General features: G+C 64.1%; 56 protein-coding genes and 1 tRNA gene (2 of these 57 only partly in view). 20 read left to right on the top strand and 37 right to left on the bottom strand.

Annotated elements, in window-relative coordinates; genetic code table 11:
- Positions 1-519, top strand: the final stretch of a protein-coding gene (locus tag QYC26_RS15320; protein WP_317513086.1) for a mannose-1-phosphate guanylyltransferase/mannose-6-phosphate isomerase. The gene continues 915 nt to the left of window position 1, outside the view; the window shows 519 of its 1,434 coding nt (coding positions 916-1,434); the start codon falls outside the window, past its left edge; the stop codon is at positions 517-519.
- A gap of 22 nt (positions 520-541) precedes the next feature.
- Here QYC26_RS15320 and QYC26_RS15325 read toward each other — a convergent pair whose 3' ends face one another.
- The 9 genes from QYC26_RS15325 to hppD all read right to left on the bottom strand — a co-directional run bounded on the left by QYC26_RS15325 (position 542) and on the right by hppD (position 10,258).
- Positions 542-661, bottom strand: a complete 120-nt coding sequence (locus QYC26_RS15325; protein ID WP_317513087.1) for a DUF2474 domain-containing protein — start codon at positions 659-661, stop codon at positions 542-544.
- Entirely contained in the window at positions 658-1,653 is a 996-nt protein-coding gene (gene cydB / locus QYC26_RS15330; protein ID WP_317513088.1) for a cytochrome d ubiquinol oxidase subunit II, read from the bottom strand. Before cydB ends, QYC26_RS15325 begins: the two co-directional genes overlap by 4 nt.
- Before the next feature lie 13 nt (positions 1,654-1,666).
- Entirely contained in the window at positions 1,667-3,094 is a 1,428-nt protein-coding gene (locus QYC26_RS15335) for a cytochrome ubiquinol oxidase subunit I (protein WP_317513089.1), read from the bottom strand.
- A gap of 112 nt (positions 3,095-3,206) precedes the next feature.
- Entirely contained in the window at positions 3,207-3,956 is a 750-nt protein-coding gene (locus tag QYC26_RS15340; protein WP_317513090.1) for a 3'(2'),5'-bisphosphate nucleotidase CysQ, read from the bottom strand.
- Positions 3,950-4,693 (bottom strand): glucose 1-dehydrogenase, encoded by a 744-nt coding sequence (locus tag QYC26_RS15345; RefSeq protein WP_317513091.1) that lies wholly within the window; start codon positions 4,691-4,693, stop codon positions 3,950-3,952. The genes QYC26_RS15340 and QYC26_RS15345 overlap by 7 nt, the downstream gene beginning before the upstream one ends.
- Positions 4,694-4,744: 51 nt before the next feature.
- Positions 4,745-6,646: a sulfate adenylyltransferase subunit CysN gene (cysN, locus tag QYC26_RS15350; RefSeq protein ID WP_317513092.1), complete on the bottom strand. Its 1,902-nt coding sequence runs from the start codon at positions 6,644-6,646 to the stop codon at positions 4,745-4,747.
- A gap of 103 nt (positions 6,647-6,749) precedes the next feature.
- Entirely contained in the window at positions 6,750-7,652 is a 903-nt protein-coding gene (gene cysD, locus QYC26_RS15355; RefSeq protein ID WP_317513093.1) for a sulfate adenylyltransferase subunit CysD, read from the bottom strand.
- Positions 7,653-7,829: 177 nt separating this feature from the next.
- Positions 7,830-9,092, bottom strand: coding sequence for a homogentisate 1,2-dioxygenase (gene hmgA, locus QYC26_RS15360; protein ID WP_317515085.1), 1,263 nt, complete (start codon positions 9,090-9,092; stop codon positions 7,830-7,832).
- An 83-nt stretch (positions 9,093-9,175) separates the two neighbouring features.
- The gene (gene hppD / locus QYC26_RS15365) at positions 9,176-10,258 is read right to left on the bottom strand and encodes a 4-hydroxyphenylpyruvate dioxygenase (protein WP_317513094.1); all 1,083 of its coding nucleotides are present in this window, start codon (positions 10,256-10,258) and stop codon (positions 9,176-9,178) included.
- 88 nt (positions 10,259-10,346) lie between these two features.
- On the opposite strand from hppD, the gene QYC26_RS15370 reads away from it, so the two are divergent.
- Together QYC26_RS15370 and QYC26_RS15375 are read left to right on the top strand one after the other, a co-directional pair.
- Positions 10,347-10,799 (top strand): MarR family winged helix-turn-helix transcriptional regulator, encoded by a 453-nt coding sequence (locus QYC26_RS15370; protein WP_317513095.1) that lies wholly within the window; start codon positions 10,347-10,349, stop codon positions 10,797-10,799.
- 146 nt (positions 10,800-10,945) lie between these two features.
- Positions 10,946-11,680 (top strand): hypothetical protein, encoded by a 735-nt coding sequence (locus QYC26_RS15375; RefSeq protein WP_317513096.1) that lies wholly within the window; start codon positions 10,946-10,948, stop codon positions 11,678-11,680.
- 55 nt (positions 11,681-11,735) lie between these two features.
- Here QYC26_RS15375 and QYC26_RS15380 read toward each other — a convergent pair whose 3' ends face one another.
- From QYC26_RS15380 to QYC26_RS15390, 3 genes are all read right to left on the bottom strand, one after another.
- Positions 11,736-12,779, bottom strand: a complete 1,044-nt coding sequence (locus tag QYC26_RS15380) for a rod shape-determining protein (protein ID WP_317513097.1) — start codon at positions 12,777-12,779, stop codon at positions 11,736-11,738.
- A 104-nt stretch (positions 12,780-12,883) separates the two neighbouring features.
- Positions 12,884-14,632 (bottom strand): diguanylate cyclase, encoded by a 1,749-nt coding sequence (locus QYC26_RS15385; RefSeq protein ID WP_317513098.1) that lies wholly within the window; start codon positions 14,630-14,632, stop codon positions 12,884-12,886.
- A 136-nt stretch (positions 14,633-14,768) separates the two neighbouring features.
- Entirely contained in the window at positions 14,769-15,233 is a 465-nt protein-coding gene (locus QYC26_RS15390) for a hemerythrin domain-containing protein (protein WP_317513099.1), read from the bottom strand.
- A 136-nt stretch (positions 15,234-15,369) separates the two neighbouring features.
- Between QYC26_RS15390 and QYC26_RS15395 the strand changes: the two genes are divergently transcribed.
- A complete protein-coding gene (locus QYC26_RS15395) occupies positions 15,370-16,872 on the top strand; it encodes a phospholipase D-like domain-containing protein (protein WP_317513100.1) in 1,503 nt (500 codons plus the stop codon).
- A gap of 25 nt (positions 16,873-16,897) precedes the next feature.
- Here the strand turns inward: QYC26_RS15395 and QYC26_RS15400 are convergent.
- The 4 genes from QYC26_RS15400 to QYC26_RS15415 all read right to left on the bottom strand — a co-directional run bounded on the left by QYC26_RS15400 (position 16,898) and on the right by QYC26_RS15415 (position 20,509).
- Positions 16,898-16,973: transfer RNA gene (locus tag QYC26_RS15400), tRNA-Thr, on the bottom strand.
- 20 nt (positions 16,974-16,993) lie between these two features.
- Complete coding sequence (locus tag QYC26_RS15405; RefSeq protein WP_317513101.1) at positions 16,994-17,848, bottom strand: hypothetical protein; 855 nt, start codon at positions 17,846-17,848, stop codon at positions 16,994-16,996.
- Positions 17,845-19,188: a serine hydrolase gene (locus QYC26_RS15410; protein ID WP_317513102.1), complete on the bottom strand. Its 1,344-nt coding sequence runs from the start codon at positions 19,186-19,188 to the stop codon at positions 17,845-17,847. Before QYC26_RS15410 ends, QYC26_RS15405 begins: the two co-directional genes overlap by 4 nt.
- Before the next feature lie 7 nt (positions 19,189-19,195).
- Positions 19,196-20,509: a replication-associated recombination protein A gene (locus QYC26_RS15415; RefSeq protein WP_317513103.1), complete on the bottom strand. Its 1,314-nt coding sequence runs from the start codon at positions 20,507-20,509 to the stop codon at positions 19,196-19,198.
- Positions 20,510-20,670: 161 nt separating this feature from the next.
- On the opposite strand from QYC26_RS15415, the gene QYC26_RS15420 reads away from it, so the two are divergent.
- From QYC26_RS15420 to alr, 4 genes are read left to right on the top strand one after another with little or no spacing between them, the layout of a single operon-like run.
- A complete protein-coding gene (locus QYC26_RS15420; RefSeq protein WP_317513104.1) occupies positions 20,671-21,381 on the top strand; it encodes a TorF family putative porin in 711 nt (236 codons plus the stop codon).
- A 54-nt stretch (positions 21,382-21,435) separates the two neighbouring features.
- Positions 21,436-23,118 carry an MFS transporter gene (locus QYC26_RS15425; protein WP_317513105.1) on the top strand — a complete coding sequence of 561 codons (1,683 nt, stop codon included), beginning with the start codon at positions 21,436-21,438 and terminating at the stop codon, positions 23,116-23,118.
- A 27-nt stretch (positions 23,119-23,145) separates the two neighbouring features.
- Positions 23,146-23,517, top strand: a complete 372-nt coding sequence (locus QYC26_RS15430; protein WP_317513106.1) for a tRNA-binding protein — start codon at positions 23,146-23,148, stop codon at positions 23,515-23,517.
- A gap of 46 nt (positions 23,518-23,563) precedes the next feature.
- Positions 23,564-24,610, top strand: coding sequence for an alanine racemase (alr, locus tag QYC26_RS15435; RefSeq protein ID WP_317513107.1), 1,047 nt, complete (start codon positions 23,564-23,566; stop codon positions 24,608-24,610).
- A 79-nt stretch (positions 24,611-24,689) separates the two neighbouring features.
- Here alr and QYC26_RS15440 read toward each other — a convergent pair whose 3' ends face one another.
- Both QYC26_RS15440 and QYC26_RS15445 read right to left on the bottom strand, forming a co-directional pair.
- A complete protein-coding gene (locus tag QYC26_RS15440) occupies positions 24,690-25,862 on the bottom strand; it encodes an acetyl-CoA C-acetyltransferase (RefSeq protein ID WP_317513108.1) in 1,173 nt (390 codons plus the stop codon).
- Positions 25,863-25,904: 42 nt separating this feature from the next.
- Positions 25,905-26,966, bottom strand: a complete 1,062-nt coding sequence (locus QYC26_RS15445) for an alpha/beta fold hydrolase (protein WP_317515086.1) — start codon at positions 26,964-26,966, stop codon at positions 25,905-25,907.
- 25 nt (positions 26,967-26,991) lie between these two features.
- On the opposite strand from QYC26_RS15445, the gene phaR reads away from it, so the two are divergent.
- On the top strand, positions 26,992-27,561 hold the full coding sequence (phaR, locus tag QYC26_RS15450; protein WP_317513109.1) for a polyhydroxyalkanoate synthesis repressor PhaR: 570 nt from the start codon (positions 26,992-26,994) through the stop codon (positions 27,559-27,561).
- A 72-nt stretch (positions 27,562-27,633) separates the two neighbouring features.
- Here phaR and QYC26_RS15455 read toward each other — a convergent pair whose 3' ends face one another.
- The gene (locus QYC26_RS15455) at positions 27,634-28,464 is read right to left on the bottom strand and encodes a methyltransferase (RefSeq protein WP_317513110.1); all 831 of its coding nucleotides are present in this window, start codon (positions 28,462-28,464) and stop codon (positions 27,634-27,636) included.
- 82 nt (positions 28,465-28,546) lie between these two features.
- On the opposite strand from QYC26_RS15455, the gene QYC26_RS15460 reads away from it, so the two are divergent.
- Positions 28,547-28,708 (top strand): hypothetical protein, encoded by a 162-nt coding sequence (locus QYC26_RS15460; RefSeq protein WP_317513111.1) that lies wholly within the window; start codon positions 28,547-28,549, stop codon positions 28,706-28,708.
- A 50-nt stretch (positions 28,709-28,758) separates the two neighbouring features.
- Here QYC26_RS15460 and QYC26_RS15465 read toward each other — a convergent pair whose 3' ends face one another.
- Complete coding sequence (locus QYC26_RS15465) at positions 28,759-29,223, bottom strand: PaaI family thioesterase (RefSeq protein ID WP_317513112.1); 465 nt, start codon at positions 29,221-29,223, stop codon at positions 28,759-28,761.
- Positions 29,224-29,317: 94 nt separating this feature from the next.
- Complete coding sequence (locus tag QYC26_RS15470; RefSeq protein WP_317513113.1) at positions 29,318-30,847, bottom strand: CpaF family protein; 1,530 nt, start codon at positions 30,845-30,847, stop codon at positions 29,318-29,320.
- Positions 30,848-30,983: 136 nt separating this feature from the next.
- Here QYC26_RS15470 and QYC26_RS15475 point away from each other — a divergent pair, with 136 nt between their 5' ends.
- On the top strand, positions 30,984-31,268 hold the full coding sequence (locus QYC26_RS15475) for a DUF6265 family protein (protein ID WP_317513114.1): 285 nt from the start codon (positions 30,984-30,986) through the stop codon (positions 31,266-31,268).
- 222 nt (positions 31,269-31,490) lie between these two features.
- Here QYC26_RS15475 and QYC26_RS15480 read toward each other — a convergent pair whose 3' ends face one another.
- From QYC26_RS15480 to QYC26_RS15500, 5 genes are all read right to left on the bottom strand, one after another.
- On the bottom strand, positions 31,491-31,754 hold the full coding sequence (locus tag QYC26_RS15480; RefSeq protein WP_317513115.1) for an ATP synthase F1 subunit epsilon: 264 nt from the start codon (positions 31,752-31,754) through the stop codon (positions 31,491-31,493).
- 2 nt (positions 31,755-31,756) lie between these two features.
- Entirely contained in the window at positions 31,757-33,217 is a 1,461-nt protein-coding gene (gene atpD, locus QYC26_RS15485; protein ID WP_317513116.1) for a F0F1 ATP synthase subunit beta, read from the bottom strand.
- Between the two features lie 24 nt (positions 33,218-33,241).
- Positions 33,242-34,120: a F0F1 ATP synthase subunit gamma gene (locus tag QYC26_RS15490; RefSeq protein WP_317513117.1), complete on the bottom strand. Its 879-nt coding sequence runs from the start codon at positions 34,118-34,120 to the stop codon at positions 33,242-33,244.
- Between the two features lie 98 nt (positions 34,121-34,218).
- Positions 34,219-35,748: a F0F1 ATP synthase subunit alpha gene (gene atpA, locus QYC26_RS15495; RefSeq protein ID WP_317513118.1), complete on the bottom strand. Its 1,530-nt coding sequence runs from the start codon at positions 35,746-35,748 to the stop codon at positions 34,219-34,221.
- A gap of 2 nt (positions 35,749-35,750) precedes the next feature.
- Positions 35,751-36,305 carry a F0F1 ATP synthase subunit delta gene (locus QYC26_RS15500; protein ID WP_317513119.1) on the bottom strand — a complete coding sequence of 185 codons (555 nt, stop codon included), beginning with the start codon at positions 36,303-36,305 and terminating at the stop codon, positions 35,751-35,753.
- Positions 36,306-36,546: 241 nt separating this feature from the next.
- Between QYC26_RS15500 and ada the strand changes: the two genes are divergently transcribed.
- On the top strand, positions 36,547-37,623 hold the full coding sequence (gene ada / locus QYC26_RS15505) for a bifunctional DNA-binding transcriptional regulator/O6-methylguanine-DNA methyltransferase Ada (RefSeq protein WP_317513120.1): 1,077 nt from the start codon (positions 36,547-36,549) through the stop codon (positions 37,621-37,623).
- A gap of 5 nt (positions 37,624-37,628) precedes the next feature.
- On the opposite strand, the gene QYC26_RS15510 is transcribed toward ada, so the two are convergent.
- From QYC26_RS15510 to QYC26_RS15520, 3 genes are all read right to left on the bottom strand, one after another.
- On the bottom strand, positions 37,629-39,164 hold the full coding sequence (locus tag QYC26_RS15510; RefSeq protein WP_317513121.1) for a hypothetical protein: 1,536 nt from the start codon (positions 39,162-39,164) through the stop codon (positions 37,629-37,631).
- 145 nt (positions 39,165-39,309) lie between these two features.
- Positions 39,310-41,430, bottom strand: a complete 2,121-nt coding sequence (locus tag QYC26_RS15515; RefSeq protein WP_317513122.1) for a TonB-dependent receptor domain-containing protein — start codon at positions 41,428-41,430, stop codon at positions 39,310-39,312.
- Between the two features lie 150 nt (positions 41,431-41,580).
- A complete protein-coding gene (locus QYC26_RS15520; protein WP_317513123.1) occupies positions 41,581-43,749 on the bottom strand; it encodes a primosomal protein N' in 2,169 nt (722 codons plus the stop codon).
- Between the two features lie 74 nt (positions 43,750-43,823).
- On the opposite strand from QYC26_RS15520, the gene QYC26_RS15525 reads away from it, so the two are divergent.
- Positions 43,824-44,105: an HNH endonuclease gene (locus QYC26_RS15525; RefSeq protein WP_317513124.1), complete on the top strand. Its 282-nt coding sequence runs from the start codon at positions 43,824-43,826 to the stop codon at positions 44,103-44,105.
- 15 nt (positions 44,106-44,120) lie between these two features.
- Here the strand turns inward: QYC26_RS15525 and QYC26_RS15530 are convergent, their stop codons facing one another.
- Entirely contained in the window at positions 44,121-44,405 is a 285-nt protein-coding gene (locus QYC26_RS15530; protein WP_317513125.1) for a DUF2218 domain-containing protein, read from the bottom strand.
- A 112-nt stretch (positions 44,406-44,517) separates the two neighbouring features.
- On the opposite strand from QYC26_RS15530, the gene fsa reads away from it, so the two are divergent.
- Positions 44,518-45,171 carry a fructose-6-phosphate aldolase gene (fsa, locus tag QYC26_RS15535; RefSeq protein ID WP_317513126.1) on the top strand — a complete coding sequence of 218 codons (654 nt, stop codon included), beginning with the start codon at positions 44,518-44,520 and terminating at the stop codon, positions 45,169-45,171.
- 79 nt (positions 45,172-45,250) lie between these two features.
- The gene (locus QYC26_RS15540) at positions 45,251-46,138 is read left to right on the top strand and encodes a tyrosine recombinase XerC (RefSeq protein ID WP_317513127.1); all 888 of its coding nucleotides are present in this window, start codon (positions 45,251-45,253) and stop codon (positions 46,136-46,138) included.
- Between the two features lie 7 nt (positions 46,139-46,145).
- Here the strand turns inward: QYC26_RS15540 and QYC26_RS15545 are convergent, their stop codons facing one another.
- From QYC26_RS15545 to rsmI, 4 genes are read right to left on the bottom strand one after another with little or no spacing between them, the layout of a single operon-like run.
- The gene (locus QYC26_RS15545) at positions 46,146-46,745 is read right to left on the bottom strand and encodes a DedA family protein (RefSeq protein ID WP_317513128.1); all 600 of its coding nucleotides are present in this window, start codon (positions 46,743-46,745) and stop codon (positions 46,146-46,148) included.
- An 11-nt stretch (positions 46,746-46,756) separates the two neighbouring features.
- On the bottom strand, positions 46,757-47,704 hold the full coding sequence (gene gshB / locus QYC26_RS15550) for a glutathione synthase (RefSeq protein WP_317513129.1): 948 nt from the start codon (positions 47,702-47,704) through the stop codon (positions 46,757-46,759).
- Positions 47,705-47,755: 51 nt separating this feature from the next.
- Positions 47,756-48,106, bottom strand: coding sequence for a YraN family protein (locus tag QYC26_RS15555; protein ID WP_317513130.1), 351 nt, complete (start codon positions 48,104-48,106; stop codon positions 47,756-47,758).
- A complete protein-coding gene (rsmI, locus tag QYC26_RS15560; protein WP_317513131.1) occupies positions 48,103-48,957 on the bottom strand; it encodes a 16S rRNA (cytidine(1402)-2'-O)-methyltransferase in 855 nt (284 codons plus the stop codon). The genes QYC26_RS15555 and rsmI overlap by 4 nt, the downstream gene beginning before the upstream one ends.
- Here rsmI and QYC26_RS15565 point away from each other — a divergent pair.
- Positions 48,956-50,155: a penicillin-binding protein activator gene (locus QYC26_RS15565; RefSeq protein ID WP_317513132.1), complete on the top strand. Its 1,200-nt coding sequence runs from the start codon at positions 48,956-48,958 to the stop codon at positions 50,153-50,155. The genes rsmI and QYC26_RS15565 overlap by 2 nt on opposite strands.
- Before the next feature lie 21 nt (positions 50,156-50,176).
- Here the strand turns inward: QYC26_RS15565 and hemW are convergent, their stop codons facing one another.
- Genes hemW through rph form a run of 3 tightly spaced genes read right to left on the bottom strand, consistent with a single transcriptional unit; the run spans position 50,177 to position 52,718 of the window.
- Entirely contained in the window at positions 50,177-51,358 is a 1,182-nt protein-coding gene (gene hemW, locus QYC26_RS15570; RefSeq protein ID WP_317513133.1) for a radical SAM family heme chaperone HemW, read from the bottom strand.
- 8 nt (positions 51,359-51,366) lie between these two features.
- Complete coding sequence (gene rdgB, locus QYC26_RS15575; RefSeq protein WP_317513134.1) at positions 51,367-52,005, bottom strand: RdgB/HAM1 family non-canonical purine NTP pyrophosphatase; 639 nt, start codon at positions 52,003-52,005, stop codon at positions 51,367-51,369.
- Complete coding sequence (gene rph / locus QYC26_RS15580; RefSeq protein WP_317513135.1) at positions 52,002-52,718, bottom strand: ribonuclease PH; 717 nt, start codon at positions 52,716-52,718, stop codon at positions 52,002-52,004. Before rph ends, rdgB begins: the two co-directional genes overlap by 4 nt.
- A gap of 137 nt (positions 52,719-52,855) precedes the next feature.
- Between rph and QYC26_RS15585 the strand changes: the two genes are divergently transcribed.
- From QYC26_RS15585 to QYC26_RS15600, 4 genes are all read left to right on the top strand, one after another.
- Complete coding sequence (locus QYC26_RS15585) at positions 52,856-53,062, top strand: hypothetical protein (protein WP_317513136.1); 207 nt, start codon at positions 52,856-52,858, stop codon at positions 53,060-53,062.
- A 72-nt stretch (positions 53,063-53,134) separates the two neighbouring features.
- On the top strand, positions 53,135-54,178 hold the full coding sequence (hrcA, locus tag QYC26_RS15590) for a heat-inducible transcriptional repressor HrcA (RefSeq protein WP_317513137.1): 1,044 nt from the start codon (positions 53,135-53,137) through the stop codon (positions 54,176-54,178).
- Complete coding sequence (gene grpE, locus QYC26_RS15595) at positions 54,175-54,726, top strand: nucleotide exchange factor GrpE (protein ID WP_411197609.1); 552 nt, start codon at positions 54,175-54,177, stop codon at positions 54,724-54,726. The genes hrcA and grpE overlap by 4 nt, the downstream gene beginning before the upstream one ends.
- A gap of 204 nt (positions 54,727-54,930) precedes the next feature.
- Positions 54,931-55,859, top strand: the 5' portion of a protein-coding gene (locus tag QYC26_RS15600) for an FAD-binding protein (protein ID WP_317513139.1). It continues 784 nt past the right edge of the window; only the first 929 of its 1,713 coding nucleotides appear in the window; its start codon is at positions 54,931-54,933; the stop codon falls past the right edge of the window.

Here is a 55,859-nt window from a genome sequence, read left to right on the forward strand (position 1 = left end):
TTTCGCAATGAAAACGGCCCGACGATCGCGGCGATCGGGGTGAGCGATCTCGTCGTCGTCGCGATGCGCGACGCGATCCTCGTCATGCCGCGTGAACGCGCGCAGGACGTGCGGCTGATCGCCGAACTCTTCGATGCGTCGGGTGTCCGTCCGGACAGCCTTCACAATGTCGTCCACCGGCCCTGGGGCACCTATGAGACGACCGATCGGGGAAACCGTTTCCAGAACAAGCGGATCGTCGTGAAGCCGGGCGAGAAGCTCTCGCTCCAGATGCACCATCACCGGTCGGAACATTGGGTGGTGGTCAGCGGCACCGCGCGCGTGACGGTGGGGGATAAGGTCTTTCTGCTTCAGGAAAACCAGTCGACCTATGTGCCGGCGGGGACTGTCCACCGGCTCGAAAATCCGGGGCATATCCCGCTCCACCTCATCGAGGTGCAGTGCGGCGCCTATCTGGGCGAGGACGATATCGTCCGCCTCGAAGACAGCTATGGCCGCACCGACATGGCTGCTGAATAGCGCGGCCCAATAAGGCAGGCGCTCAGCCGTTCAGCCAGAACCGGATCAGCATGGCGACGATACCCAGCGCCGCCACGCTGCCGGCCCAGATGAGCAGCATCCAGCCAAGCCGCTGCCACAACGGGGCGGGGCTATCGCTCAATGATAGCCCTCATGGCCCACCTTGCCGCGAAACACCCAATAGGACCACGCGGTATAGGCTAGGATGATCGGTACCATCAGCCCTGCGCCGATCAGCATGAAGACCTGGCTCTTTTCGGGGGCCGCTGCCTCCCACACCGTCACCTGTCCCGGCACGACATAGGGATACATGCTGATCCCGAGGCCGACAAAGCAGAGCAGGAAGATAGCGAGCGTAATCAGGAACGGCGCGCGTTCCCATTTGCGGCGCAGCGCCAGCACGAACGCGCCCGACGCAATTGCGATCAGCAACGGCACCTGCGCCGATACCAGCACGAAGGGCATCTCGAACCAGCGATCCCAATAGGTCGCCTCCAGAAAGGGTGTGGCGAGGCTGACGCAGATGATCGCGAGCAGCGTGGCCGGGGCCAGCCGCAAGGCCAGCCGCCAGGCATGGGCCTGCACAGTGTCCTCGGTCTTCCAGATCAGCCAGGTCGCGCCCAGCAGCGCATAGCCGATGACGACGCTCACACCCGTCAGCAGGCTGAACGGCGTCAGCCAATCGAGCCAGGCGCCCGCATAGGCGCGGTCGATGACCGTGATGCCCTGCAACAGCGCGCCGAGCGTGATGCCTTGCGCCAGCGCTGCGGTGAACGACCCCGCGGTAAAGGCAAAGTCCCAAAAGGCGCGGTGGGCCGGATCGCGCCAGCGAAACTCGAACGCCACGCCGCGAAAGACCAGCGCGAGCAGCATCGCGATGATTGGCGGATAGAGCGCGGGCATGACGATCGCATAGGCGAGCGGGAAGGCGGCAAACAGCCCGCCGCCGCCGAGCACCAGCCAGGTCTCGTTGCCGTCCCATACCGGGGCGACCGAATTCATCGCGGTATCGCGCTCGCGCCCGACCGCGAAAAAGGGAAAGAGGATGCCGATGCCGAGGTCGAAACCGTCCATGACGACATAGGCGAACACGCCAAAGGCGATGATGAAGGCCCAGATGATGGTAAGGTCCATGATCGCGCGCTCCCTATTCCGCAGGCTTGAAGGCGGGGCTGTCGGCTTGATAGGGCCCCGGCGTGATCCCGGCGGTGCGCACCGGCCCGCGCTCGGTATCCTCGACGCCGGTTTCGCCACTATGCGGGGGCTTGTGCATCAGCTTCAGGATGTACCAGGTGCCGATCCCGAAGACCGAGAAATAGACGACGACAAAGGCGATGAGCGAGGCCGCCACCGCCGGCGCCGCGAGCGGAGAGGCGGATTCGGCCGTGCGCAGTAGACCGTAGACCGTATAGGGCTGCCGCCCCACCTCGGTCGTCACCCAGCCCGCGATCACGGCCACGAAGCCGCTCGGCGCCAGAACTAGCGCGAAACGGTGCAGCGGCCGCCAGTCATAAAGCGCGTGGCGGGCGCGGGCGACGAGGCTCCACAGCCCCAGCGCGAGCATCAGCGTGCCGATCCCCACCATGATCCTAAAGGCCCAGAAGACGATACCGACAGGCGGATGCTCTTCGGGCGGCACCGTGTCTAGGCCGGCCAGCGGCGCATTCGGATCGTGCTTCAGGATCAGCGAGGAAAGCTTGGGGATCTCGATCGCCGCATCGACGCGCTGTTCCTTCGAATTGGGGATGCCGAACAGGATCAGCGGCGCGCCATTGGGATGGCTCTGATAATGGCCCTCCATCGCCATCACCTTCACCGGCTGGTGTTCCAGCGTGTTCAGCCCGTGCATGTCGCCGACGAAGATCTGGACGGGGGCGACGAGCGCGGCCATCCACATCGCCATCGAGAACATCTTGCGCGCATGCGCGTTGGTGCGGTCCTTCAGCAGGTGCCACGCCCCCACGCCGCCGACGACGAGCGCCGTGGTCAGATAGGCCGCGATCACCGTGTGGACGAGGCGGTAGGGGAAACTCGGGTTGAAGATGATCGTCACCCAGCTGTCGCCGGGCAGGAACTGGCCGTTCGCGCCCATAACATGGCCCACCGGGGTCTGCATCCAGCTGTTCACCGAAAGGATCCAGAAGGCCGAGATGAAGGTGCCGATCGCCACCATCAGCGTGGCGGTGAAGTGCAGGCCCCTGCCGACCTTCTTCATGCCGAACAGCATCACACCCAGAAAACCGGCCTCGAGGAAGAAGGCGGTGAGCACCTCATAGGCCATGAGCGGCCCGATCACCGGGCCCGCCTTGTCGGAGAAGGCCGACCAGTTCGTACCGAACTGGTACGACATCACGATCCCCGAGACGACGCCCATCGCAAAGGCGATCGCGAAGATTTTCAGCCAATATTTGAACAGGTCGAGGTAAACCGCCTTTCCGGTCTTCAGCCACAACCCCTCGAGCACCGCGAGATAGCTCGCAAGCCCGATCGAAAAGGCGGGAAAGATGAAGTGGAAACTGACGGTGAAGGCGAACTGGATGCGTGCCAGCAACAGGGCGTCGGCAGTATCGAACATCAGGCCATCCCCTTGCAAAAAGGACGGTCTCCAACCGGGAGAGCGGAAGGCCATCGCCTTCGCCGACGTTTAATGCGCCTTTGCCCCCCAATTCTCAAGGGGTGGGAAATGCCTAAGCAGAGCGTCCAGGTGCAGTATTTGCAATCAGCTCAAGGATCTGCGCCGCGCGTTCACTGTGGCAGATGAGCAGATCGGGAAGATACGGGTCCGCGCAATTATAGACGAGCGGCGCGCCGTCGATGCGGCTGACATGGAGCCCGGCGGCAAGCGCGACGGCGGCGGGCGCGCAATTGTCCCATTCATATTGGCCGCCGGTATGAAGGTAGATGTCGGCCTCGCCGCGCACCACCGCCATCGCCTTGGCGCCCGCAGAGCCCATCGGCACCAGTTCTGCGCCCAGTGCTTCGGCCACCGCCATCGCTTCGGCTGCGGGGCGCGTACGGCTCACCAGCATGCGCGGCGGGTTTGCCTCCGGCGCCAGTGGGGGCGGGGTGTCGGACGAAAGCGTTATCCCCAGCCCGGGCAGCGCGACCGCGCCGACGGCGGGCTTGCCGTCGATTGCCAGCGCGATGTGCACCGCCCAGTCGGTGCGCTTCTCCGAATATTCGCGCGTGCCGTCGAGCGGATCGACCACCCAGACGCGCTGCACCTGGCAGCGCTCGGCATTGTCCTGTTCTTCTTCGGACAAAATCGCGTCGCCGGGGCGCTGGGCTTTCAGTGCCGCGATGATGAAGGCGTTGGCAAGGCTGTCGCCCGCCTTGCCCAGCGCCTTGTCCTCGAACAGCCCCGATTTCTGGAGGGTCAGCAGGATTTCTCCTGCCGCACCGGCGATCCGGATGGCCAGCGCGACGTCGGTCACCATATGGTGAAGCCGCCATCGACGGTGAGCGCCTGTCCGGTGATGAAGGATGCCTGATCCGAGCACAACCAGACGACGGTGTCGGCGATTTCGCGCGGCACGCCGAGACGGCCCATCGGGGTTAGCGTGCGCATCTGGTCCATATCCTGCCGGTTCTCGCTGGCGTCGGTGATCGCGGTGCCACCGATCCCGCCGGGGCAGACCGCGTTGACGCGGATGCCCTTGGCCGCGAAATCGAGCGCGACCGAGCGGGTAAGCCCGACCACGCCCGTCTTGGAGGCGCTATAGGCGGACAGACCGGGTCCGCTCACCACGCCCATGATCGACGCGGTGTTGACGATCGCTCCGCCGCCCTGGCGCAGCATCTGTTCGCATTCATGCTTCAGGCACAGCCAGACGCCCTTCAGGTTGACGCCGATCGTGCGATCCCAGCTTTCCTCGGACATCTCGGTAATCGGCGCACCGCGCGGCGCGATCCCCGCATTGTTGAACGCGCAGTCGAGGCTGCCGAAATGCGCGACGGTGGTGCGCACGATCGCGTCGACATCTTCGCCTTGGGACACATCGCCGGGAACGAAGATCGCTTCGCCACCTGCGGCAGTGATCGCATGGGCGGTTTCTTCACCCGCCGCACGCGCGATATCGGTCACCACCACGCGCATGCCGGCCTTCGCAAAGGCATGCGCGGTTGCCCTACCCAGGCCGGTGGCTGCGCCCGTTACCAAAGCGATCTTCGTCATTCGTTCTTGTCCTCTCCGTATCGGCACGGAATCGGTGCCCATACGGAGTGTTTAGCCAATTATCCGTTCGACAATAAGGTCTGCGGCCTGTTCGGGTGTAAGGTTAGTGGTGTCGATGCGGATTTCGGGGTTTTCGGGGGCTTCATAGGGGCTGTCGATGCCGGTGAAGTTCTTGAGTTCACCGGAACGTGCCTTTTTGTAGAGCCCCTTGACGTCGCGCGCCTCGGCCTCGGCGAGCGGGGTGTCGATATGGACCTCGATGAACTCGCCGGCTTCGATCATCTCGCGCACCAGGCGGCGCTCGGAGCGGAAGGGCGAGATGAACGCGCTGAGCACGATCAGCCCGGCATCGGCCATCAGCTTGGCGACCTCGCCGACGCGGCGGATATTTTCGACGCGGTCGGCATCGGTGAAGCCGAGATCCTTGTTGAGCCCGTGGCGGACATTGTCGCCGTCGAGCAGATAGCTGTGGCGGTTCATCCGGTGGAGCCGCTTCTGGACGAGGTTGGCGATCGTCGACTTGCCCGCGCCCGACAGCCCGGTGAACCACACCACTGCGGGCTTCTGGTTCTTCAGCTTGGCATGGTCTTCGCGCGTGATGTCGATCGCCTGCCAGTGGACATTGTCGGCGCGGCGCAGCGAGAAGTGGAGCATGCCCGCCGCCACGGTCGCGTTGGTGATCTTGTCGATCAGGATGAACCCGCCCAGATCGCGGTTCTGCGCATAGGGCGCAAAGACGACGGGCTTGTCGGTCGACAGATTGGCGATGCCGATCGCGTTGAGGTCGAGCGTCTTGGCGGCGAGATGCTCGAGCGTGTTGACGTTGACCTGATATTTGGGCGCCTGCACCTGCGCGGTCACCATCTGGGTGCCGAGCTTGAGCCAGTAGCCGCGCCCGGGCAGCATTTCCTCGTCCGACATCCAGACGATCGTCGCCTCGAACTGGTCGGCGCTCTGCGGCGGGTTGTCGGCGGTCGCGATCACGTCGCCGCGCGAGCAGTCGATCTCGTCGGCCAGCGTCACCGTCACCGACTGGCCGGCAACCGCCTCGTCGAGATCGCCGTCGAGCGTGACGATCCGCGCCACGGTCGAGGTCTTGCCCGAGGGAATGACGCGGATCTTGTCGCCCGGCTTGACGGTGCCGGTCGCGATCAGCCCCGAAAAGCCGCGAAAGTCGAGATTGGGGCGGTTCACCCACTGGACGGGGAGCGCAAAGGGCTGCTGCTGGTCGCGCGTCGCATCGACCTCGACCGTCTCGAGATGGCCCATCAGCGTCGGGCCCTGATACCAGGGGGTGTTGTCCGAGGGCGCGGTGATGTTGTCGCCCTTGAAGCCCGAGATCGGCATGGCGACGAAATCGGTGATCCCGATCTCGGTCGCGAACTCGCGGTAATCCTTGACGATCGCGTCGAACACCGCGGGGTCGTAATCGACCAGGTCCATCTTGTTGACCGCGAGCACGATGTTCCGGATGCCGATCAGATGCGCCAGATAGCTGTGGCGCTTGGTCTGGGTCAGCACGCCCTTGCGCGCGTCGATCAGGATCACCGCGAGGTCGGCGGTCGAGGCGCCGGTCACCATGTTGCGGGTATATTGTTCGTGGCCGGGGGTGTCGGCGACGATGAACTTGCGCTTCTCGGTCGCGAAGAAGCGGTAGGCGACGTCGATCGTGATGCCCTGTTCGCGTTCGGCGGCAAGGCCGTCGACGAGCAGCGCGAAGTCGATCTCCTGGCCCTGCGTGCCGACGCGCTTGCTGTCGGCCTCGAGGGCGGCCAGCTGATCCTCGAAGATCATCTTGCTGTCATAGAGCAGGCGGCCGATCAGCGTCGACTTGCCGTCGTCCACCGAGCCGCAGGTGATGAAGCGCAGCAGCGACTTGGTCTGGTGCTGGGCGAGATAGGCGTCGATATCCTCGGCGATGAGGGCGTCGGCCTGATAGCTTTTGTCGGTCATTGGAAACTCCTTGGTCCCGAATGGGTCGGGCGGCCGCCCCGGGGGCGGCGCAGAGACGAAAAAGAGCAAAAGGGCAGGGGTTTCGGCACGCGTCAGGCGTGGCTCAGAAATACCCCTCCTGCTTCTTCTTCTCCATGCTGGCGTCGCCGCCATCCTTGTCGATCACGCGGCCCTGGCGCTCCGAGGTCGTCGTCAGCAGCATCTCCTGGATCACCTCAGGCAGCGTCGCCGCGGTGCTTTCGACCGCGCCGGTCAGCGGGTAGCAGCCGAGCGTGCGGAAGCGGATCGAGCGCATCACCGGCTCTTCGCCGGGGTTGAGCGGGAAGCGTTCGTCATCGACCATCAGCAGCATGCCGTCGCGCTCGACGGTGGGGCGCGGTGCCGAGAAATAGAGCGGCACGATCGGGATGTTGTTGAGGTGGATATACTGCCAGATGTCGAGCTCGGTCCAGTTCGAGATCGGGAAGACGCGGATGCTTTCGCCCTTGGTCTTCTTGGCATTGTACAGCCGCCACAGCTCGGGGCGCTGGTTCTTGGGGTCCCAGCGGTGGTTGGCCGAACGGAACGAGAAGACGCGTTCCTTGGCGCGGCTCTTCTCCTCGTCGCGGCGCGCGCCGCCAAAGGCGACGTCGAAGCCATAATGGTCGAGCGCCTGCTTCAGCCCCTCGGTCTTCCACATATCGGTGTGGAGCGGGCCATGGTCGAACGGGTTGATCCCGCGCGCCAGCGCCTCGGGGTTCTGGTAGACGAGCAAGTCCATCCCGCTCTCCGCCGCCATCCGGTCGCGAAGCGCATACATGTCCTTGAATTTCCACGTCGTGTCGACGTGCAGCAGCGGAAAGGGCGGCGGCGACGGATAAAACGCCTTGCGCGCCAGATGCAGCATCACCGCCGAATCCTTGCCCACCGAATACAGCATCACCGGACGCTCGGCCTCCGCCACAACCTCCCGCATGATCTGGATGCTCTCCGCTTCCAGCCGCTCCAAATGGGTCAAGTTTTTCACAGTCACCTTCCGTCAGAAACGCATTCCGGCAGGGGCCATGCACGGCCGCTCCGGCTGCTGAGCAGATACTGCGCGGCAGGGGCGGAGTAGAAGCGAGGATATGTTGCAGCCGCGAAAGTCGGAGTTGCCGTGGCCGCCGCTTGGGAATAGCGGCCACGGCGCTCCACCCCCGGGGCGCTAGGGCAGGCGCGCTTTTGGAAAGCCTGCCCAACACTCATCATAATCCTGCTGCAGCGTTGCCGAAAGCATCGCCGCGCGCGTCGGCACTATCGGCAGGCAGGATTCGAACATGAAAGCCATGGTGTCATCGATTCGCGACGGTTTTAGTTCCATCGCCACCGCCGCATCATAGCTGGACCGATCGGGCCCATGCGCCGACATGCAATTGTGCAGCGAAGCGCCGCCCGGAACGAACCCGCCCGCCTTGGCGTCATAGGCGCCGTGCACCAGCCCCATGAACTCGCTCATCACGTTGCGGTGGAACCAGGGCGGGCGGAACGTGTCTTCCGCCACCATCCAGCGCGGTGGGAAGATCACGAAATCGCAATTGGCGGTGCCCGGTGTATCGCTGGGCGCGGTGAGCACAGTGAAGATCGACGGATCGGGGTGGTCGTAGCTCACCGTGTTGATCGTGTTGAACCGCGCCAGATCATATTTCACGGGCGCGAGATTGCCATGCCAGGCGACGACGTCGAGCGGCGAGTGACCCAGCCTGCTCGTCCAGAATTGGCCGCCATAAAGCTGGATCAGTTCGACCGGGGCATCGCTGCCCTCGAAGGCGGCGACAGGCGTCTGGAAGTCGCGGGGGTTGGCCAGACCGTTCGCGCCGATCGGCCCCAGATCGGGCAGGCGGAACGGATGGCCATGATTTTCGCAGATATAGCCGCGCGCTTCGCCCACCAATTCCACACGAAAGCGCATCCCGCGCGGGATGAGGCCGATCTCGCCGGGCCGCGCCGTCATCCGGCCCAGTTCAGTGATAAGGTTGAGCGCGCCTTGCTGCGGAACGATGAGCATCTCGCCGTCGGCGCTATAGAAGACGCGGGCACCCATGGGGGCATTGGCGGCGTAGAGCCAGATGCTGATCCCGCGCTGATCGAGCGGCGCGCCATTGCCCGCCCAGCGCACGAGCCCGTCGACAAAATCGGTGCCCGGCGCGGGGCGGGGAAGTGGATCCCAGCGCAGCCGGTTGGGGCTGGCGGGATGGTGGGGGGCGCCTGCCTCTGTGTCCCGCGCCATCAACTGATAGGGTGCGTGGCCCGCGCTCGGCCGCAGCCGGTACAGCCAGCTGCGGCGATTGTCGGCGCGCGGCGCGGTGAAGGCGGTTCCCGAAAGCTGCTCGGCATAGAGCCCGAAGGGCACATGCTGGGGCGAGTTCCGGCCGATCGGCAAGGCGCCGGGCACCGCCTCGGTCGCGAAATGATTGCCGAAGCCGGGCATATACCCGGCTTCGTCGGTCAGTCTCATGCCAGTCTCATGCCGCATGACGGGCATCCTCTCCTCTTGTTTTCGCTGGCGCGCCGCTACGCGTCCGATTTGGCGGGGACCACGCCGCGGCGGATCTGATCGAGCTCGATGCTTTCGAACAACGCCTTGAAATTGCCCTCGCCAAAGCCGTCATTACCCTTGCGCTGGATGATCTCGAAGAAGATCGGCCCGACCATGTTCTCGGTGAAGATCTGGAGCAGGATGCCGCCGCCGGTTTCGGGGGCGCCGTCGATCAGGATCCGGCGCTTGCGCATTTCCTCGATATTATGGCCATGTCCCGGCAGGCGTTTGTCGATCATGTCGAAATAGGTTTCGGGCGTATCCTGGAAGCGCACGCCATTGGCGCGCAACTTGTCGACCGTCGCGAAGATGTCGTCGGTCGACAGCGCCAGATGCTGGATGCCTTCGCCCTTATAATCCTTGATGAATTCCTCGATCTGCGAATGCTCGTCCTGGCTTTCATTGAGCGGGATACGGATCTTGTCGTCGGGCGCGGTCATCGCCTTGGAGAAGAGGCCGGTCGACTGGCCTTCGATGTCGAAATAGCGAATTTCGCGGAAATTGAAGATCCGCTCATAATAATCCGCCCAATAATCCATCCGCCCGCGCTTGAGATTATGGGTCAGATGGTCGAGCGTATGCAGGCCGACGCTGTTGTCGTTCGGCGTGGTCCCGGCAACCGGTTCGAAATCGATGTCGTAGATCGTCGCCGCGCCGCGCCGGTCGACCAGATAGAGATTGGCGCCGCCAATCCCCTCGATCGCAGGAATGTTGAGTTCGGCTGGGCCCACCTTGCCCTCAACCGGCGTTGCGCCGCGCTCGACCGCAAGCTGCAGCGCCTTGGCGGCGTCATGCACGCGGAACGCCATCGCATTGGCGGACGGCCCGTGCTGTTCGCGGAAATCCGCAACCTGCCCCTGCGGCTCCATGTTGAGGATGAAATTGATGTCGCCCTGCGCATAGCGGCGGACATTTTTCGAACGGTGCGTGCCGACATGGGTAAAGCCCAGCGCGGTGAACAGCCCGGCCAGCGCTTCGGGATCGGGGCTGGTGAATTCGACGAACTCGAACCCGTCGAGTCCGATGGGATTGTCATGCACGGTATCAGGGGCGCTCATTTGCCTCTCCGGAACGATAAAGTTGCAAATGTAACTACATGTTGAATTTCTCTTCTGTCAACGCACGAGAGCGGTAAAAGCGACGACCATGACCGACGATCGCGACCCAAGCCTGCTCCGGCTCGACCATTTTCTGCCCTACCGCCTCTCGGTGGCCTCGAACGCGGTGAGCGGGCGGATCGCGCGGACCTATCGCAAACGGCACAATCTGAAGGTCACCGAGTGGCGGCTGATCGCGATTCTTGCGGAAACGCCGCGGCTGACGCCACAGATGCTCACGCGCAAGACGCGGATGGACAAGATCAATGTCAGCCGCGCGGCCAAGGCGCTCATCGAACGCGGTCTCGTCAGTGCATCGCCCAATGGCGAGGATGGCCGCTCGCATTTCCTGTCGCTGACCGAGGCGGGGCGTGCGCTCTACGGCGCCGTCGCGCCCGAGGCGCTGGCGATGGAGCAGCTGTTGTTGTCCACCTTCACCGAGGAGGAACGCGCCCAGTTCGCGGCGTTGCTCCGCCGGATCGAGGCCGCAGCCGAAGACTGAAATTGGCGCGTCCGTTGATTTGACCCGCAATCGAGAATTTGTAGCCTGTTCTTGGCGGGGGACCATTTGGGTGTCCGCTACTGTTGAGGGAGTGGCCTGAAATCCCCTTTTTTCGGGCCTCAAGAACAGCATGGAGAATTCAGATAGTGTTGAAAACCAGTTTTGCCGCAATGCTTGTTGCGGGTGCCGTAGCCGTCGTTTCGCCCGTTGCGGCACAGGAAACGCCGGTCGAGGCGCCCGCCGCCCCGGCATCTGCCCTGACTGAGGCACAGGTCGTCGCATTCAACAAGGCGGTGGCGGATTTCACCGAAGGCCAGAAGCTGCAGCAGGCCGGAAACAACGCCGGTGCGGCCACGAAATATGATGCCGCGCTTCCCGCGATCCGCGACGCGGTCAAGGCTGAGCCGGCCAATATGAACTATGTGTCCTTCCTCGGAAACGCGCTCTATGCGCAGGCCGCGGCCAAGGCAGGCACCGGTGACGTCAACGCGCTTGTCGCACTGTTCACCGAGGCGGCGCCGTACTGGCGCAAGGTTGTCGATTCTAAGCCCGAAGATGCGGTGAGCCGCACCATCTATACCGGCATTCTGGTCCAGCTCGGCAACGCCGCGCTTTCGGCGCAGAACAAGGCGGGTGCCGATCCCTATTACCGGGAAGCGGTCGAATTCGCGCGCAAATCGGTCGCAGCTTCCGCGCAGGACGCGGTTGCCCGCAACCAGCTTCTCGGCGGCCTGATCGGCTTGTCGCAGACCTCGGAAGACGCGGCTGTGCGTACCGAAGCGGCGACGCTGTCCAAGATGATGCTGGCCGACGGTTCGGTCGATGCCGCCAACAAGCCCGCCGCGCAGGCGATGGCTGGCTCCGCCCCGGCCGCAGGCTGATTTTACCCGGCTGCCCGGGCGCTGGTCGCGCCGGGCAGCCGGACCTTGTTTAAAATCAGGTTTCCATCAGCACGCCGCGATATGCGGGATCTTCCAGCGCGCGTCCGGCGCCCAGCGCCACGCAATCGAGTGCATTGTCGGCAACCATCACGGGCAGTCCGGTCGCCTGGCGCAGCGCGGTATCCATGCCGTCGAGCAGCGCGCCACCACCAGTAAGCACGATACCCTGGTCGATGATGTCGGCGGCCAGTTCGGGCGGGGTTTGTTCAAGCGCCATGCGCACGGCGCCGATGATCTGGTTCACGCTTTCCGAAATTGCCTCGGCCACCTCGGCGCGGGTGATCTCGATCTCCTTGGGAACGCCGCCCACCAGATCGCGTCCGCGCACCTTGTGCGGTGTATCCTCACCGTGCGGAACGATCGCGCTGCCGACATCCTGCTTGATCCGTTCGGCGGTCGCCTCGCCGATCATCAGATTGTGCTTGCGACGAATGAACGAGGTGATGGCATCGTCCATCTTGTCGCCGCCGACGCGTACCGAATTGCTATAGGCCAGTCCGCGCAGCGACAGCACCGCCAGCTCGGTGGTGCCGCCGCCGATATCGACGACCATCGCGCCGATCGGCTCGGTCACCGGCAGCCCAGCGCCGATCGCGGCGGCCATCGGCTCTTCGATCAGCAGCACGCGCGATGCCCCCGCATTCGAGGCAGCATCGCGGATCGCGCGCCGTTCCACGCTCGTCGCGCCCGAGGGCACCGACATCACGATTTCGGGGCTGCGCGGCAGATAGCCGGATGGGCCGTGAACCTTGTCGATGAAATGCTTGATCATCTGTTCGGACACTTCGATGTCTGCGATCACGCCGTCGCGCAGCGGGCGGATGGCTTCGATATTGGCGGGGGTCTTGCCCAGCATCAGCTTGGCGTCGTTGCCCACCGCGCGCACCTTGCGCACGCCGTTGCGCGTTTCGATCGCAACCACCGAGGGTTCGTTTAGGACAATCCCCTTTCCACGCACATAGGCCACCGTGTTGGCGGTGCCGAGATCGATGGCAAGGTCATGCGCGCTGAATTTCAGGAAACGGGATAGAAGCTTCACAGGGCGGCTCTTCTCTTCTGCGAGTGCTTTGGGGCAGCCGCGATAATGTTACTGGTCCTGGCCGTTGGGCCGTGCGTCCGATTGCGGGAAGATTTGCAAGCCCGTCAATCCATCATTGCGCCAAAGCGCCGTATTTCTGCGTCGGCGGATGCCCCCGCCACGCGCTTTCGTTCTGCAACGACGACGCGGTTGCGCCCCGCATTCTTCGCCTCATAAAGCGCGCTGTCGGCGTTGCGAAACATCCCGGCAAAGCGCATGCCCCGGATATTCTCGGTGCAGCCGATGCTGGCGGTCACGCGCTCGCCGGCTGGCAGGGCGTCTGGAAGCGTGGTCCGCGATATCTGGTGGCGGACGGTTTCGGCGAATTTGGCGGCCTTGGCGCTGTCGGTGTCGGGAAGCGCCAGCACGAATTCCTCGCCGCCTAGCCGGCCGACCAGGCACCCATTGCGTTCCAGCGTGAGCAACTGTGCGCCGATCGCCTTCAACACCAGATCGCCTGCTTCATGACCAAACCGATCATTGACCGATTTGAAGTGATCGATGTCGATCACCAGCAAGGCGGTGGGGGTGCCCTTGAATTCGGCGTCACGGAGTTGGCGGTTGAACTGCTGAACAAAGCCCCGCCGATTGAGCAGCCCGGTTAGCGCGTCGCGGTGCGCCAGTTCGTTGAGCTCGGCCTGTGCCGCGCGTGCGGCGTCGCGTTCCTCGCGCAGGCCAAGCATCTGCCAGGTGAAGGCGAGGGAAAGAAGCCCGATCTGCACGGAAGAGGCGATCAGCACGATCAGCTGCGCTCCGCCACCAAAAATACCGTCGCCGACATCGACGATATTGATGAAGGCCAGGGCCGCCATCGGGATCGCCCAGGTCAGGGTGAATGCCCGGGCTTCGGCGTTACCGGCGCGCCAGGCAAAGGCGAGCGCCAGCGCCACCGCGCCGACGTCGGCAAGCGCCAGCAGGTCGATCACCACGGATATGGAGGCAAGCAGATCCGAGCGAACCAGCGTCGCGGGAATGGCGGCAAGCGCGATCGCCATGGCGAACCCGATTGTCGTTCGCCGCAGCCAGCGAGGCAGCGTGTCGTGCCCGAGCAGCGTCACCGCCGTCATCGTCGCAAAGGCTATCGCGAGCATCGAGAACAAGGTGCCCAGTTGGGCGGAAAGCGCCCCCGCGAGCGATGGAACGAGCGCCAACGCAAGTTGCGACCACAAGGCGCCCCAGATCAGCATCGCCATCGCCCAAGCGGCGTGCCACAGGATGAAGCCGCGCCGCACGGCATAGGCGAGGCAGAAATTATAGATCGCGCACAAAAGCAGCAGCACCATGCTGCCGCCGACGATCATCCCGGTCAACGATGCCTCGTTTCCAGCCACCTCGCTGGTCACCAGCCGGATGCGCAGGAAATCATGGGCGGCAAGCCCGGTAAAGCCCATCGCAATTCCGGTCAGCGGGGCATCGCCCTCAGGGGCCTCGAACCCGATGATCCCACCGATCCGCCAGCGCGCGCCGAAATCGCCGCTTTTGATATGCAGATAGCGTTCAGCACCATTGCCATAGGTGAAGCGGACATCGACCCGCTCGAAACGCGAATTGCGAAGCAACAGCTTCCAGCTTTGGGGTTGTGTACCTGTTCGCACATCGGCGCGCAGCCACAATGTGCCCTGATTATAAGCGCGCGGCTCGCCTGTGCACCGAAAGGCCGATTGCGGGGGGATCTGCGCCTGTTTTTTCTCGGATACCGCATGGCACAGGGGATCGTTCAGCTTCAGCGACAGGCCATCTGCCCTTGCCGGGCTGCTGAGGAAAAGCGCGCACAGCACCGCGACCAGTATCGCAGGCGCGATCCGGAGGTGCATGAAGCATGCGTGCAGGTTTTGGCGCTGTTGCATGTCCCCCCGGAATTTGCGGGGCAACTATGCGGCCAATATCCGCCGATGGGAAGCACGAATCGCCTCGTGATCGCGGTTAATGGTTTGCGTGCAAATTATTTGTTCAGGGCTCATTGGCTGCGCGGCGTAATTCGCGGGGTTTGCGGTCAATGAACCGCGCCGCCATACGCTGTTCTTCCTTTGCCTCGATCATATCTGCCGCTTTGGAGAAGACCTCTTCCTCCTCCTCTTCGATATGGTGCTCATAGCGCGATCGTAATGTGCCGAACGCCTCGTCCCATGCGTCCGAGCCAAAGTCCTGTTCGCTCAGTTCCACCAGACGGTCGTCGATCTCCTTGTGCTCGGCAACGGAATGTTGGGCTGCCTCGCGCAGATCGGGGTGCGCGAGCATCCGTGCATAGAGCGTCTCTTCCTCGGCGGCGGCATGCGCGGTTACCTCGATCCTGAATTCATCGAGCATGTCGCGGCGAAGATCCGGGGTATCGTGCATTTCCGCGATGCGTTTCAGCAATTGGCGGTGACGATCATGATCCTGTTTCAGCTTCGCATAGATATCCGTGCAAACCATCGGCATCTCCAACTGCTCGGGCCTTGAACAACGAAGACGCTTCCTATCGGTTCATTTTCGGGCCGCTCCTTTCGGGGAACCTTCCATCAGGATTTTGCTTTTAGCCTGAGCAGGATGCTGCACGGGCGGGGGATCGATGATGGATTTGGCCGATGGTCATGGGCGCGGAGGCGGCAATTTGTTCGAGCCGGGTCGAAATTGCTGGCGGATCGAGCGAGCTGAGCGCTTTGCGCTGATTGTCGATGCCGCCGCCTATTTTCAGGCGGCGCGTGCTGCGATGATCCGCGCGCGCAAGAGCATCCTGCTCGTCGGGTGGGATTTCAATCCCGAAATCACGCTTCCGCGCGGCGAAGACGGCGATGACGGACCGGAAAAATTGAGCGAGTTCATGATCTGGCTGGCGGATCGCACGCCGGGCCTCGAAATCCGGCTTCTCCGCTGGGATACGGGCGCGCTCAAGTCATTTCTCAAGCCGACCTTCCTGCGCACCGTCATCCGCTGGAAAGCGCATGAACGGATTGCGCTCAGGCTCGATGGCACGCATCCGCTCGGTAGTTCGCACCATCAGAAAATGATCGCGATCGACGACCGCCTCGCCTTTTGCGGCGGGATCGACATGACCGACGGGCGTTATGACGACCGCGACCATGCCGATGATGCCGAACTGCGCATTGGAACCGATGGCAAGCCTTATGGCCCCTGGCACGATGCCGCTTCGGTGTTTGACGGCGATGCCGCCGTCGCGATCGGCGATCTTGCCCGCCAGCGCTGGCTGGCCGCGCAGGATGAGGAATTGCCCCGTGTCACAGGCGGCGCCGATTGCTGGCCCGATGGGCTTGCACCGCTGCTCACCGATATTGATCTGTCGATCGCGCGCACCTTTCCGCAGATGGATGAACACGATGAAATCCACGAGATCGAGGCGCTCTATCTCGATCTGATCGCCAATGCCCGCGACTTTATCTATGCCGAAAGCCAGTATTTCGCGTCGCGCCGCGTTGCCCATGCCCTTGCGCAGCGCCTGGCAGAGGACAATCCGCCCGAAATCGTCATCATCAACCCCAAGGCGGCGGAGGGCTGGCTCGAACCGGTCGCCATGGATACCGCGCGTGCGCGGTTGGTGGAGGCGCTCCGACGGATCGACCGCAAGGGGCGCTTTCGCCTTTACCATCCGGTGACCGAGCGGGGGGAGGACATTTATGTCCATGCCAAGCTGTCGGTGATCGACGATCGCTATCTGCGTGTCGGGTCGTCCAACTTCAACAATCGCTCGCTCCGGTTCGACACCGAATGCGATGTTGCGCTTGATGGAACGGACGTGGCCGGACAATCGGGAGGAACCGTGCTCACCGATATCCGCCATGATCTGCTGGCCGAACATTTGGGGGTAACGCCTGAAAAGATCGCCGCGCACGAAAAGGCGCTCGGCTCGATGATCGCGGCGATCGAGGAGCTGCGCGGGCAGGGGCGCACGCTCATTCCCTATGAACTGCCCGAACTCAGCGAAACCGAGAAATGGCTTGCGGATAACGAGATACTCGACCCCGAAGGCCCCGATGCCATATTCGAACCGCTCAGCCAGCGCGGGTTGTTCCGCCACTGGCATTTCCCGCATTTCCGCCGCCGCAATATGGGCTGACGCTTCTAGGCTGATGTCCGGAAAATGGTGCCGGCTACAGGATTCGAACCCGTGGCCCCCTGATTACAAATCAGGTGCTCTACCAACTGAGCTAAGCCGGCACGTCGGATGTTCCCATGCGTCAAGCGACGCCAAAGGTCCAGCCCTCGCGGTGCGCAATTTCTGCCGTCATTTTCTCCGGCTCCCAAAACAGGGCGTTTTGCGCCTGCATCCGCAGCCAGGCTGCGGTCAGTATCGCGTCGGTGGCGTGGTCGTCATAGCGGGGCAGGGGGCGGTGCGGTGCGCTTCCCATGGCTACCAGCGCCGCGTCGAGCGCGTCGGCGGTTCGAATCTTGCTGCGGCCCTTGCGCAGTCCTGCGGCGCGGGCGGCGATTGCGGTGTAAATCTCGATCACCGTTGCACCGCTTTTGGGTAAGGGATCGAACGGCCAGATCGGCAGCGCCGCATGCAGCCTGTGGAGCGTGCGCATCCCGGCAAAGCTGGCCTTGGCCACCTGCGCGGCGCCGATCGCGTCATAGACGGTCGATGGCTTGCCGCCGCCGCCCGCATTATACTCTGCCTCGCAGCGGCGCAGGTGCATGAAGTCCGCCTTGTGCCCGTCCGCCGCACCGAAATAGAAATGTCGCCGGTGGCGCACCTCCAGAAGCGAGGCCGCGCCCAGATCCGCATCGTCGCATGCGTCCTCGACATAGGCCCAGAAATCGGATGCGTGGGTCGGCACATCCTCACCGGGCAGATAGCTGCCGCGTTCGATGCAGGGCGGCGCGAAGCTGAAATCGAAGCCGACGAGCAGCGGTTCGTGCGCGCGGGCCTCGATCCATTCGGCAATCGCCGTGCGCGACCATGTGCCTGTCGGGGGCTCGACGAGCACGGGCGCTGCGCTTCCCGCCTCGCACAGCGCGAGCGCGATCCCCTTGTGCCGGGCGCCTTTTGCACCCGACCAGTCGATCACCGCAAAACGCCGGAAATGGTTCACCGGATCGCGGCGAGGATCTTTGCGGTGAAGCCCGCGACGTCGAAGCGCGCACCGGTCGGGTCTTCGCCGCGTCGCACGATCACGATATTGCGGCTGGGCACGATCACCACATATTGCCCGCGATTGCCGAAGGCTGCGTAGCTATCCACCGGCACGCCTGCGGACCGGTTGAGCAGCCAGAAGCTCGCGCCATAGCCGAATTCGCCCTCGGGCTGCGGGCCGGACGGCGCGGTGACATAGTCGGTCCAGTTTTCGGGCAGCAGCCTTTCACCGTTCCACACGCCCTTGTTCAGATAGAGCATGCCCAGGCGCGCGAGATCGCGCGCGGTGGACCAGACCTGGCTGGAAAGGATGAAGTTGCCGCGCCAATCGGCTTCGGCCACGGTGTGGCGCATCCCCAGCTTGTCGAACAAGGCGGTGCGCGGAAAGGCCTGATACGCCTCTTCGCCCAGCGCCGCGCGCAGCGAGCGGACGGCCAGCAGCGTATCGTTATTGGCATAGCGGAAACGGCTGCCGGGCAGTGCCTCGATCGGCCAGCCGGTGGTTTCCTCGGTCACCGCCGTGCCACCGAAATAGAGCGCGTCGGTGCGGTTTCCTGCGGTCGCGCTGTGCAGCCCGCTTGCCATGCGCAGTAGATTGTCGAGCGTGATGGCGCTGCGCGGGTCGCGCGCTGTCGGCCCCCATTCGGGTATCGGCGCGGGGGCGGCCGTGGCGACCGCGCCCTGCTGTACCGCGATGCCCACCAGCGTGCCCGTCATGCTCTTGGCGACCGACCATGTCCGCTGCGCCACAAAGGGGCCGAAGCCTGCACGGTAGCGTTCTCCGATGATCTTGCCGTCCTGCACCACGACGACGCCGGTGGTGTTGCTGCCTGCGCCGAAGCTCTTGGCATCGAACGCGGTTGCGATCGTCGCGGCAAGCGGGGCGGCAATCTTCGTTCCAATGCCCTTGTCGCCCATCGGCCAGGGGCGCGGATCGGCGCTGGCGATGGGGGCGGGGGCCTGCCCGTCGCCACCTGTCGCGCCGATCGGCAGGATGGTGCAGCCGCGTGCCGTCTGCCATTCGGCGCGGCGTGCGGGAAGCGCGCTGTCGAACGCGACGCTCACGCGCCCATTCGCGCGGTCCACCACGGCGTCGAGGCTGGGCAACAGCGCATCATATTGCGGATAGGTGCCGCGCAGTTCGTCACCCGCCATCTGCTCGGGCGTGCGTCCGGCGTTGAAGATGCCGCTGCACAGCGTCAGCGCCTTGTATCCTGCGGCAATCGCGCGGTCATAGGGGGGCAATTCCTGCGCCTGCGCCGCTGCGGGGCTTGCCGCTGCCAACGCCAGAACGCTCAATCCAAGACTAACCCCGCCTTTGCGCACGCAATTCCTCCCAATAGGCAATTCGCTCGGCGATCCGTTTTTCGAAGCCCCGTTCCACCGGTGTGTAATAGGTCTGCGGCTGCATTTCCTCGGGCCAGTAATTGTCGCCCGAAAACCCCTGATCGGCGTCATGATCATAGGTGTAGCCCTTGCCGTAACCGACCTGCTTCATCAGCTTGGTGGGGGCGTTCAATATATTCTGCGGCGGCATCAGCGATCCGGTGTCGCGGGCCGATTTCCATGCCGCCTTCTGCGCTTTGTACGCCGCGTTCGATTTGGGCGCCGTCGCGCAGTAAAGGCAGGCCTGCACGATCGCCAGTTCGCCCTCGGGGCTGCCCAGAAAATCATAGGCATCCTTGGCGGCAAGGCACTGGATCAGCGCCTGCGGATCGGCAAGCCCGATATCTTCGGAGGCGAAGCGGACAAGGCGGCGCAGCACATAAAGCGGCTCCTCACCCGCCACCAGCATCCGCGCCATATAGTAAAGTGCGGCCTGCGGGTCCGATCCGCGCAGCGATTTGTGAAGCGCGGAAATGAGGTTGTAATGCCCCTCGCGGTCCTTGTCGTACACCGCAACGCGGCGGTGGAGCAGCGCAGACAGCCCCTGCGGATCGAGCGGTTCGTCGATCCGGATCGAAAACAGCGTCTCCGCCTGGTTCAAAAGAAAACGTCCATCGCCGTCGGCGCTGGCGATCAGCGCATCGCGCGCCGCTGGCTGCAGCGGTAGCGCGCGGTCCAACAGCGTTTCGCCACGCGCCAGCAGTGTGTCGAGCGCGGACGAATCCAGCCGATTGAGAATAAGCACCTGCGCGCGGCTGAGCAGTGCGGCGTTCAGCTCGAAGCTGGGGTTTTCGGTGGTGGCGCCCACCAGCGTCACTGTGCCGTCCTCGACATAGGGCAGGAAACCGTCCTGCTGCGCGCGGTTGAAACGGTGGATCTCGTCCACGAACAACAATGTCCGCTGCCCCATGTGGGCATGTTCGCGGGCCTCTGCAAAGGCTTTTTTCAGGTCGGCAACGCCCGAGAACACCGCCGAAATCGCGGCAAAGCGCAGGCCCACCGCATCGGCCAGCAGCCGCGCGATCGTCGTCTTGCCGGTGCCCGGCGGCCCCCAGAGGATGATCGAGGACAGCCGGCCCGCCGCCACCATCCGCCCGATCGCGCCTTCGGGGCCGGTCAGGTGATCCTGACCGACGACGTCGCTCAATTGTTCGGGGCGCAGCTTGTCGGCCAGCGGGGCATTTGCTGCGGACGGTGCCGGGTCGGTTTCGGGGGACGCGAAAAGATCTGCCATTGCGTCGCCTAGATAGGCCTTCGTGCGGCCTTGGCAAAGCATCGATCGGAAATCGGCCCATCGCCGTGCGACCACGCCGTGGCGGATGGTTGTACCCCGCGCGGTTTACTCAGCCCCGGCGCTCGGGCAGTTAGGCACGATCACTGAAGATGTTGGGGTGAATGCAGAAAATCAGCGCACTGGCCGCATGCGGCGCGATGCTTTGGGCGATGGGCGGCGTGGCGCAGGCTCAGGACATGGACCAGCCCGATTACGGTGTGTCCGATGTCGATGTCTCGGCCAATATCGGCGCGGTCAGCGATTATCGTTTTCGCGGCCTCAGCCAGTCCGATCGCGATCCTGCGGTGCAGGGCGGCGTCGATGTCGATTTCTCCTCCGGCTGGTATCTGGGCGGCTGGGCATCGAGCCTGTCCAATTTCGGCGGCGCCGATGCCGAGGTCGATCTTTACGGCGGCTATGCCGGGCAGGCGCGCGGCATGGACTATTCGGTCGGCGTGCAGAGCTATTTCTATCCGGGCGCCAACGGGCTGAACTTTGTCGAGGTGAACGGCACCCTTGCCAAGACGCTCGGCCCGGCTTCGGTCGAGCTCAAGCTCGCCTGGTCGCCGGACCGGTTCGACGGGCGCGACAATCTTTATGTTTCCACCCGCGCCGATATCGGCATTCCGGGCACGCCGCTCACCGGCCGGGCGCGCGTGGGGCGTGAAAACGGTGCGTTTGACGAGAAATGGGATTGGGAAGCCGGGCTCGTCTATTCGCGTGATTGGCTCAGCCTGTCAGCCTCCTATGTCGATACGAACTATAAGGGCGTGGACGAGGCCGGGAGCCTCGGCCGGGCCGGTTTCGTCGCCGGGGTCACCGCGCGCTTCTGATCATGGGGGCAGTTCGCCCTTGGCCTTGGCGGGTTTAACCGGCATCCAAGGGGCATGACTGCGGAAACCAGAGAGGAAAGCACCACCGCGCCAGGCAGCGCCTGGGCGCCGCTTTCCGTGCCCATTTTCCGTTCGGTCTGGATCGCGAGCCTTGCCTCCAATTTCGGCGGGCTGATCCAGTCGGTCGGCGCATCGTGGATGATGACGTCGATTGCCGGCTCGGCGGACATGGTTGCGCTGGTCCAGGCATCGGTGACGCTGCCGATCATGGTCTTCGCGCTCGCCGCCGGCGCGCTGGCCGACAATTATGATCGGCGCAAGGTCATGCTTGCGGCGCAGGGTTTCATGCTCCTCGTCTCGCTGGGGCTCGCCACGCTCGCGCTTCTGGGCTGGATCACGCCGTGGCTGCTCCTCTGCTTCACGTTTCTTATCGGCTGCGGCTCGGCGCTCAACAGCCCCGCATGGCAGGCCTCGGTGGGGGATATGGTGCCACGCAGCCATTTGCCCGGCGCCGTCGCGCTCAACAGCATGGGGTTCAACATCGCGCGCAGCCTCGGCCCCGCGATCGGCGGCGCGATCGTGGCGGCGGCCGGCGCGGCGGCGGCCTTTGCGGTCAACGCGGTTAGCTATCTCGGCCTCATCTTCGTGCTGCTGCGCTGGCAACCGCCCAAGGTCGAACGCCAGTTGCCGCGCGAAACGCTGGGCGTCGCGATGGCGGCGGGTATTCGCTATGCCGCGATGTCGCCCGATATCCGCGTGGTGCTACTGCGCAGCCTTGTCTTCGGGCTAGGCGCCAGCGCGGTGCCCGCGCTCATGCCGCTCATCGCCCGCGATCTGCTCGGTGGCGGCCCGCTGACCTATGGCCTGTTGCTCGGCGCCTTTGGCGTCGGCGCGGTGGGCGGCGCGCTGTGCCGCGAACAGATCCGCAACCGCCTTTCGAATGAAGGGATTGTCCGTTATTCGGCGCTTGGCTTCGCGCTCGCCGCGCTCGTTGCCGGGTGGAGCACATGGCTTCCGCTAACCATGGCGGTGCTGTTCATCGCGGGCATCGGCTGGGTGCTCGCGCTCTCCACCTTCAACGTCACCGTTCAGATGTCGACGCCGCGCTGGGTCGTCGCCCGGGCGCTGTCGCTCTACCAGATGTTCGCCTTTGGCGGCATGGCGGTCGGCGCATGGGTCTGGGGCGAAATCGCACACGGCACGGGCATCTGGACCGCGCTTGCCATCGCCGCCGCCGAAATGGCGCTGGGCAGCATGCTCGGCCTGCGCTTTGCGCTCGCTCAGCCCGAAAAGCTCGATCTCGATCCGCTCAACCGCTGGCGCGAACCGCGCGTCGATTTCGACATCCAACCGCGCAGCGGCCCCGTGGTCATCACCGTCGAATATCGCATCCGGCGCGAGGATGTGGTCGAGTTGCTGTGCGTCATGGCCGAACGCCGGCGCATCCGCCGGCGCGACGGTGCCCGGCACTGGACGCTCTCACGCGATCTCGCCGATGCCGAAATCTGGGCCGAACAGTTCAGCGTGCCGACCTGGCTCGATTATGTCCGCCACAATCAGCGGATAACCAAGGCGGACGCCGGTATTGGCGATCGCATCCGCGCGCTCCATCAGGGCCCCGAACCACCCCGTGTCCGTCGCATGATCGAACGCCAGACCGGCTCGCTCCCATCCGGCCGCCAGCCCGGCCCGCGCGAGATTGCCGAGCCGTTGACCGATCCCAATCGCTCTTCCTGATCAATTATCCTTACGGAAAACCATTTCATGCACATGAACCATGCCGAAGACGCGCCCGCCGCGCCCGAAATCAGCTTCGATCAGTTTCTCGCGGTCGACATCCGCATCGGTACGATCATCGCGGCCGATCCCTATCCCGAGGCGCGCAAGCCCTCGGTAAAGCTCGTTATCGATTTCGGCCCCGTCATCGGCACGAAGAAATCCTCGGCGCAGATCGTCGCCAATTATGCGCTCGAAACGCTCGTCGGGCGGCAGGTGGCGGCGGTCGTCAACTTCCCCCCGCGCCAGATCGGCAAGTTCATGTCCGAAGTGCTCACCCTCGGTTTTCCGGATGAACAGGGCGAGGTTGTTCTCGTCTCGCCGGAGCGCGCGGTGCCCAATGGCGGCCGACTTTTCTGAACCGCTCCGCTCGACGCATGGGGAGGCGGCCGGTAGGGAATGGCGCGTGAGCACCACCACCATCGAATCGCCTCTGCGCCTGCGTCTTGATCGCGGCGCGCTCGTTGACAATTGGAACTGGCTGGACCGCCAAAGCGGTGCGGCGGCGTGCGGTGCAGCGATCAAGGCCAATGCTTATGGGCTGGGCGCGATCCGGGTCATGCAGCATCTGGCACAGGCGGGGTGCCGCGATTTCTTCGTCGCCACCTGGGCAGAGGCGGTGGCGCTTGGCCCCTATGCCGATGGGCTTTCCATCTCGGTCCTCCACGGTGTCCGCCCGGTCGATATGCATCCCGCGCGCGCCGGTCGTGCGCGCCCCGTGCTCTGCACGCCCACCCAGGTCGGCTTGTGGAAACAATCGGGTGGCGGGGCCTGCGACGTCATGGTCGATACCGGCATGTGCCGTCTCGGCGTCGCGCCGGAGGATGTTGCCGCCGGGCTTCTCGACGGGTTGATCATCGAAAATCTCGTCAGCCATCTCGCCTGCGCGGATGAGGACGTGCCGATGAATGCCGAGCAGTTGGCCAGCTTCTCCGCGTTGCGCGGCCGCACCTCGGCACAGCGGATGAGCCTTGCGAACAGCGCGGGCATTTGCCTCGGCAGCGATTACGCCTTCGATCTCACCCGGCCGGGGCTTGCGCTCTACGGGGGGCTGCCGCGTCCCGAGGCCGCAGCCATCCGGCAGGTTGCGACGCCTGAAGCACAGATCCTCCAGCGCCGCCGCGTCCGTGCGGGCGATCGTATCGGCTATAACGCCACTGCCGTCGCCTCGGGCGACATGGAACTCGCCATCCTCAACATCGGCTATGCCGACGGCTATTTCCGGGGGTTCTCCGGCAAGGGCATGGCGCGCGCGGGGGGCAGGGCACTGCCCGTCATCGGCCGCGTCTCGATGGATCTGCTCATCGTCAGCGTCGATGCCGCGCCCGATCTGGCTGAGGGGGACTGGGTTTCGATCGACTATGATCTGCCCGCCGCCGCCGCGCTTTCGGGCATGTCGCAATATGAACTGCTCACCAGCCTCGGCCAGCGCATGGACCGCTACTGGGGCTGAGCGTTCTGCTCAGGACAGGCTGAAACGAAAAAGGCCCGCCGAAATGGCGGGCCTTTTCCTTGATGCTTATGGCTGGCGCTTAGCGCTCAAGGCACATCGCAATGCCCATGCCGCCGCCGATGCACAGCGTGGCGAGGCCCTTCTTCGCGTCGCGCTTCTGCATTTCATAGATGAGCGTGGTGAGCACGCGCGCACCCGATGCGCCGACGGGGTGGCCGATCGCGATCGCGCCGCCGTTGACGTTCAGCTTCTCGTCGTCAAAGCCCAGTTCACGGCCCACGCACAGCGCCTGTGCGGCAAAGGCTTCGTTCGCTTCAATGAGGTCGAGATCGGCGACCGTCCAGCCGGCCTTTTCCAGCGCAAGGCGCGTGGCCGGAACCGGGCCATAGCCCATGATCGACGGATCGACGCCGGCATGCGCCCAGCTTTTGATGCGGGCGAGCACGGGGGCACCGCGGCGCGCGGCTTCCTCGGCGGTCATCACGACGATCGCGGCTGCGCCGTCGTTGATGCCGCTGGCGTTGGCGGCGGTCACGCTGCCGTCCTTCTTGAACGCCGGACGCAGGCCCGAAATGCCGTCCACGGTCACGCCGTCGCGGATATATTCGTCATTCTCGACGATCGTGTCGCCCTTGCGGCCCTTGATGGTCACCGGAACGATCTCGTCCTTGAAGCGGCCCGATGCGCGGGCGGCTTCGGCGCGGTTCTGAGACCGCACGGCAAAGGCGTCCTGGTCTTCGCGGGTGATCTGGTATTGTTCGGCCAGGTTCTCGGCCGTCACGCCCATGTGATAATTGTTGAAGACGTCGGTCAGGCCGTCCTTGATCATCGTGTCGAACAGCTCGGTGCTGCCCATCTTCACGCCCGCGCGCAGGAACTGCGCGTGCGGGGCCATCGACATGTTTTCCTGGCCCCCGGCAACGACGATCTTCGAATCGCCATTCGCCACGGCCTGGGCCGCCAGCGCCACCGCGCGCAGGCCCGAACCGCAAAGCTGGTTCATGCCCCATGCGGGCACGGTGTTCGGAATGCCGGCGGCGATCGATGCCTGGCGGGCGGGGTTCTGGCCCTGGCCTGCGGTCAGGATCTGACCCATGATGACTTCGGACACTTCATCACCGGCAACGCCGGCCTGCGCCAGCGCCGCTTCGATCGCAATCCGGCCCAGTTCATGGGCGGGGGTGGAGGCGAATGCGCCGAGGAAACTGCCGACCGGGGTACGCTTGGCGGCTGTGATCACGATATCGGACATGGAAGGACTCCGCGAACATTTATATCTTGTGGGGGCCTAGTATCAGTTGTGCTGCAATCGCGAAAGCCAATCGACGAGCGGCTGCCACAGAGTGTCTTTTGCGCCACGCCCGACGACCATGCCGACATGCCCCGCCGCCGTCTCGATCCGTTCTTCAAGCTCGGTCGAGGTTGCGGCAGGCACGATCCTGTCGGTCAGCGACACGATGTCGAGTACCGGGCAGTTCAGGTCCTCTGGCACAATCTGCCTGCCGCCCACCGACCATGCCGCCTGGCCCGGCAGGTCGCGCTCGATGAAATCCTCGAACAATTGGCGGCCTGCGGCATAGGTCAGCGGGGCGCCGCCATTGGCCCAGTCCTCCAGCGCGACAAAGGCTTGCGCGGCCTCGCCATCGGGGGGCAGGCGCCCGAAATTCTCAAATTTGGAAATCGTCCGCTCGGGGTCCAGCCGCCAGAACGCGGTCTGCAGCACTTCCATCGGCAGCAGCCCCATGCGCTCGCATGTCGCCTGCGCACCGGCCCAGAGCGTCGCCATGCCCGCGCGGGTATCTTGTGGGAAACCATGAAAATTCCATGGGGTAGCAATCAGCGCGAGACCCTTCACCGGGGTCAGCGCGGCGGCTGCCAACGCCATCGTCCCGCCGAGGCAATAGCCGGCGAGAACGGGTGGTTCACCGAGCGCCTGGGTTAGTGGAATGAGATAGCGTTCGACATGCCCGCCCACGTCGAGATCGCGCTCCTCGGGCGTCGCTTCGCCCCAGTCGAGCAGCAGCGGGCGCATATTCTGCGTCGCCAGCCAGCGCAGCATCGAATTATTTTCCGCAAGGTCGAGGACGAAGGCGGGGTTGATCAGCGAGGGCACGAAGACGACCGGCGTGCCCGTTCCGCCATAATCGATCAGGCTCGCGCGTCCCACCCGCACGGCCTCAGGTAGCGGGGCGGGGCGCGGTATACGTTCGGCGGCCTGATAGGCTCTCAATCCCGCAAGCGCATCCTTGGTTCGTTTCGGATCTGTTGCAGTCTGGCAACGCAAGAGATCGAGAAACAACGGCAGGGGGCGGGGGCCGTGTTGCGACGCGGCATCAAATGGTGCAGTGTCGTACATATTTTCCAATGGGGCGCTCTCCACCATGAAGAAATCTTCGTCCAAGGGCGATATTGTCATCATCAAGAAATATGCTAACCGGCGGCTCTATAACACCGATACGTCGAGTTACATCACGCTGGATCACCTGGCGGCGATGACGCGTGAAGGCCGTGAGTTCAAGGTGGTCGACGCCAAGACGGATGAAGATATCACCCGTAACGTCCTCACCCAGATCATCATGGAAGAGGAATCACGCGGGCAGACGATGCTCCCCGTCAACTTCCTGCGCCAGCTTATCTCCATGTACGGGGATTCGATGCAGGCGGTTGTCCCCGGTTATCTCGAAGCCTCGATGGACAGCTTCCGCCGCAATCAGGAACAGTTCCGCACCGCGGTCGAGGGCGCTTTCGCGCATGGCCCGTTCGCTGAAATGGCCAAGCGCAACATGGCAATGTTCGAAGCGGCGGCCACGGCCTTCCAGCCGGGAGCCAAGCCCGCCGAGCCGCAGCCGCCGCAACCGGCCCCGGCTCCGGCCAAGAGCGATGGTGAGATCGACGCGCTGAAGGAACAGCTCGCCAAGCTTCAGGAACAGATCGAAAAACTCAGCAAATAAGCCGCGCTTTCCCGGCGCGCGCTTGATCGCGATCTGGCGGACAGGAGGGGCACTCCCGTCCGCCGATCAACCTCAGCCCTGCGGCTTCACGAATTTCAGCGTCATCCGGTCGCTTTCGCCGATCGTCTGATATTTCGCCCTGTCGGTATCACCCAGGCTCAGCGTCGGCGGCAGCGTCCAAACGCCCTTGGGCCAGTTCGCCGTGTCCTTGGGATTGGCGTTCACCTCGCTTTCGGCCGCCAATTTGAAGCCGGCGGCCTCGGCCAGTTTCACGACGGTCGATGTCTTCAGGTAACCGCTCGATTGCTCATCGGCTGCACTGCGGTCCTCGGGCAGGCGGTGGTCGACGACGCCCAGTACGCCGCCGGGCTTCAGCGCACGGTAAAAACGTGCAAAGGCCGCCTTGGCAGTATCTTCGCCCGCCATGATCAGATTGTGGGCGTTGCGAAAGGTCAGCACCACATCGGCGCTGTTCGGCGCCACGATATCGTCCGCCGCCTTGGGGTCGAATGTCGCTATCTCCACCTTGTCGAAACGCACCGGATCGCTGGCGATCAGCGTTTCGGTCGCCGTGCGATATTTGCCCGGCGGCTGGGCTGCGGCGATATAGCGGCCCTTGTCCTTCAACATCGGCGCCAGGATTTCGGTGTACCAGCCCGCGCTCGGCCAGATCTCGACCACCGTCTGGTTTGGCGTCACGCCGAAAAAGCTCAGCGTTTCGACCGGGTGACGATAGGTATCGCGTGCGCGGTTGGCGGGCTTACGCGCGGGGGAGGCCACGGCTTCGTGCAGCGCATGGGTCGCTGCATCCATGGTTTGATGATCTGCATGGGCGTGCTGGGCAAGCGCGCTGGTGCCGGTCATGGCAAAAAGCGCGGCAGAAATCGCAAGATACTGGCGCATTGAAAAATCTCTCCTATCTGAATGCGCGGATAGTGCAGATCAGAGAAAGGCGTTGCAAGTGCACCTATGGGGATTTGCGGGCATGTCCGCGACGATCGCGGTGGTCGCGACACTGGCGGACATGAAACGCCAGCGCCGCAGAAATCTCGACAAGGTCGGCTTCATGCCGTGGACGCTCATCACCGTCCTCTCGGTCATGGCGACGCTGTTTCTCACCGCCATCGCGCTCAAGCTGCATCAGTAAGCGCCTGATCGCGACGGGTGTCGGATAGGCTGGTGCCATCCGGGCAGGGGTCAATTGACCCCGGCGTTCTTCAGCTTGCGCAGAATGCCTTCGAACGAGGCGATCCGGCGACCTTCCTGTTCCATATGGCCCGAGATGAAGAACATGCGGCCGGTTTCGCCGACAATGCGCGTGATCGCGTCGATCGGAGCGTCGATCGAGGCCGCGCCGATGAAATTGACATTGGCGCTCACCGTCACGCCCGATCCCTTGGCAGCCGTCAGCTCAAGCGCGGCCGCCGAATGGAACAGCGCCTCGTCGACACAGCTCATCAGATAACCGCCATGCGCCAGCCCGCCGCGATTGGCATGCATTGGTTCGGGGGTGAAGCGCACACAGGCGCTGTCGGTGGACAGGCATTTGGTGCGGATCACGCCCAGCAGGTCGAGAAAGCGTCCATCGCCGTCCGGATGCCATTCACGCCAGTTTTCCGTAGCGTCGGCGGGCAGGGTCGGGCGGACGATATCTTCGATCATGACGGCTCCGGAAAGGAATGATACCCCTCCGGCCTAGGCTGTGCTGCACCTGCTCAATACCACCATGTGGTGATGTTGTGCAGTGCGGCGTACCTCAGAGGCAGGCTTCGAGGAATGCCTGATCAAAGCCGTATTGCTTCGCCTTTTCGAGCGTATAGGGACGCAGGCCCATCGCCCGATATTCGCCGATGATCTTGCCATCGGGCGTCTCGTCCAGATATTCGAACTTGAACAGCTCCTGCGTCACGATCACATCGCCCTCCATCCCGATCACCTCGGTGATGTTGGTGGTGCGGCGCGAACCGTCGCGCAGGCGCTTCACCTGGACGATCAGGTCGACCGAGTCCGCGATCTGGCGCGAAATCGCTTCCTTGGGCACCTTGATGTCAGACATCATGACCATGTTTTCCATACGCGCCAGCGCCTCGCGCGGGCTGTTGGAGTGGAGCGTACACATCGACCCGTCATGGCCCGTGTTCATCGCCGCCAGCATGTCGAAACATTCGGAGCCACGAATTTCGCCCAGGATGATGCGGTCCGGGCGCATACGCAGCGCGTTGATGACGAGATCGCGGATCGAGATCGCGCCCTGACCTTCAAGGTTGGCGGGGCGGGTTTCCAACGGCAGCCAGTGCGGTTGCTGCAACCTCAGTTCGGCGGCGTCCTCGATCGTCAGCACGCGCTCGCCCGGATCGATCATCTTCGACAACGCATTGAGCATCGTCGTCTTACCCGAGCCGGTGCCGCCCGAAATCACGATGTTGAAGCGGCTGGCGCCCGCGATCTTGAGCGCGGTCGACATCTTGTCCGACATCGATCCGCCGCGCGCCATCATGTCGAGCGTGATCGGCTTGTCGGAGAATTTACGGATCGAGATCGCGGTGCCACGCAAGCTGAGCGGGGGCACGATCACGTTGACGCGGCTGCCGTCCTTCAGACGGGCGTCCGCGAGCGGTGTGGTCTGGTCGACACGGCGGCCCACCGAGTTGCAGATGCGCTGCGCGATCTGCAGCAGGTGCGCCTCGTCGCGGAACTGGATCTGCGCCAGTTCCAGCTTGCCCTTGCGCTCGATATAGGTCTGCTCGGGGCCGTTCACCATGATATCCGAGATGTTCGGATCGGCGAGCAGTTCTTCGAGCGGGCCGAGGCCCAGAAGTTCGTCGACCAGCACCTTTTCCAGCGCGAACTGCTCGCGCCGGTTGAGCGTGAATTTCAGTTCGGCGAGCACTTCGCCGATGATCGGGCGGAATTCCTCTGCCAGTTCATCCTTGCTCAGCGTGGCAGCGGCTTCAGGGTCGACGCGTTCGAGCAGGCGCGGCAGCACCTGTTCCTTGATCTTGTGGACCGAGGCTTCGAACCCTTCGGGCTTGGCGTTCGTGGCATGTACCGCGTTCAGGCGCTCATCGAGCCGCGCCATCGCATCGCTATGCGCGGCGCTCGTCGAAATCGCGAGGTCCTCGGGCGGCAGTTCGGCGCTGTCGATTGGCGGGAATTGCGAACCGCCCATCGCTTCGCCATCGTTTTGCGCGGGGCGGAATCCTCCCTGCATCGGCCGTGCCACGCCAAAAGAAGGGCGCCCTGCCGCGCCGCCTGCCATACCACCGCGTTTTCCGAATGCGCTCATCGCTTCGCTGCCATCCTCTTGCCAGCCCCTGGTCGGGCCTCTTGTTGAAGGTGAATAATCTGGAAACTTTGACAATTGCCTAATGCGTGAAACGCGCGCACTCATTGGCAAAGCAGGACGCTGAGGGGAAGGGCCCATGGCATTGAAATATGGCCTGATCCTGTTTTCCACCCCTTTGCTGCTGGCGGCGGACGCGCCGGCTTTGCCCGATTGGCTCTCCGGATGCTGGGAAGCCCGATCGGATGATCGCTGGACGGAAGAGTGCTGGATGTCGCCGCGCGGCGGCATCATGCTGGGCGCAAGCCGTTCCGGCGTCGGCGATACGGCCGATCAGTGGGAAGCGATGCAGATCCATGTCGAGACGGATGCGGGTGCGGGCAACGCCCAACCATTGCCTTCTGGGCATCGCCGCGCGGGCTGAACCGTACGCGCTTTGCCCGAAGCGAGGGTGCAGGAACGGACATCACCTTCCGTAATGTCGACAATGATTACCCCCAGCGTATCCGCTACTGGCGCGAGGGCGATGTGCTCCATGCGGAGATTTCACTGGCCGATGGCAGCAAGCCGATGCGCTGGAAATATCACCGCAAATGAAAAGGGCGGCGCTTTCGCACCGCCCTTCGCAATTTGCTTGTCCGGCAGATCAGGCTGCTTCGGCCTTTTCGGCCAGAACGGTAAGGCCCTTTTCATTGACCTCCGCAAAGCCGCCTTCGATGCGGATCGTTTCGGGAGCGCCGTTCTCGGTCTTGTAGATCGAGAGGGCGCCGTCCTTGATCGTCGACATGAAGGGCGCGTGGCCCGCGAGCACGCCGAATTCACCTTCCGTGCCGGGGACGACCACCATGTGGACGTCCTCGGAGCGGATCAGCCTTTCGGGCGTGACCAGTTCAAAGTGCAGCGCGGCCATGATCAGGCTGCTTCCGCGGCCAGCTTCTGGGCCTTGGCAACGGCTTCTTCGATGCCGCCAACCATGTAGAACGCTGCTTCGGGCAGGTGGTCATATTCACCATCAACCACGGCCTTGAACGATTTGATCGTGTCTTCGATCTGCACGAACTTGCCCGAGATGCCGGTGAAGACTTCTGCGACGTGGAAGGGCTGCGACAGGAAGCGCTGGATCTTGCGAGCGCGCTGCACGGTCAGCTTATCTTCTTCCGAAAGCTCGTCCATGCCGAGGATCGCGATGATGTCCTGAAGCGACTTGTACTTCTGGAGCAGCGACTGAACGGCGCGGGCGGTGTCGTAATGCTCCTGGCCGACGATGCGCGGTTCGAGAACGCGCGAGGTGGAGTCGAGCGGATCGACTGCCGGGTAGATGCCCAGTTCCGAAATCGCGCGGTTAAGCACGGTCGTCGCGTCCAAGTGAGCGAACGAGGTTGCGGGAGCAGGGTCGGTAAGATCGTCTGCGGGAACGTAGACGGCCTGCACCGAGGTGATCGAGCCCTTGTTGGTCGAGGTGATGCGTTCCTGCAGCGCGCCCATGTCGGTCGCCAGCGTCGGCTGATAGCCCACGGCCGAAGGAATACGACCCAGAAGTGCCGACACTTCTGCACCTGCCTGCGTGAAGCGGAAGATGTTGTCGACGAAGAACAGAACGTCCTGGCCTTCCTGGTCGCGGAAATATTCGGCGATCGTCAGACCCGAAAGCGCAACGCGTGCACGCGCGCCCGGCGGTTCGTTCATCTGGCCATAAACCAGTGCAACCTTCGAACCTTCAGAGATCGCGTTGCCGTCGGCGTCCTTGGCGATAACGCCTGCGTCGAGGAACTCGTGGTAAAGGTCGTTACCTTCGCGGGTGCGTTCACCGACGCCCGCGAACACCGACGTACCACCATGGCCCTTGGCGATGTTGTTGATCAGTTCCTGAATAAGAACGGTCTTGCCCACGCCGGCGCCGCCGAACAGACCGATCTTGCCGCCCTTTGCATAGGGGGCGAGAAGGTCGATGACCTTGATGCCGGTGACCAGGATCGAGCTTTCGGTCGACTGTTCGACGAACTCGGGAGCCTTGGCGTGAATGGGGGCGGTGACGGTGGTGCCGATCGGGCCACGTTCGTCGATCGGTTCGCCGACGACGTTCATGATGCGGCCGAGCGTTGCGGGGCCAACCGGAACCGAGATCTGCGCGCCGGTATCGGCGACGGGCTGACCGCGGGTCAGGCCTTCGGTCGAGTCCATCGCGATCGTGCGGACGGTGTTTTCGCCGAGGTGCTGCGCAACCTCGAGAACGAGGCGGTTGCCGTTATTGTCGGTTTCGAGCGCCGACAGAATGGCGGGGAGGTGACCTTCGAAGGTCACGTCGACGACGGCGCCGATGACCTGCGAAATACGGCCGGTCGCGGCCGTGGGTGTCTGGGATTCGGTTGCCATGACGGTTTTCCTTGCCTTGATTTCTTAAAGCGCTTCGGCGCCGGAAATGATTTCGACCAGTTCGGTGGTGATCGCGGCCTGACGCGTCCGGTTATACTGGATGCTAAGGCGGTTGATCATGTCGCCGGCGTTGCGCGTGGCGTTGTCCATCGCGTTCATGCGGCTGCCCTGTTCCGAAGCGGCGTTTTCGAGCAGTGCGCGGAACACCTGAACCGCGACGTTGCGGGGCAGCAGATCCGCCAGGATCGCTTCCTCATCGGGTTCATATTCCACGACGGCTTCGGCGGCATCGGCTTCCACGCCTTCGGGCATGGGAACGGGGATGATCTGCTGGCCGACCGGGACCTGCACCAGCGCCGAGACGAACTTGGCGTAGAACAGGTGTGCCACGTCGAATTCGCCCGCTTCATAGCGTGCGATCACGTCGTCGGCGAGCGCCTGCGCGTTGGCAAAGGCAACATTCTTGATGTAGCCCATTTCATGGTCGTGCACGATCTGCTTCGCGTGGAAGCGCTTGATCACGGCACGGCCCTTCTTGCCGGCGATGTAGAACTTAACGGTCTTGCCCGCAGCGGCCAATTCCTCGGCCTTCTTGCGTGCAGCACGAACGATGTTGGTGTTGAACGCACCCGCAAGGCCGCGTTCCGAGGTGGCGACGATGATCAGGTGCACCTGATCGCTGCCGGTGCCGGCCAGAAGCTTCGGAGACGATGCGCTGATCGTCACCTTGGCCGCAAGGCCCGCCATCACCTTTTCCAGGCGCTCGGCATAGGGGCGTCCGGCAAGCGCCGCTTCCTGCGCGCGGCGCAGCTTTGCGGCGGCGACCATCTTCATCGCCTTGGTGATCTTCTGCGTCGACTTGACCGAGCCGATGCGAAGTTTGAGGGCCTTTAGGCTAGCCATTGTATCCCTTCACTCGTCATTTCGGCGCTTGGCCGAAATCTCTCTATTCTTGTTGAACAAGGGAGATCCCGGCCCGAAGGCCGGGATGACGATTTCCCTTAAGCGAACGTCTTGACGAACTGGTCGAGCGCAGCCTTCAGCTTGCCCTTCACTTCGTCGCCCAGATCCTTGGTGTCGCGGATCGTGTTCAGGACGTCGGCGTGGTTGGCGCGCAGGTCGGCAAGCATCGCGGCTTCGAAGCGGGTAACCGCATCGACCGGGACGTTGTCGAGATAGCCGCTGGTGCCAGCGAAGATCGACGCGGTCTGCTCTTCGAACGGCATCGGGCTGAACTGGCCCTGCTTCAGCAGTTCGGTGAGGCGGGCGCCGCGGTTCAGCAGCTTCTGCGTCGAGGCGTCGAGGTCCGAACCGAACTGTGCGAATGCCGCCATTTCGCGGTACTGCGCCAGTTCGAGCTTGATCGAGCCCGAAACCTTCTTCATCGCCTTGGTCTGTGCCGCCGAACCGACGCGCGAGACCGAAAGGCCGACGTTGATTGCGGGGCGGATGCCGGCGAAGAACAGATCGGTTTCAAGGAAGATCTGGCCGTCGGTGATCGAAATCACGTTGGTCGGAATATACGCCGAAACGTCGCCTGCCTGGGTTTCGATGATCGGCAGTGCGGTCAGCGAGCCATTGCCGTTTTCGTCGTTCATCTTCGCAGCGCGTTCAAGCAGACGGCTGTGGAGATAGAAGACGTCGCCCGGATATGCTTCGCGGCCCGGCGGACGACGGAGGAGGAGCGACATCTGACGGTAGGCCACGGCCTGCTTCGAAAGATCGTCATACACGATCACGGCGTGCATGCCGTTGTCGCGGAAGAATTCACCCATCGTCACGCCGGCATAGGGCGCGAGATACTGAAGCGGAGCGGGTTCCGAAGCGGTAGCCGCAACGACGATCGAATATTCCATCGCGCCGTTTTCTTCGAGCTGACGCACGATCTGCGCGACGGTCGAACGCTTCTGGCCGACTGCGACGTAGATGCAGTAGAGCTTCTTGCTCTCGTCACCACCGGCGTTGATGGTCTTCTGGTTGATGAAGGTGTCGATCGCGACGGCGGTCTTGCCGGTCTGACGGTCACCGATGATCAGTTCGCGCTGGCCGCGGCCGACGGGAACGAGCGCGTCGATCGCCTTGAGGCCGGTCTGCACGGGTTCGTGCACCGACTTGCGCGGGATGATGCCCGGCGCCTTCACTTCAACGCGGCGGCGTTCGGTGTACTCGATCGGGCCCTTGCCATCGATCGGGTTGCCGAGGCCGTCGACAACGCGGCCGAGCAGGCCCTTGCCGACGGGAACGTCGACGATGGTGCCGGTGCGCTTGACGGTGTCGCCTTCGCGGATTTCGGCGTCCGAGCCGAAGATCACGACGCCGACATTGTCGGCTTCGAGGTTGAGGGCCATGCCCTGAATGCCGTTGGCGAACTCGACCATTTCACCGGCCTGGACGTTATCCAGCCCGTGAATGCGGGCGATACCGTCGCCGACCGAGAGCACGGTTCCGATTTCGGAAACCTGGGCTTCAGTGCCGAAATTGGCGATCTGGTCCTTGATGACCTTCGAGATTTCTGCAGCGCGGATATCCATGTTCAGCCTTTCATCGCGTGCGCGAGGGAATTGAGACGGGTCTTGATCGAGCTGTCGATCATCTGCGAGCCGATCTTGACGACGAGGCCGCCCAGAATGGCGGGATCGACGGTCAGATCGACGGTAACGTCGCGGCCGACGCGTGCCTTGAGCTGCTTCTTGAGCTCATCGACCTGCGCGGCGGAAAGCGGATGTGCGGACGTGACCTCGGCCTTGGTCTCGCCGCGATGGTTCGCGGCAAGCGCCTGGAAGGACCGGATCGTGTTGCTCACTTCGCCAAGACGGCGATTGGAGGCAAGAACGCCCAGATATTTGGTGGTGAGCTGATCGAGCCCGAGCGACTTGGCCACTGCCTCGATCGCCTTGCCTGACTCGGTCCGCGACAGAAGCGGGCTCTTGGTCAGTTGGCGAAGCTCGGCCGATTCGGCCAGAGCGCTCTTAAGAATGCCAAGGCTCTTTTCAACGGCCTCGATATTGTTCGAATCACGGGCCAAATCGAACAGGGCAGTGGCGTACCGCCCTGCTAAGCTGGCCTGAATGCCGCCGGAAGTCTCCACGCGCCTTGTGTCCCCTAAGAACAAACGGAATAGCCCCACGCGAAACGGGGGGCGAATTTCGCGCCCCCTTATGGGTCGCGCGGCTGCTAGCATCGCTTGCCGGGGGATGCAAGATGCTCTGCCCGCTCTCGGGGCAATTCACGACCATGTGAGAAGACAAAATGATGCGCTGCGCACCGCTTTGAACGCAATTGGCGGGATGTATGGCACTGGTTACTGCCGTACAAAGCCTTGCATGAGCATGAACCGCAAAAAATACTTGGGCGCCCCCGTCCAAGATTTCGCTGCCGGAACGGGTGTCGATGCGGACACGGCATGGGCGGCGTTCGAACGGCGCGATCGCAGTTTCGACGGCTGCTTTGTCGGCGCGGTGCGGACGACGGGCATCTATTGCAAGCCCAGCTGTCCGGCGCGCCATCCCAAACGCGAACATGTCAGCTTCTATCCTGATGCCGCGGCCGCGCGCGCGGCGGGGTTCCGCGCCTGCTTGCGCTGCCGCCCCGACGAAGTCGGGCGCGAACGCATCGCCGTCGCGCGTGCGATCGAATTGCTCGGACAAGCTGATGCGGCGGTGTCGCTCGATCTGCTCGCCGAGAAGGTCGGCTATGCGCCGCATCATTTCCACCGGCTGTTCAAACGCGCGACCGGGATCACCCCTGCTGCCTATCAGCGCGCGCTGCGCGCGGGCCGGGCCACCGATGCGCTGGTAAAGGAGGACCGTGTGACCGATGCCATCTATGAAGCGGGCTATTCGGGGCCCAGCCGTTTCTATGCCGAGACGAGCGCGCGCCTCGGCATGACGCCCAGCGCCTGGAAGCGCGGCGGGGCGGGGGTGGTCATCCGATGGGTGCAGGCCGATACCAGCCTTGGCCCGCTGCTTGTCGCCGCAACCGACAAGGGGCTTTGCCGGGTCTCGTTCGACGAAGGGGAGGATGCACTATATGCCCGCTTTCCTGCCGCCAGCATCGAACCCGGCGGTGCCGCGCTCGCCGCGCTCGCGCAAAAGGTGGTGAGCGAGGTCGAACAGCCCGGCCGCCACCGTGATCTCCCGCTCGACGTTCAGGGCACCGCCTTTCAGGAGGCGGTGTGGCAGGCGCTCCGCGCGATCCCCGTCGGCGAAACGCGCACCTATACCGAACTGGCCACGATCGTCGGCAACCCGCGCGCCGTCCGCGCGGCGGGCACGGCCTGCGGTGCCAACCATCTCGCCGTCGTCATCCCCTGCCACCGCGCGCAGAGAAGCGATGGCAGCATGGGTGGATATGCTTATGGAATAGAACGGAAACTCGATTTGAGGAAAAGGGAGGGCGTGGACTGAAAGGCTCAGTCTGCCTTCGTCTCCACCTCCGCCGTTTCCTGTTCTTCGTCCTCGCCCTCAGGCGCGGGCTTGCCGTCGATCTTGGCCAGTATTTGCAGCGCGGCGGTGCGCGATCCGCTTTCATGCGGTGAATAGGCGAGCGGGGCGATCACGACGCGCGCTTCCTCATTCCTCTTTTCCTGCATCAGATGGTGCGCCAGCATGAACCGGATTTCCGAACTCTGCGGGGCCAGTTGCAGCGCGCGCCGCAGTCCGTCGAACGCAACCGGGGTGGGTTTCACGCCTTCGCGCAGGAAGGACCGATAATAGGCGGTCAGCACCAGCGGATCGTTCGGATTGGCGCGATTGGCGTTCACGATCATCGGTCGCACCTGCTTCCACTCGGCGGCCGTCGGGCTGGATTTCTGCTCCAGGCGCTCCATCGCTATCTCCGCCTTACGAAGCAATGCACGGGAATCATTCGGTTTATATGTCAGGTATGCGTTGTTCGCGGCGTCGGCCTCATCCAGTTTCTTCTCGGCGATCGCAATCGATGTCAGCGCGTCGTTCGCGGCTGGGTGGCCGGCATGGCGCTGCGCCAGCGCCCGGAACTCTGCGATCTGCGCCGCGCCGTCCTCGGTGTCGAGGCCATCGATGCGCTGGATACGGAAGGGTATCAGCGCGCCTTCCGCCTCGGACAGCGTTTCCACTTTCACCTGGGGCGGGCTCACCTGGAAATTTTTCAGTTCCAGGAAGCTGATCCGCCGCGCCTTCTTGTAGGCTTCCAGATCCTTGTCGAGCTTGTCCAGCGGACCAAAGGCCTCGATCGCTGCGTTTTCCGAGGAAAGCCCCCGGTTCATCGCGTTCAGATAATCGCTGAGCTGGCCTTGGCGGTCTTTCGCAAAGCTCAGATAATGTGTCAGCAGCCAGGATTGGCCATAATAGAGATCGATCGATGCGGCGTCCTTGCCCGTCATCCCGGCAAACAGCGCCTTGGTCGGCATCATCGACATGGTGCCGAGACCGTAGAATCGGTGTGTCGCGGGCCGCCCGATCGTCGCAGTGCCATCGGCCTTGGGCTCGGCGGTCGAAAAATACTCGGCAAACCCCTCAACATACCAGGCGGGGTAGGCGACCGGGAAATTCTGCATCATGAAGTGATGCGCATATTCGTGAAACAGGATCGTTTCCGCGTCGAGGTCCAGCTTGGACGAAACCGCCATCGCGCGCGGCGACACGATCATGGCCCCGCCGGGACGCGCTGAGTAGAAACCGGCAATGGACGATCGCTTGGCGTTCATCGCCTTGCGGACCGATGCAGTGTTCGCGACAAGAAACACGTTCAGGCGGGGAATGCCGTCATCGCGTGTCCGGATGCCAAGCACCTTGTGCAGCAATGCGTCGAAACGCTCCAGCCGCGCCGTGAAATCGGTCAGCGACTTCTCCGGGCCTTCGGAATAGACTTCGAAATGCTGCGATGTGGCCTTGCGCCATTCCGCTGATGCTGGCGTCGCAATCGTCAGCAATGCTGCGGCAGCAGCGCTCGCTCGGAAAAACTGCATTCTCTATCCCCCCCAGGCAATTGCCTTTTCATAGGATGTGGCGGGATTGATACGCAATGGTAATGGCATGGGGGAAGAAAGGGTTATGCCGGGCCGCCCATGGGCAACCCGGCATTTACGTGTTTGTCTTGGTTTTAGGCGATGATCAGAAATCGACCGTCGCCGAAAGCCAGAGGCGGCGGCCTTCCTGATTGATCGAATAAGCCGGGGCGTACACGGTGTTCGCGCCGCTCGCATAGGGCTCGTAAACCGCATAATCGGTGTCGAGAATGTTATACACCGTCGCCGCAAGGCGGAAGGCCGGGGTGATCTGGTACGAACCACCGATGTGGAACAGCTCATAGCCACGGAAATCGCCGAGCGCGGCCTGCTGGGCATTGTTGCCGCGCCAGCGCTTCGAACGGATTTCGGCACGGGCCCACAGGCTTGCCTGATCGTCCAGCTTCCAGCGCAGATTGGCGTTCAGCATATGCTTGGGCATGCCCACCAGCGGCAGCCCCTTGTCCGTGCCGCTCAGCTGCTCGGTTTCGGTATAGGTATAGTTCAGCCCCAGCGACACCGCCTGTGAGAAGGCGAAGCGTGTCGCGATTTCACCGCCGCGCGTGCGCGCCTTGTCGATGTTCACCGACTGGCTGAACAGATCGACATTGGGGAAGTTGCCGACATCGACGCAACCGGGGCGGTTGGGGGCACCCGCAAAGCTGCAGTTCGGAACACCCGGGCCGCTCGCGATCTTGTCGTCGAATTCGTTGTTGAACAGCGTGACATTGCCGCTGAAGAAGCCGCCCGCGTCGTAATAGAGGCCCGCTTCATAGCTGGTGCTCGTCTCAGGCGTCAGGCCGGGCGAACCGATCTGCGGCACGCGGCCCTGGCTGCCAAAGCCGATGATGCCGCTGGCGATCTGTTCGACGCGCGGGGTCTTGAAGCCGCGGCTCACGCCGCCCTTCAGCGTCAGCGCATCGTTGATCTGCCACACCGCATAGGCGCGGGGAGACCATTTGCCGCCAAAGGTCGAATGGTCGTCATAGCGCACGCCGCCGGTCAGGTTGAACCCTTCGGTCAGCGTCACGGTCGCCTCGGCAAAGCCCGCCCACTGGGTGAACTTGAATGGCTCGGGTGCCACGCCTTCCACCATCCGCGCATGCCAGTACTGGCCGCCGACGGTGAACGCCACGGGCCCGGTTTTGCCGGCAAAACGCGTGTCGATGATGTCGTTGCGCGATTCCAGCGTACGGGCGCTGCCCGCCACGGCGCCGGGGGTGCCGTTGGGGATCAGGCGGCCGATGGTTTCGGTCTCGTTGCGCGTCAGTGTGGTGTCGAGCGTGCCCAGCGCGCTGCGCCAGCTATGCGCGACGACATAATTGGTGCGGTTGAATTTCTGCTCGGGGGCATAGCCGCCCGAACCCAGCGTGCCGAGCTGCCCCTTGCTATTGTCATAGGTCTGCTCGTTGCGGTCGATCTCGAGCCACAGGTCATGGTCGGCATGCGGCGTCAGCGTCAGTCGCCCGCCATAGGTGTAGATGTCCGACTGCACCGGCTCGCGGCCGAGGCGCAGCGCGGGATCGCCCGGAATTTCGATGTTCGCGCCTTCGCGGTGGTGGATGCTGCCGCGCAGCGTCAGCCCGGCCAGCCCCTTGATCAGCGGGCCCTGCGCATAACCGTTCACTGACTGGATATTGCCGAAACGGTCATCGCCCTGGATCGTGGTTTCGGCAGTCGCGGTGCCCGCCCAGCGATCACCCACCTTGCGGGTGATGATGTTGACGACGCCGCCCATCGCGTCTGACCCGTAAAGCGTCGACATCGGGCCACGCACCACCTCGATCCGCTCGATCGCTGAATAGGGGGGCAGGAAGCTGGTGGAAGATTCACCAAAGCCATTGGGGGTCACATTGCCCGGCGCGTTTTGCCGGCGGCCGTCGACCAGCACGAGCGTATATTCGCTCGGCATGCCGCGGATCGAGATGTTGAGCCCGCCGGTCTTGCCCGCCTCGCCGCCGACATCGACGCCCTCGATATCCTGCAGCGCCTCGGCAAGGCTGCCGAAGCGCTTGTCCTGCAGGTCGACGCGGTCGATCACGCTGATGCTCGCGGGCGCGTCGATAATCTTCTGTTCATAGCCCGCCGCCGTCACCACGATCCCGCGCTCGTCCGAGGCGCTGTCCGCATCTTCGGCGAAGGCCGGCTGGCTGGCGGCCATGGCAAGGACCATGAGGCTGGCGCCGGTGATGTGCCGGGAAAAGGGAGTGCGAACCGCTCTGAACATTGTTGCCCCTGTTGATATTGCGAATGTGTTTCAATTGCTGTCCGCGAGTGGGCAATGCGCGGTCGGAAGTCAAATCATTATTTTTCCGATATGTAACAAATTGTTGCCAAGGCAAGCGCGGGCGCGACGATCGGCGCGCGGTCGGCGGTGTTACAGGAAACTATAGGGATCGACGTCGACCGCCACGCGCACCTTGTTGGGCCAGTCGATCGGGCCGATCCATTCGCGGATGACATTCTGGACGTCGAGCGAGCGGCGCGCATGGACGAGCAGGCGGAAACGGTGGCGCCCGCGCAGCATCGCGAGCGGGGCGGGGGCGGGGCCGTACACATGCATCCCGTCCACCTTGGGTGCGCTGCGCCCGATCCGCTTGGCGGTTTCCAGCGCCATGCCCTGATCCTCGGAAGAGATGATGATCCCGGCATAGCGACCAAAAGGCGGGGCGCCCGCATGGCGGCGCGCCTCGGTTTCGGCCTCGTAAAAGCTCTGCGCGTCGCCGCTCACCAGTGCGTCCATCACCGGTGCCTTGGGGTTGTGCGTCTGGATGAGCACATGGCCCGGCTTCTCGCCGCGCCCGGCGCGCCCCGCCACCTGCATGATCTGCTGGAAACTGCGCTCGGCGGCGCGCAGGTCGCCGCCTTCCAGCCCCAGATCGGCGTCGACCACGCCGACCAGCGTCAGATTGGGAAAGTGATAGCCCTTGGTGATCAGCTGGGTGCCGATCACGATATCGATATCGCCCGCCTCCATCCGGCCCACAAACTCCGCCGCCTTGGCGGGGGACCATAGCGTGTCCGATGTGACGATCGCGGTGCGCGCGTCGGGAAACAGCAGCTTGGCTTCATCGGCGATCCGCTCCACCCCGGGGCCGCACGCGACAAGGCTGTCCTCATCATGGCATTCGGGGCATTCCTCGGGCGGCTGCATCACATGGCCGCAATGGTGGCAGGCCAGCCGCTTCACCAGCCGATGCTCGACCATCCACGCGGTGCAATTGGGGCATTGGAACCGGTGGCCGCAGGTGCGGCACAGCGTCAGCGGGGCATAGCCGCGCCGGTTGAGGAACAGCAGCGCTTGTTCGCTGCGCTCCAGCGTCTCGCGCATCGCCTCCACCAGCCGGGGGGCCAGCCAGCGCCCGCGTTCGGGGGGCTCGGCGATCAGGTCGATCGCGGCGATATCGGGCATCTCGGCCTTGCCGAAGCGGCCCGGAAGCTTCAGCTCGGTATAGCGGCCGATCTCCACCTGCTGGCGCGTTTCGATCGCGGGGGTGGCCGATGCCAGGATCACCGGGCATTGGTCGAAATGCCCGCGCATTACTGCCACGTCGCGGGCGTGATAATGCACGCCTTCTTCCTGCTTGAAACTCGTCTCATGCGCTTCGTCGACGACGATCAGGCCGAGATCGGCATAGGGCAGGAACAGCGCCGAACGCGCGCCCACCGTCACCAGCGCTTCGCCGCTGGCGATCGCGCGCCACGCACGGCGCCGCTGCGACTGGCGCAGATCGCTGTGCCAGGCCACGGGGGCATGGCCGAAGCGCGCGGCAAAGCGCTTCAGGAACGGCTCGGTCAGCGCGATTTCGGGGAGCAGCACCAGCGTCTGCCGGCCTTGCCGGATCGCCTCGGCAACCGCCTCGAAATAGACCTCGGTCTTGCCCGATCCGGTCACGCCGTCGAGCAGAAAGGGGTGGAACGCCTTGGCATCCACGGCCTCGACCAGCTTTGTCGCAACCTCGCTCTGGCGTGCGGACAGGATAGGGGGCGCGTGATCGGGTTCGGGCGGGGGATAGGGGGTGTCGATATTCACCTCCACCGCCTCGATCGCGCCGGCCTTCACCAGCCCGCGGATCACGCTGTCGGAAACATCGGCGATCTCCGCCAGCTCGCGGATCAGCCCCTGCCGCTCGCCGATCCGGTCCAGCGCCTGCAGCCGCTGGCTCGTCAGCCGCTCGGGGCGAAAGCCCGACAGCCGGTATTCGGTGATCATCCGCACCCCTTCGAGCGCGGAGGAGGACGGCAGCGCCATGCGCAAAACGGCGGCGGGCGGCGCGAGGTAATAATCCGCCGTCCACTCGATCAGGCGGCGCAGCTCGGGGCGCAGCGGCGGGGCGTCGATCACGCTCAGCAAATTGCGCAACCGGTTGTCGCCCACCTCGCCGTCAGACGCCATGCGCTCGGGTTCCCACACTACTCCGGCCAGCTGGCGCGGCCCCAGCGGGGCGACGACGATCGATCCCGGCTCCACCGCCATGCCGTGGGGCACCCGGTAATCGAGCGGGCCAAGCGCACTGTTGAGAAGGAGAACGCGGGCGCGAGTCATCAGGCCTAGTTAGAGGGGCTTGGGGGGAAAGGGAAAGGCTGTTGATGCTTTCGCGACGGAGCTAGGGTCTGGCAATGGACGACCCCGAAAACCCCCGCTGCTGGCTGTGTGGCCGTCCGCTTGGGCGGCGGGTGGAATGGCATCATCCCGTGCCCAAGAGCCGGGGCGGAAGCGAAACGGTGCCGCTCCACCCCATTTGCCACCGTACGATCCATGCTGTGTTCAGCAATGCGGCGCTGGCGCGGATGGCCCCGGCTGCCACCGAACTGCGCGCCGATCCGGCGATCGCGCGCTTCCTGCGCTGGATTGAAAACAAGCCGCCCGATTTTCACGCGCCCACCTATGGCAAGCGCTGACCGGGCGGCGGGGGCTCAGCCGCGCTGCCAGTCGAACACCAGCGTCTCGCGGTGGCCGAAGCGCTGGAGATGCTCGGCCACAATCTCTTCGAATTTGTCCATGTCCGCCTCGGGCGAACCTGCCAGATCGACGGTCAAATGCGCGGCATCGGCATTCAGCGTGCACCGGCCGAACGGCAGGTCGATCGTCGCATGTTCGGGGCTCATATCGACGGGGAATTTGTGCCCCCAATGCTTGCCGAGTTGTTGAAGATAGCGGCTGGCGCTGGCGGTCTGCACATGGGCGCGGGATGTCGTCATCCCTTCAAGATAATTGGGCACCCACCGGTTTCAACGGCTGCGCTTCGCCAATCTGCCCGAAGCGCTTATAGAGCGGGGCAACGAATCACTTTGCGACAAGCGAGCGCCTCCCATGAAATTCTTCGTTGATACCGCCGACACCAAGGAAATCGCCGAACTCGCCGAAACCGGCTTGCTCGACGGCGTCACCACCAACCCTTCGCTCATCCACAAGTCGGGTCGTGATTTCCTCGACGTGGTCAAGGAAATCTGCGGCATCGTCGATGGCCCCGTCTCGGCAGAGGTCGTCGCGCTCGACCATGAAACGATGATGAAGGAAGCCGAAATCCTGCGGAAGATCGCCGACAATGTCACGGTCAAGGTTCCGCTGACGCCCGCCGGCCTCAAGACCTGCAAGAAGCTCACCAGCGACGGCACGATGGTCAACGTCACGCTGTGCTTCTCAGCCAACCAGGCGCTTCTCGCCGCCAAGGCCGGCGCCACCTTCATCTCGCCCTTCGTCGGTCGCCATGACGATATCGGTTTCGATGGCATGCAGCTCATCTCCGACATCCGTCTCATCTACGACAACTACGCCTTCGACACCGAAATCCTGGTCGCCAGCGTCCGTCACCCCGTCCATGTGCTCGAATCCGCGCGCATCGGCGCCGATGTGATGACCGCGCCGCCCGCCGTCATCAAGGCGCTGTTCAACCACCCGCTCACCGACAAGGGCATCGAAGGCTTCCTTGCGGACTGGGCGAAGACCGGCCAGTCGATCGGCTGATCCTGAATTTAACGGCCCTTCTCCCGCAATATGGGGGAAGGGCTGTTGTCCCCGGCCACTGATTTTCCGATAAGCGGGCATGGCCGATCTCATCGCTCAGTGGCGCAGCCATCTGCGCAATCACAGCCGCCGCTCCGAACATACGGTGCGCGCCTATCTGGCAACGGCCGAGCGGCTGTATGATTTTCTCTCCCAGCATCACGGCCGCGCGGTCGATGTCGATCTCCTGCGCGCGCTCGAGCCCGCCGACCTGCGCGCCTATCTCGCCTTCCGCCGGGGGGAGGGGCTGGCCAACACCTCCGCCGCGCGCGAATTGTCGGCGGTGCGCGGTTTCCTAAAATTCGTGGCGGCCGAAGGGCAGGCCATTCCGCGGCTAAAGGGCCCGCGAGTCCAAAAGGGGCTGCCGCGCCCCATCTCTCCCGACGAAGCCGTGGCCCTGGCCGAGGATACTGCCGAACATGCGCGCGAACCGTGGATCGGCGCGCGCAACTGGGCGGTGCTCATGCTGCTCTACGGCGCGGGCCTGCGCATCGGGGAGGCAATGGCGCTCACCGGTTCGGTGATGCCGCTTGGCGAGACGATGTCGGTCACCGGCAAGCGCGGCAAGACGCGCATCGTCCCGCTGCTGCCGCAGGTCCGCCGGGCGATTGAGGAATATGTCGCGCTCTGCCCATGGCAACCGGGCCGCGACGAACCCCTGTTTCGGGGCACGCGGGGCGGTCCGCTTTCAGCCGCGCTCATCCGCCGCGCGGTGCAGGGCGCGCGCACCCGGCTTGGCCTGTCCGATCGCACCACGCCCCATGCGCTGCGCCACAGCTTTGCCACGCATCTGCTCGGCCGCGGCACCGATCTGCGCGCGCTGCAGGAACTGCTCGGCCATGCCAGTCTCAGCTCAACCCAGATCTACACCGCGGTCGATGCCGCGCATCTGATGGACGTTTATCGCAGCGCCCATCCAAGGGCCTGAGCGGGGCTCAGGCCTTGGGGCGCCAGAAGATCACGCGCCACAGATAGGTAGCGACGATCAGGATGATGACGGCGGTCGAAACCGGGCCGATGAAATCGTCGATCTGGTCGACATTGTTGCCCACTGCCCAGCCGAATACCGCCAGCAGCGCGGTCCAGCCCGCGGTGCCCAGCGTCGACCAGACAACGAAGGTCGAAAGCCGCATGTGCAACAGGCCCGCGGGGATCGAGATCAGCGACCGCAGTGTCGGCAGCATTCGCCCGAAGAACACAAAGGCAAAGCCATATTGGCCGAACAGCTTTTCGGCGCGCTGGATTTCGTTCCAGTCCATCGTCAGCCAGCGGCCATACCGGTCGATCAGCGGCTTGAACCGGTCGATCCCGATCACGCGCGCCGCCAGATACCAGAAATAATTGCCCAGCATCGCGCCGGCGGTGCCAGCGGCGATCACCCAGGGCAGCGAAAGCGCGCCCTGCGCGGCCTTTACCCCGGCGATCGACATGATGATTTCCGACGGGATCGGCGGAAACACCGTCTCGAGGAACATCAGGAACGCCACGCCGAGATAGCCCGACTGCTCGATAAGATTGATCATCCAGTCGGACACGATTCAGCCCTTCAACGCTTCAGCTTGTTTTCAATCGCGGTCCAGATCATCGCGCCGGTATCGGTGGCGTTGAACTGGTCCATCGAGACGATGCCGGTGGGGGAGGTGACGTTGATCTCGGTCAGATAGCCGCCGATCACGTCGATGCCGACGAACAACAGCCCGCGTTCCTTGAGCGCGGGGCCAAGTGCGGCACAGATTTCCTGCTCGCGCGGGGATAGCGCGGTTGCCTCTGCGCGGCCGCCGGCTGCCAGGTTCGAACGGATCTCGCCGCTGCCGGGGACGCGGTTGATCGCGCCGGCCACTTCGCCGTCCACCAGCACGATGCGCTTGTCGCCGCCGGACACTTCCTTCAGGAAGGCCTGCACCATGAACGGTTCGCGCCACACCTCGCCGAACAGTTCGACAAGCGAGGCGAGGTTGCGGCCATCCGCGGCGATATGGAACACCGCCGATCCAGCATTGCCGTGAAGCGGCTTTACCACGATCTCGCCATGCGTCTGCTGGAATGCGCGGACTTCGGCGAGCGAGCGGGTGATCAGCGTCGGCGGCATGAAATGACCGAAGTCGAGCACGAACAGCTTTTCGGGTGCGTTGCGCACCGAAACGGGGTCGTTGACGATCAGCGTCTGGTGGCGGATCCGCTCCAGCAGGTGCGTCGCTGTGATATAGCCAAGGTCGAACGGCGGGTCTTGCCGCATCAGCACCACGTCGATCTCGTTGCCGAGGTTGATCGTCACCGGATCGCCAAAGGCGAAATGATCGCCGTCAACGCGCTGCACGGTCACCGGATGCGCCCGGGCCCACACGCGGCCATCGGCATAGTTCAGGTCGCCTGCCTCGTAATGATAGAGGCTGTGGCCGCGGCTCTGCGCGGACAGCATGATCGCAAAGGTCGAATCGCCTGCGATCTTGATGCTTTCCATCGGGTCCATCTGGACGGCGACCTTGAGGCTCATATGCTTCTCCAACTGTGCGGACCTGCGCTTTAGGGGACGCGCGTGCGCCTGTCACCCGTGCCAGGCATTGGCGATGTGGCGGGGCAGCGCCCAGGGGCGCACCAGAACCACGTCGATGCGGATATCCTCGCCGCGCATGGCATAGCGCGGTGCCAGCGCATTGGCGGCGGCGGCAACGCGCGTCAGCCGGTGCCGGTCGATCGCCAGCGCCAGTTCATGTGCATTGGCGCGGGTCTTCACCTCGACAAAGGCGATGGTCCGCCCGCGCCGCGCGACCAGATCGATCTCGCCCATCGGCGTACGCACGCGGCGCCCCAATATCCGCCAGCCGAACAGGCGCAGCCACCAGGCTGCGACGGTTTCGCCGCGCCGGCCGCGTTGTTCGGCCTTGGCGCGCGTCAATCGCCGTCCTTCATCGCCATCGCGCGGGCATAAAGCTCCTTGCGGTCCAGCCCGAATTTCCTGGCGATCTCGCCGGCCGCCTTGGCGGGGGGCAGGCGGGTCAGCGCCTCGGCCAGCGCCGCGTCCGCATCATCGGCGTTCGGCGCGGGGGCTTCACCCGGCGGCGCGACGACGATCACGATCTCGCCCTTGGGCGGCGCCTCGGCATAGCGCGCGGCCAGCGCAGACAGGCTGTCGGTCAGGCATTCCTCGAACCGCTTGCTGATCTCGCGCGCCACGCCCGCCTCGCGGTCGCCCAGCCCCTCGGCCAGCGCACCCAGCGTCGCGGCCAGCCGTGGTCCGGATTCGTAGAAGATCAGCGTCGCGCGCACGGCGGCGACCTCGGCGATCGTGTCGGCGCGCGCCTTTTGCTTGGGGGGCAGGAACCCCATGAACAGGAACCGGTCGCTCGGCAGCCCGGCCAACGTCAGCGCGGCGATCGCGGCGCAGGGGCCGGGAATCGTCGTCACCGTCACGCCCGCCGCGCGCGCATCGCGCACCAGCTTGTATCCGGGATCGGAAATCAGCGGCGTCCCCGCATCGCTCACCAATGCGATCGCCTCGCTGCGCATCCGCTCGATCAGCCCAGGGCGTACGCGGTCAGCATTATGGTCGTGATAGGGCATCATCGGCCGCTTCACGCCGATATGCTGCAACAGCTTGGCGGTCACCCGGCTGTCCTCGCACGCGATCAGCGCTACCCCCGCCAAAATCGCCGAAGCGCGCGGCGAAAGATCGGACAGATTGCCGATCGGGGTCGCTACGATATACAGACCGGGTTCAAGGTTTGCGTTCAGACGAGGAATATCCATGGCAGAAGCGGTAGAGAAGCTGCACCCGGCAGGCAAATGGAAGGTGCTTCCGTACAAGCGGGTGGCGGCATTGGGGCTCGCGCTTCTCATTGCGGGCTGTCAGACGGTGGTGCCCAAGGGCAAGCCGCCGGTGCGCCCCACCGAACCGGTCGTTGAAACGCCCGTAGGCCCCGGTTTGCCTGAGGATCAGCTGCGCCACCGCGTCGCGCTGCTCGTCCCGATGACGGGCGCCAATGCCGGCGTCGGCCAGTCGATCGCCAATGCCGCGAACCTCGCCGTGCTCGATACCGGCGGCAAGCAGATCCGCATCACCACCTATGATACCGCGCTCGGTGCAGGCGCCGCCGCGCAAAAGGCGGTGGCAGAGGGCAACAAGGTGATTCTCGGCCCGCTGCTCAGCGACGACGTCACCGCCGTCGCCCCCGTCGCGCGCAAGGCCAGCGTGCCGCTCATCAGCTTTTCGAACGATGCCAGCGTCGCGGGCAGTGGCACCTATCTTCTCGGCTACAGCCCCGCCCAGTCGATCGAACGCGTCGTCGATTATGCGCGTAGCCGCGGTGCCACCAGTTTCGCCGGGCTGATGCCCACCGGCGTTTACGGCCAGCGCGCCTCCACCGCGATGCTCCGCGCGGTCGAGGGCGCAGGCGGTCGCGTCGTCGGCATGCAAAGCTATGACCGGTCCCAGCGGTCGATCCAGGAAGCGGTCCGCAAGCTTTCGGAAACCAGTGCCTATGATGCGCTGATGATCGCCGATGGCGGCGGCGTCGCCGTCCAGATCGTGCCGCTGGTCCGAAAGGGTGGGGCGCCGGGCGCGCGCATCCTCGGCACCGAACTGTGGAACACCGAAACCTCGCTCGCCAACAATCCGGCGCTGCGCGGCGCCTGGTTCGCCAGCGTGTCCGACGGGCTCTACACCCAGCTCTCGACCAAATATCGCACGCGCTACGGCAAGGCGCCGTATCGCCTGTCCAGCCTTGGCTATGATGCCGTGTTGCTCGTCACCCGCGTCGCGCGCGACTGGAAGGTCGGCACCAATTTTCCGGTCAAGATGCTGAACGATCCCAGCGGCTTCGCCGGCATCGACGGCGCCTTCCGCTTCAGCAAGGACGGCATCGCCGAACGCGCGCTCGAAGTGCAGCAGATCGATGCGGGCAAGTTCAGCATCGTCTCGCCCGCGCCCAAGGCGTTCGGAAAATGATTAGGCTCGTCGCCTGAGCGATCAGGCGACGATTTCTGCCAAGATCCGGTCGAGCAAAAGCATCCCGGCCTCGGTCACGCCGAGCCGGGTGTTTTTTTGGGTGACGAGCCCCTGACGCTCCAGCACCTGCACCGCATCGGCATCGACCAGCGCATCGGCGGCAATCCCCGAACGCGCGGAAATCCAAGCCAGATCGACACCCTCGGCAAGCCGCAGCCCCATCAGCAGCGCCTCATGCGCCCGGTCGCGCGCGGCGAGCGGTTCCTCGCTCTCGATCCCGTGCCCGTTGCGCGCCAGCGCCGACAGCCAGTTTTCGGGCTTCTTACGCCGGAAGGTCGCCAATTGCCCCCGCCGCCCATGCGCGCCGGGGCCAACGCCTACATAGTCGCCGTAGCGCCAATAGGTCAGGTTGTGGCGGCTTTGCTCGCCGGGGCGGGCATGGTTCGAAATCTCATAGGCGGGAATCCCCGCCGCTGCGGTCTGCGCGCGCGTCTGCTCGAACAGGTCGGCGCCGTGATCGGGATCAACCTCGGGCAGTTCGCCCTTCGCCACCAGCGTGGCAAAGCGCGTGCCCGGTTCGATCGTGAGCTGATACAGCGACAAATGCCCCGTCCCGAACGCAAGCGCGCGCGCAAGCTCGGCTTCCCAGCCGGCAAGCGACTGGCCCGGCCGGGCATAGATCAGGTCGAAGCTCACCCGCCCGAAATGGCGCTGTGCGGTGTCGAGCGCGGCCAGCCCCTCGGCCACGTCATGCGCGCGTCCCAGAAAATGGAGCGCCTGATCGTCCAGCGCCTGCAGCCCCAGTGACACGCGGTTCACCCCGGCCCGCGCAATATCGGCAAAGCGCGCCGCCTCGACCGAGGAGGGGTTGGCCTCCAGCGTGATCTCCGTATCGGGCTGCATCTGCCAGTGCCGCGCGGCCGCGTCGATGATCGCGGCCACGGTTTCGGGGGGCATCAACGACGGCGTGCCGCCGCCGAAAAAGATCGATCCCAGCGGCCGTCCGCCGGTCAGCGCCGCCTCATGCGCCAGATCGGCGAGCAGCGCGTCGCGCCACTGTTGCTGGTCAACGCTTTCGCGGACATGGCTGTTGAAATCGCAATAAGGGCACTTCGATACGCAGAAGGGCCAGTGCACATAAAGCGCAAGCGGCGCCGTGGCAGTGTCAGCCGCCGGCGCCGTTACAGGATGGTCAAAGCTCAAGGCGTGTCTCAGAACACCGCCGCGACGAGTTGCGCGAACGCATCGGCCCGGTGGCTCATCGCGTGCTTGGCGTCGGGGTCCATCTCCCCGAAGGTGATGTCATGGCCCAGCGGCTGGAACATCGCGTCATAGCCAAAGCCGTTCTCGCCGCGCGGCGGCCAGACGAGCACACCGTCCACCCGGCCTTCAAAGCTTTCGATATGCCCGTCGGGCCAGGCGAGCGAGAGCGCACAGATGAAGTGCGCGTCGCGCCCGGTGTCCGGCCCCTTGTCCTGCAGGTTCATTTCAACGCGGCGCATCGCCTCGTTGAAATCCTTGCTCGGGCCGGCCCAGCGCGCCGAAAAGATGCCGGGCTCGCCGCCCAGCGCCGCCACGCACAGGCCGCTGTCGTCGGCCAGTGCGGGAAAACCCGAAAGATCGGCGGCCGCGCGCGCCTTCAGTTCGGCATTGGCGATGAAGCTGGTGCCGGTTTCCTCGGGCTCGGGCAGGCCAAGCGTGCCGGCGGAAACGACTTCAAGGCCAAAAGGCGCCAGCAACGCCGCGATCTCGCGCACCTTGCCCGCATTGTGGCTGGCGATCACCAGCTTGCCCGGCTCCAGCTTGCGAATCGCCTGCTGGCCGATCTGTTCGTCTCCGCCTGCGCTCATCGTCCGGTTGCCTTTGCCTGTGCTTCGAAGATCTCGTTGCAGCCGATCCGCGCCAGACGGAGCAGGCGAAGCAGCGCTTCCTCGTCATAGGTTTCGCCTTCGGCGGTCGCCTGTGCCTCGGCAATATTGCCATTGTCGGTCAGCACGAAGTTCGCGTCCGCCCCGGCGTTCGAATCCTCGTCATAGTCGAGGTCGAGCACGGGCGTGCCATTATAGATGCCGCACGAAATCGCCGCCACCTTGTGCAGGATGGGGTCGCTCGTCAGCAGCTTCTTTTCAAGGAGCGTGTCGACCGCAAGGCGCAGCGCCACCCAGGCGCCCGAAATCGATGCCGTGCGCGTGCCGCCATCGGCCTGGATGACGTCGCAGTCGATCGTGATCTGGCGTTCGCCGAGCGCCTTCAGGTCTACCACCGAGCGCAAGGAGCGACCGATAAGGCGCTGAATTTCCTGCGTGCGGCCCGATTGCTTGCCTTTGGCGGCTTCGCGGCTGCCGCGCGTGTGCGTCGCGCGGGGCAGCATGCCATATTCGGCCGTCACCCAGCCTTCGCCCTTGCCACGCAGGAACGGCGGTACGCGTTCTTCAACCGATGCGGTGACGAGCACCTTGGTCTCGCCAAAGCTGATGAGGCACGAACCCTCGGCATGCTTGGTAAAGCGGGTTTCGATGCTGATGGGGCGCATCTGGTCGGGCGTGCGGCCGGAAGGGCGCATGAATGTCTCCTTGGAATTGAACCCGCGCTTTAGACGGGGGGCGCCTCCGGTTCAATCTCGCCGGTGCGGTGCGCCTGACGCCTTATCAAGCACCGGTTCAGTAACTATGTTCCAGCTTCGGGGTGGAGGGCTGGCTGATGCAGATCAAGGCGCTTCTGAAAATATTGGGCGTTATCGCCTTTCTGGTCGGCCTCGTCTGGATGGCGCAGGGCACGGGCTATCTCCATATTCCCCATGCCGATTTCATGTATCTGCGCCCCGAATGGACGATCCGGGGGGCGGGGCTTGCCGTGGCCGGGCTTGTCGCCGTGTTGGTCGGTCGCTGGATCAACGCCCGTCATTGAAAACATGGGCCTTTTGGCCGGGACGCGGTTTCGGGCGTTGAGACGGCGGCACGCATCGCCTACATCCATGCCATGATCGCACCACCCATCACTGAACTCACAGATCGCGCCCGCGACGTGTTTCGTCTGGCGGTGGAAAGCTATATCGAAACCGGCCAGCCGGTTGGCTCGCGCACCTTGTCGAAGCTGCCGGGGCTCAATCTGTCGCCTGCCTCGATCCGCAATGTGATGCAGGATCTGGAGGAATTCGGCCTGCTTGCTGCGCCGCACACCTCGGCTGGCCGCATGCCCACCGAGACCGGGCTCAGGCTGTTCGTCGACGGGATGATGCAGGCGGCCGAGCCCTCGGCCGAGGAACGCGCGGCGATCGAATCGCACGTCAAGGGCAGGGGGCTGATCGAGGATGCACTCGCCGCGGCCACCTCGGTGCTTTCGGGCCTGTCCGCCTGTGCCGGGCTGGTGCTCGTCCCCAAGCACGAACCCGTGCTCCGCCAGTTCGGTTTCGTGCCGCTGTCCGCGCAGCAGGCGCTGGCCGTGCTTGTCGGGCAGGATGGCTCGGTCGAAAACCGCGTGGTCGATCTGCCGCCGGGGATGACGGCGGGCGCGCTCAATGAGGCCGCCAATTATATGAGCGCGACGCTCTCGGGGCTCACCCTGGCGCAGGCGCGCGTAAAGCTCGAACGCGAGATTTCCGACGGGCGCGCCGCGATCGATGCGGCCGCACGCGAACTGGTCTCGCGCGGGCTCGCCATCTGGTCGGAAGACGGCGCCAGCCGCCCGGTACTCATCGTGCGCGGGCAGGCCAATCTGATCGATCAAAGCGCGGCAGAGGATCTCGACCGTGTGCGCCAACTGCTTGACGAACTGGAAGGGAAGGAGGAGATTTCCCGCCTTCTCGAAAATGCGCGCACGGGCGCTGCAACCCGGATCTTCATCGGGTCGGAGAACAAACTTTTCTCGCTTTCGGGTTCGTCGGTCATCGCCGCGCCCTATCGCGGGCAGGATGGGCGGGTCGTCGGCGTCGTCGGCGTAATCGGCCCCACACGCTTGAACTATGCGCGCGTGGTTCCCATGGTGGATTTCACGGCACAGACATTATCGAGATTGATCGGATGAGTAACGAGCAGAACATGGAAGAAAATCAGAACGCTGAAACCGCAGAAGCGGTGGCCGACGCCGAAGCCGGCGGTGGCGAGCTCGATCGGCTGGGTGAACTTGAGGCCGATCTCGTCGAGGCGAAGCAGGCCGTGCTCTATGCGCAGGCAGAGGTGCAGAATGTCCGCCGCCGCCTTGAAAAGGACGCGCAGGACGCGCGCACCTATGCCGTCACCGGCTTTGCCCGCGACATTCTTTCGGTGGCCGACAATATGGGTCGCGCGCTTGATTCGGTCCCGGCCGATCTGCGCGAGGACGAAAAGGTGAAGGGCCTTCTGCTCGGCATCGAGGCCACCGCGCGCGAACTCACAAGCGTGTTCGAACGTCATGGCATCACCAAGGTGACGGCACTGGGGGAAGCGCTCGATCCCAACCGCCATCAGGCGATGGTCGAAATTCCGAGCGATGCCGAGCCCGGCACGATCATTCAGGAAATGCAGGTCGGCTACATGCTCAAGGATCGGCTGCTGCGCCCGGCGCTTGTCGGCGTCGCGAAAAAGCCCGACTGACGCTTTTTAAGGCTTTCCAGCAATTCTCATCGAAGGGATCGGGGCAACCCGGTCCCTTTTTTGTCGGCACTTTCTCTGGCTAAACAACATGTATTGCCGCTTTGCGATGTCGCGGCTAAGCCATTTTACGAATATAGTTGTTAATCCACGCAATCGTGCCCGTTTTCAGAAGGTGCGCTGCGTCTCGATCGAAGGGGAAGCGTCATGGGTATCTTCACAAAGGCACAGGAAGTCGGTCTGTCCGTCGAAGAGCCTCTCGTTCTGCCCGATGTCGATGCGCACAGATGGGATGACAGCGCCGAACTGGTCGTCGTCGGCTTTGGCGGCGCGGGCGTGGCGGCCGCGCTGGAAGCGATTGAGCGTGATGTGCGCGTGATCGCGATCGATCGATATGAAGGCGGTGGGTCCACCGCGGCCAATGGCGGCGTATTCTATGCCGGCGGCGGCACCAAGATCCAGAAGGATGCGGGGGAAGAAGACACCCCTGAGGAAATGTACAAATATCTGAAGATGGAAGCGGGCGAGGTCGTGTCCGATCAGACGCTCCGCCGTTTCGTGGCCGAAAGCGTGCCGACCATTGACTGGATCTTGAAGCATGGCGGCAAGCTCGACGGCAGTAAGGTGTGGAAGAAGAAGGCATCCTATCCGCCGCTCGATCACTTCCTCTATCACCCCGATAATTCGCTCGTCGCCAGCTACCGCAAGGTTGCCAAGCCCGCCGCGCGCGGGCACCGCGCCTTTGCCACCAACGGCAAGAAGGCCTGGGGTCTCGGTGCCGCCATCCTTGATCCGCTGCGCGATTCCGCGCTGCGGCTGGGGGTCGATTTCCGCCCGATGACCGAGGCGCGCCAGCTCGCGCTCGACAGCACCGGCCGCGTCGTCGGGGTAAAGGTGCTCAGCATTGCGCAGGGCACCAAGGCCGCAGAGGATTTCCTGCGCTATATCCGCCGCGCCAGCACCTTCCTTGCGATGCTGCCGCCCAGCATGCCGATGTCGGGCATCACCATCGGCATCGGCAATCACTATCTGCGCAAGGCGTCGCAGATCGAGGCGGATCACCGCCAGACCCGCTGGATCCGCGCCGAAAAGGGGCTGGTGCTCAGCGCCGGCGGCTTCATCATGAACCAGCGCAT

The sequence above is a fragment of the Sphingomonas sp. C3-2 genome (assembly GCF_033025475.1).
In the GTDB taxonomy this organism is placed as follows: Bacteria; Pseudomonadota; Alphaproteobacteria; order Sphingomonadales; family Sphingomonadaceae; genus Sphingobium_A.

Bases quoted from the DNA above. Each gene is read 5' to 3' on its own strand.
- cydB (WP_317513088.1), bottom strand. From the start codon at position 1,653: ATGGACCTTACCATCATCTGGGCCTTCATCATCGCCTTTGGCGTGTTC.
- QYC26_RS15335 (WP_317513089.1), bottom strand. From the start codon at position 3,094: ATGTTCGATACTGCCGACGCCCTGTTGCTGGCACGCATCCAGTTCGCC.
- QYC26_RS15340 (WP_317513090.1), bottom strand. From the start codon at position 3,956: ATGGTGACCGACGTCGCGCTGGCCATCCGGATCGCCGGTGCGGCAGGA.
- QYC26_RS15345 (WP_317513091.1), bottom strand. From the start codon at position 4,693: ATGACGAAGATCGCTTTGGTAACGGGCGCAGCCACCGGCCTGGGTAGG.
- cysN (WP_317513092.1), bottom strand. From the start codon at position 6,646: ATGACCGACAAAAGCTATCAGGCCGACGCCCTCATCGCCGAGGATATC.
- hmgA (WP_317515085.1), bottom strand. From the start codon at position 9,092: ATGCCCGGCTTCGGCAATCATTTCGCGACCGAGGCGGTGCCCGGCGCC.
- hppD (WP_317513094.1), bottom strand. From the start codon at position 10,258: ATGAGCGCCCCTGATACCGTGCATGACAATCCCATCGGACTCGACGGG.
- QYC26_RS15370 (WP_317513095.1), top strand. From the start codon at position 10,347: ATGACCGACGATCGCGACCCAAGCCTGCTCCGGCTCGACCATTTTCTG.
- QYC26_RS15385 (WP_317513098.1), bottom strand. From the start codon at position 14,632: ATGCACCTCCGGATCGCGCCTGCGATACTGGTCGCGGTGCTGTGCGCG.
- QYC26_RS15390 (WP_317513099.1), bottom strand. From the start codon at position 15,233: ATGGTTTGCACGGATATCTATGCGAAGCTGAAACAGGATCATGATCGT.
- QYC26_RS15395 (WP_317513100.1), top strand. From the start codon at position 15,370: ATGATGGATTTGGCCGATGGTCATGGGCGCGGAGGCGGCAATTTGTTC.
- QYC26_RS15415 (WP_317513103.1), bottom strand. From the start codon at position 20,509: ATGGCAGATCTTTTCGCGTCCCCCGAAACCGACCCGGCACCGTCCGCA.
- QYC26_RS15420 (WP_317513104.1), top strand. From the start codon at position 20,671: ATGCAGAAAATCAGCGCACTGGCCGCATGCGGCGCGATGCTTTGGGCG.
- QYC26_RS15425 (WP_317513105.1), top strand. From the start codon at position 21,436: ATGACTGCGGAAACCAGAGAGGAAAGCACCACCGCGCCAGGCAGCGCC.
- QYC26_RS15430 (WP_317513106.1), top strand. From the start codon at position 23,146: ATGCACATGAACCATGCCGAAGACGCGCCCGCCGCGCCCGAAATCAGC.
- QYC26_RS15440 (WP_317513108.1), bottom strand. From the start codon at position 25,862: ATGTCCGATATCGTGATCACAGCCGCCAAGCGTACCCCGGTCGGCAGT.
- QYC26_RS15445 (WP_317515086.1), bottom strand. From the start codon at position 26,966: ATGTACGACACTGCACCATTTGATGCCGCGTCGCAACACGGCCCCCGC.
- phaR (WP_317513109.1), top strand. From the start codon at position 26,992: ATGAAGAAATCTTCGTCCAAGGGCGATATTGTCATCATCAAGAAATAT.
- QYC26_RS15455 (WP_317513110.1), bottom strand. From the start codon at position 28,464: ATGCGCCAGTATCTTGCGATTTCTGCCGCGCTTTTTGCCATGACCGGC.
- QYC26_RS15460 (WP_317513111.1), top strand. From the start codon at position 28,547: ATGTCCGCGACGATCGCGGTGGTCGCGACACTGGCGGACATGAAACGC.
- QYC26_RS15465 (WP_317513112.1), bottom strand. From the start codon at position 29,223: ATGATCGAAGATATCGTCCGCCCGACCCTGCCCGCCGACGCTACGGAA.
- QYC26_RS15470 (WP_317513113.1), bottom strand. From the start codon at position 30,847: ATGAGCGCATTCGGAAAACGCGGTGGTATGGCAGGCGGCGCGGCAGGG.
- QYC26_RS15475 (WP_317513114.1), top strand. From the start codon at position 30,984: ATGGCATTGAAATATGGCCTGATCCTGTTTTCCACCCCTTTGCTGCTG.
- QYC26_RS15480 (WP_317513115.1), bottom strand. From the start codon at position 31,754: ATGGCCGCGCTGCACTTTGAACTGGTCACGCCCGAAAGGCTGATCCGC.
- atpD (WP_317513116.1), bottom strand. From the start codon at position 33,217: ATGGCAACCGAATCCCAGACACCCACGGCCGCGACCGGCCGTATTTCG.
- QYC26_RS15490 (WP_317513117.1), bottom strand. From the start codon at position 34,120: ATGGCTAGCCTAAAGGCCCTCAAACTTCGCATCGGCTCGGTCAAGTCG.
- atpA (WP_317513118.1), bottom strand. From the start codon at position 35,748: ATGGATATCCGCGCTGCAGAAATCTCGAAGGTCATCAAGGACCAGATC.
- ada (WP_317513120.1), top strand. From the start codon at position 36,547: ATGAACCGCAAAAAATACTTGGGCGCCCCCGTCCAAGATTTCGCTGCC.
- QYC26_RS15510 (WP_317513121.1), bottom strand. From the start codon at position 39,164: ATGCAGTTTTTCCGAGCGAGCGCTGCTGCCGCAGCATTGCTGACGATT.
- QYC26_RS15515 (WP_317513122.1), bottom strand. From the start codon at position 41,430: ATGTTCAGAGCGGTTCGCACTCCCTTTTCCCGGCACATCACCGGCGCC.
- QYC26_RS15520 (WP_317513123.1), bottom strand. From the start codon at position 43,749: ATGACTCGCGCCCGCGTTCTCCTTCTCAACAGTGCGCTTGGCCCGCTC.
- QYC26_RS15525 (WP_317513124.1), top strand. From the start codon at position 43,824: ATGGACGACCCCGAAAACCCCCGCTGCTGGCTGTGTGGCCGTCCGCTT.
- QYC26_RS15530 (WP_317513125.1), bottom strand. From the start codon at position 44,405: ATGACGACATCCCGCGCCCATGTGCAGACCGCCAGCGCCAGCCGCTAT.
- fsa (WP_317513126.1), top strand. From the start codon at position 44,518: ATGAAATTCTTCGTTGATACCGCCGACACCAAGGAAATCGCCGAACTC.
- QYC26_RS15540 (WP_317513127.1), top strand. From the start codon at position 45,251: ATGGCCGATCTCATCGCTCAGTGGCGCAGCCATCTGCGCAATCACAGC.
- gshB (WP_317513129.1), bottom strand. From the start codon at position 47,704: ATGAGCCTCAAGGTCGCCGTCCAGATGGACCCGATGGAAAGCATCAAG.
- QYC26_RS15565 (WP_317513132.1), top strand. From the start codon at position 48,956: ATGGCAGAAGCGGTAGAGAAGCTGCACCCGGCAGGCAAATGGAAGGTG.
- rsmI (WP_317513131.1), bottom strand. From the start codon at position 48,957: ATGGATATTCCTCGTCTGAACGCAAACCTTGAACCCGGTCTGTATATC.
- rdgB (WP_317513134.1), bottom strand. From the start codon at position 52,005: ATGAGCGCAGGCGGAGACGAACAGATCGGCCAGCAGGCGATTCGCAAG.
- rph (WP_317513135.1), bottom strand. From the start codon at position 52,718: ATGCGCCCTTCCGGCCGCACGCCCGACCAGATGCGCCCCATCAGCATC.
- QYC26_RS15585 (WP_317513136.1), top strand. From the start codon at position 52,856: ATGCAGATCAAGGCGCTTCTGAAAATATTGGGCGTTATCGCCTTTCTG.
- hrcA (WP_317513137.1), top strand. From the start codon at position 53,135: ATGATCGCACCACCCATCACTGAACTCACAGATCGCGCCCGCGACGTG.
- grpE (WP_411197609.1), top strand. From the start codon at position 54,175: ATGAGTAACGAGCAGAACATGGAAGAAAATCAGAACGCTGAAACCGCA.